Raw genomic sequence first — 43,723 nt, forward strand, 5'->3', positions numbered from 1 at the left:
GCTGGGCATAGGTATGTCCCATCCGCAGATGGGACATACCTATGCCCAGCTCGCCGCCGGGTTCGGCATCGGTACCACGACGGCCTACCGCTACGTCACCGAGGCGGTCGGGCTCCTGGCCGCCCTCGCCCCCGGCCTGACCGACGCGATGCGGACCGCCTCGGCGAAGGCATACCTGATCCTGGACGGCACGCTGCTGGCCATCGACCGCATTGCCGCGGACCGGCCGTTCTACTCCGGCAAGCACAAGAGGCACGGGATGAACGTGCAGGTCATCGCCAACCCCTTCGGCCGGCTGCTGTGGGCCTCACCGGCCCTGCCCGGCGCCATCCACGACGTCCGCGCAGCCCGCGAACACGGCATCGTCGACGCCCTCGCCGAGGCAGACATCCCCTGCTGGGCCGACAAGGGATACCGAGGTGCCGGCGGCACGGTCCGCATCCCGTGCTGGGGACGGTGGGAGACCCTCTCTACAGGCCAGCAGGCGGTCAACCGGTCCCACGCGAAGATCCGGGCCCTCGTCGAGAAGGCCGTCGCCACCCTCAAGTCCTGGCGGCTCCTCCGCAAACTGCGGTGCTCGACCACCCGGATCACCAGCTGTGAGTGGGCGTGTTGGTGGCAGGGGTTGTGCGTCAGCGGTGTTCGGTTGCTAATTGCCTGGTCATGTGCTGCGGGCGTGTGCTGGCCTGCTGTCATGAGGTGACCAAATAGCTGCCGTTGAGTAGCTGGGGCGGGGCGGGTTCGCTGTCGTGGGGGTGGCTGTTCCTATCGGGGGTTTTTCGTAGGCCGGTGTTGCGGCATACCGCGACGGAGATCTTTCCAGGCGCTCGGGGATGAAGCCGAGGGCGGCAGAAGGCGCACAAGCCTGTCCTGCGGATCCGGCTGCTCACCGACGCGGGCGGCTCCGCGCAGTGCGTCGAGATGTGACGTCGGTCCATGATCGTCGGCGCTGGTGTCGCCGGAGGAGCTTCTGGCGAGGGTCGTCCCTACCGCTTCCGTTTGTGCCGTGCTGTGCTCCTCGTGACGCTCTGCGGCCGCTTGGCGTTTGGGTGGATTGAGCGATGAAGCTCTGAGGGCGGCCGCAAGGACGACAAGCTGGCCGTCAGCGCAGCATCAAGCGGCCCGGTATGCCCGTCGTAACAGATGTCGAGGAGCTTGCGGGTCGGTTGGTCGTAGAGGAAGACGACGCCTCTGGGCAGATCGAGCTGATGCATTTTGGCCCGGAGATAATCGCGGAGCCTCCCGTCGGTCTCGCCGGGGTCGGCTCCAGCCGGGCGGGTGGCCCACACGAACAGCCAGCCCTCTGCCGGGTCGACGCTGGCCGTGAGCGGCACGGTCAGGCTACGGCCCTTGGGGCTCGGACTGTCGAGGAGTTCGTCGCCGTGGCGGGCGAACTTGTGCTGCACGTCGGTTGCCCCAGACAGCAGCGTGGCGCCGATGCTCAGCCATCCAGTGACATTGCGGGACTGCAACTCGTCGACCAGTGGCGCGAGCGGCGAGGGCACCATCGCCGGCTTGGGCGCCAGTGCTGAGCGCGCCCCGTCGCGCCCTTTGGTGTGGAACCACTGGTCCAGAGCATCGGTTCGGCTGGTCAGGAACGCAGGCTTTCTTGTTTGGTAGCGGCGCAGTTCGGCTGTGGCTGGCTCGGGCAGGAAGGGGAACGCCGCACGCACCTGCACCGGGTCGGGTTCCACCCAAAGGCCTGCCTCGAAGAAGTATAGGAACAGATCCATTTCGTCGGGCGCGTGGAACATCACGGTGACGTCGGGGTTGCGGCGCCGACGCAGGTACAGCAGGAACTCGGCCGGACGTGCCACCAGTTCGGTGATCAGCTCAAGATCGTGCAGAGATACCGTCCATGGAATGTTGCTCGCGGCCAGCAGGCCAGCCCGCACCAGCTCGGCGGTGGCAGTCAGGACCGTTGATATGTCATCGAGACTGACTGCGATGGTGTGGATCTCACGGATTTGGCTGAGGTCGATCCATCCCTCGTTCTTGGTGCGGAGGCCGCCGTCCCGCTCGATGGCGTCGCGCATGCGCCCGGCCTGTTCGGCCGCCTTGGTAATGATCCCGGTCAGGTCGGTACGGATCCGTGCCGTCTTGCCCCCGCGGGATAGGGCGCTCAAAGCGACGGCCTTGTCCTCCACGATGATGGCGACATCGTCGAGGACGATGAGGTGGTCGCCCTCGGCTCGCTTGGTGTACTTCGACGGGTCGGCGGCCTCAGCTTCATCATCGCTCGCGGGTAGGTAGTACTCCAGTCCGTCCCGGAATCGAGCGCCGGGAAGGACACGCTCCAGCGCGGCGTGTGTGCGGGATTCGAGAAGGTCTCCGCGATGCTTGGCGTACTGGCTCCACACCGGAGCTGTCTTCTTCAGGTGTTCCTCGAGGTTCTCCCGCACAGCGAACACGTTCAACGCCGGGTGTGGCAGCATCAGACGCCCGCCTGCGCCCACGATAAGTGGCCGCGTTCGCAGCGGGTTCCTTCCGCTAGTGAACGCCTCGACGACATCCATCGGACTGGCCGTCCCCAGTTCCAAGCGGAACCGCTCGACAACGGCCCGGACACACTCTTCCGGCAGGCTCGTATGCGCAACGATGTCGTCGATTGTGACAGTGGCCTGCTCGGCAGGTGGCTCGAACAACGACGTGACGCTGAGCATGGCCTGTTCCGTCAGTCGTCTGTCCGCCCGGCCTTCGTCCTCCGCCGCCATCGCGTCCAGGACCGCATTGCCCATCGCCTCAATGCGGTCGTTCAGCCTGTCCTGCTGCAGGTCGTGGCAGGCGTTGAGGACGGCTATTGCATCCGTGGCGTCGAAGCCCAGTTCCGCCTGCAAGGCTGCGCGGACGCTCTCAACGCCGTCAAGGAGCGCCAGATTGGTTTCCTCTACCATTTCCGGATATGACGGATTGCGCATCCATACTTCGGCACCCCGAATGAACAAAGACACCATGGCGAGCTTGTCGGTCGGGTCAGCACGCGCGAATGAACGCAGCTGAGCAAGGTAGAGGACCTTGCTCAGCCCTTCCTTCGCGCTGGAGACGAAGTGGCTCATCTCCTGAAATCCGGCTTCGGGCCCGGCCGCCGTCCCTGCCTCCTGCCGAGCGGTCAGAGCAATCAGCGCCAGCAGTTCGACATAGACCGCGCCCGCTTCCGCAGTGACAGGTATCTCGCCCTCGCGGGCCATCGGCAGGAATCGCTGACGAGCCACCTCGATAAGCCGCATCGCGTCGAATCGCCGCACCTCCACGACGAACTCTTCGATCGCCGCGCCGAAGGCCGCGTCAGCCTCAGATGCAGGGTCGTCGCCAGTGAAGGAGGCCATGAGTGTGGTCATGGTGGTCAAGGAATCCGCTATGACCTGCGCGTGCGGATCGAGCACCAGCGTCTCCGACACGGAACGGCGATGTCTCTTGTTGCGCGCTTTGCGTCGCTTCGTGCGGGAGCCCATGGGGCACTTCACCACACAATACGGGCGGCCAGCAAAGGATTTGGCGTTGCACGGCAGCCGCTTTCGACAGCTGCCTGCGGTCAGCCGGGTCGGCGGTCGCGGAGTGCTTGAAGGATGTTGGTCTGGTGTGGGTCGGTGGGGGGCGGGGTGTCGGGGGAGTTGTTGAGGTGGGGTGTGAGGCGGGTGTAGAGGTCGTCGTGGGTGAACATGGCGTCGAGGCTGGCCCAGGTGTCGTTGTCGATGAGGGGGAACGGGAACTGCTGGGGTGTGATGAGTGCGGCCAGGAGCGGCAGGAGTTCCCATCCGTGGTCGAGGCGGTCGCGTAGCCAGGTGCGGATGCCGGCGGGGTCGGTGTGGCGCCACATCCAAATCAGGGTGTCGTCCTGGTCGGTGAGGTCAGAGGTGGGCCGTCCGGCGGCTGGTGTGAGGTGTTCGGCCAGGCGGCCGGTGAGGGCGTCGCGGGCCTGGGCGGCCCACGGTTCGGTGGTCGTCACGTGTTCGGAGGCGGTGTCGTCGGGGTTGGTGGCGCTGTGGAGGGTCCGTGTGGCGAGGACTGCTCCATCGGGTGTGGCTGCCATGGCCGCTACAACGGCGGGACGCTGGCCGGGAGGCAGGTCGAGGAGGAGGCTTGGGGCCAAGGCGCGCACTCTCCTGTCAGCGCCCAACAGGCCCATGGCTTCCGGGTCGGCGGTCAGCTGGCCGTAGCTGTCGGCCATGGCCTGGAGCAGTGCGGCTGCGGGGGCGGGGATGCCGTCGGCGCGCAGTTGGTCGATGCGCCGGACGATGCGGTGGGTGTCGTCTCTGAGCCGGAGCAGCAGTTGTGTGGCCTCATCGCCTTCAGCCCCTGCTGCGAGCTGGGCGAGGGCCTGCTGGAAGACGGCTTCTGGGAGGTCGTCGGCGGGGACGGTGAAGACGACGTACCGGTCGAAGTAGTCCTGGCTGCCGATCCCGCGTCGGCGGGCCGCGGCGCGGGGGTCGCTGCCGTTGCTGGTGCTCTGCTGGACTACGGGGAACAGCAGGGCCAGCAGCCCGAGCATCCCGTCAAGGTTGTCCTGGGCAACGCCAGCTTGGAGCAGGCGGTCCTTCCATCGCTCGGCGTGCTCACCGGGCCTGGAGTCGCGGTGCAGCGCGGGGTCGATGCTGGTGCCGGTCAGTTCGGCGCGGTGGCGCCCCAGCATCCGGTAGACGCCTGGCTCGCTGGTCCGCAGGAAGGTGACGATCAGGAAGTCGACGAGGTCCACCTCCCCGGCCAGCGAGCCGAGCGTCGCGCCGGCCTGCCCGAAGTAGCGCTTGATGGCCCGCGGGGTCCTCAGCCGGTCCTGGAGGTGCCGGAAATACGCCTCGGAGAAGCGCCGCTCCTGGTCCGGAGTCATGGACACCCCGTGGGAGTCCAGCAGTGCGTTCAGAAGACGCGTGGTCATGGCGGCGATGTCGCGGTCACGGAAAGCCGGAAGATCGAGCCGGACCTGGATGAGCTTCTCCAGGAATTCCTGGGCGCGCTGGTCGCTCGAGCCGACGAGGTCGGTCCGCTGCAGGACGTCCAGCAGGGTCTGCTCGTCGAAGCTGATCAGGTAATACACGTTCGGCAGGTGGCCTACCAGGCGGATGAGCTTGAAGACGACCAGCAGTTCCTCGGGGGCGAGCCGGTCCAGGTCGTCCATGACCACCAGAACCGGCAGGCCGGCCTGCCGCAGGGCCGCCTCGGCGGTGCGTTTGGCGGCGGAGGCGCTGGTGTCCCCGGCCACGCGTTCGGCGACGAGCTTGATCAGCTCCGAGGAGTCCAGGCCGAGCAGACCCGTGAGTTTTCCTAGCGGACTGACCGCCTGGCCGAACGCTCCGACCTTCCTGCGCAGTTCGGACCACTGGCCATCGTCGGGGAGTGCGGCGCGGATCTCGCTGAACAGCGCCAGCGTCAGTGATTCGAGGTCCGAGTACATCCATGGGTTCAGTTCAGCGACCGACCACCGGTTGGTGTCGGTGGCGCCGGCCGTGTTCTTGAGGTGCTGGATCGTCATCTGCAGGACGGATGACTTGCCGGAGCCCCAGGGGCCGATGAGCGCGAGGACTCCGGACTCGCTCTGCTCGCGCACCTGATGGAGGAGTGCGACGGCATGGCGGGCGTACTGCTGACGCCCCAGCAGGTCAGGAGCGTCGGCGCTCCCGTCGACGGGGTCATCGTTGAAGAAGCGCTCACCGGGCATCGGCCCATCCTGCCCGACAGCGCAGCTGCTCCGGGCTGGGATCGGTAACGACGTGCAGACCGGCTGCTGTTATGGGGTGACCGGGTGGCTGTCACGGTGCGGCTAGCAGATCGCGGTCCGGTTGTGTTCGGTTTGCCGGTCTTCGTGTGGAGGGGCGGCCGGGGTGGTGGGGTTGGCCTTGTGACGCGTTCGGGAACTCCGGTGGGGGAGACGATGCCGGGTCCGGCCGCTTCGGCGGATGCCGGGCGGGTGGTGCGGGCTGTGGTGGTGCGGCGGCTGCTGGCGGTGGACCGGGGTGAGGGCGGTCTGTCGTCGTTGCATGTGCGGATCGCGGCCGGGCTGGCGGGGGTGACGGAGCGGACGGTGTGGCGGTGGCTGGCCGATGGACGCGAGGGGCGGGTGGAGGCGCGGCCGCGGCAGGGCGGGTTCATGGTGGGCGACGCCTTGTGGGAGGTGCTCACCCAGGTGGGCGGGAACGTTGCTGAGCTGCGCCGCAGGATGCTCCGGGCGCAGGACGAGGGCGTGCTCCAGCGGTGGGGTGTCGAGGCGGTGCCGTCGTTGGCGACGCTGCATCGCGCGATCAAGGACGAACTGCGGGCGGGCCGGGCGCTTCAGGTCGCCCGCGCGGCGTCGGGCCGGGTGGAACCGAGCCGGTACGACCGGGCACTGGCCGAACTCGGCTTCGTGGATGGTGCGAATGGTCCGGTAGTGGTGGACGGCCCGGACGCCATGCCGTCCGAGACGGGCGGTGAACAGCGGCCCGGTGCTGTGAAGGCTGCTGCGCGTGCCCGGGTGTCGGGTGGGGTGCGTCTGTACGCGCCGGGAGCGCGGCTGGTGTCCACGCGGCAGGTGGCCGGGGTGGTGGAGGCGGTGGGACACACGGTCGCCGCGCGGGGGATCGGCTGCGTGTACGGGGACACGGGGCTGGGGAAGACGGTCGCGGTCGAGCAGGCTCTGCACCTGCTGTCTGCACGGGTGCCGGTGTGGCGGGCGGTGGTGGGGGTCAGGCCCGGGCTGCCGCAGGTGCGGGCCGCGTTGTGCGAGGCACTGGGGCTGCCGTCGGGGTCCCTGACCCACCGTGCCGGACCGGTTGACCAGGCGCTGGCGGAGGCGCTGGCCGAGCCGGGTGTGCTGTTTCTCGACGACGCGCAGCGTCTGTCGTCGCCGGTGCTGGACTACCTGCGGCAGCTGTGGGACTCGCCGGGCTGTGCGGCTGCCCTGGTGCTGTGCGGGGCGGGCAGCGAGCGGGCGCTGGCCCGGGCCGCGGCGATGCGTTCCCGGGTCCTGACCTGGCACCAGGTAAGCCGCCTCGACACGGAGGACGTGCCGCGGACGCTGGGTCTGTTCCATCCGGTGTGGGAGGACGCTGATCCGGTCGACCTGGGGCGGGCGGATGAGCAGACCGCCCGCGGCAACTTCCGTACCTGGGCGAAGATCACCTCGCATGTCTGCGCAGCCCGGGGCCGCGACCCGAACGCGGGTGTGGATCGGGACGCAATCGACCAGGCCTGCGCCCGGCTCGGCCCGTACCCATGACAGCCCCTCTCACGTACCCGGAGCACACCGGTTCCGACGGCAGAGAACCTCACCCCGTTCGGCCAGGAGAGACGGTGCGATGACGGACAGCAGACCGGAAGACACCAACGGCGGCAACGGCGTTGACGCGGGAGGGCAGTGGCCGCCGCCGGGGATCCGGCGGGTGTGCTCGGAAAGCAGTCGCTGGTTGCGCTGCGGGCGCCTGCGGTGCGCCGCCTGCTGGCGCTGCGCGCCCGGGGCGGTCTTTCGCGGCAGCACGTGCGGCTGGCGGGGGAGTGCCTGGGGGCATCGGAGCGCACGGTGTGGCGGTGGCTGGCCGAGGCACCCCAGAACCCGGCGGCGGCTGCGCACCCCGGAGCCCGCCACACGAGCAGGTTCGAGATCACCGCGGAGATCCGGGTGCTGCTGGCGTACTGGCACGGCAACGCCTCCGCAGTCCACCGCCAGCTCATGGAGCGCGCCGCAGCCGAGGCCGGGGGCCCACGAGCACAAACGTCCGGCGCTGCCGCGCCTGCCCTGCCTGTTCCGGGCGGGGCAGCCCTGTCGCAGGTGCCGCTGCTGGATCCGGTCCCGTCCCTGTCGACGTTCCTGCGCGCGCTGCGCCGTGATCTGACGGCAGGGGAGCGCGCCGGTCTCGCCATCGGACCGGAGGCAGCCCACGCCCATGACGTGTTCGGCAAGCGGCCGGCGTCATGGCGCAATTACGCCTGGGAGACCGACCACGTCCAGGCCCTGCTGCTGGTCGACGCCGACGGCGACCTGGTGCGGCCGTGGATCACCTGGTTCATCGACACCGCCACCAAGGTCATCACCGGTACCGCTGTCACTCCGGGCCATCCCTCCCGCGCGTCGGTACTGGCCGCCTTGCGCGCCGCAGTGGTGCGGGACGAGCCCTACGGCCCGGCCGGGGGAGTGCCGGAGCTGGTGAGGGTGGACCGGGGCAGGGACTTCCTGTCGGCCGCCGTCACCACCGCGCTCGGCGCGATGGGAGTGACGGTCAAGGATCTGCCCGCCTACAGCCCGCATCTGAAGGGCACGGTGGAAAGCCTCAACCGGGCTGCGGACCGGATGCTGTTCGCCGCCCTGCCCGGATACACCGCCGGGCCCACCGGGCCGCGCTCGGAACGGCGCGGACGTACCACGGGGGCGGTGTCCGCCCTGTCGTTCCAGGACTTCACCGCGGAGGTCCTGGAGTGGACGAACTGGTGGAACACCGCGCACCGCCCGAAAGCCCTGTCGGGCCGTACGCCACTGGAGGCATGGCAGGCCGATCCGACCCCTGTCACCGACATCCCCGCCGCCGACCTGTGGGCCCTCACCCTCGAGGACGACGGCCGGCCCCGGAAGCTGACCAGCCACGGCGTGAGCTGGCGCGGCCGCACCTACACCGCCGCGTGGATGACCGGCCAGGCCGGCCGCCAGGTCCGCGTGCGCTACATGCCGCACCACGACCACGAGATCGAGGTCTGCGACGCCCGTGGCCGCCACCTCGGCCCGGCGCACCTCGCGGACGCGGCCACCCCCGAGCAACTGCAGGCGCTGCGCGAGGCACGCGCGGAGCGCGCCCGGCGCCTGCGCGCCGACGCGAAGGCCGCCGAACGCCTGCGCCGCCAGCGATTCGCCCCCACCACCAGCGCGGAGCCCGCCCAGCGGCTGGGAGCCGTCACGGCCGCCCAGGCCGAGCGTGAACTCGCCGCCGCCGACTACACCGACGTCGCACGGCTGGCACTCCCCGACCTGATCCCGCCCGCCCCGCCTCCGGCGCACTGGCGCACCCCGCCCTTGCCGCCGGCACAGCGCCGCCCCAGCCCGCCCCCGTTCCAGCCGACCCACCGGCGGACGTTGCGCCGGAGCCCGGCTCCCGACCCGCAGGAGGCGCCTGATGACCGCGGCCACCTACCAGTACGTCGACCTGCCCGATGCCTCTGTGGTCACCACCCGCGCCCTGCTCACTGCCCGGGAGAACATCACCGACACGGTCGCTGCCCGCGCGATGATGTGCATCCATGGCGGCGCTGGCTTCGGCAAGACCCTCGCCGTCAACATCTGTCTGCGGGGACTCGAACCCGGCGAGGACGTCCGCAAGATCACCTTCCGTGCCCGTCCCACGGCCCGCGCGGTGCGCTATGAACTGTTCACCGCCCTCGACCTGGCCGGCGAGCCGCCGCGCCACCCCAGCGAATTCGACCGCCTGCTGAAAACCGCCCTGGCCGAACGCCCCCGCACCTTCCTGGTGGACGAGGCCCAGTGGCTCAACGGGGAGGCGTTCGAATACTTCCGCTACCTGTGGGACGAACCCTCAACCCAGCTCGCGATCATCTTCGTCGGCGGCGAGGGATGCCACACCGTGCTGCGCCGCGAACCGATGCTCTCCTCCCGCATCTTCATCTGGCAGCACTTCACCCGCCTCACCCCCAGCGAAGTCCTCGACGTCATCCCGCTGTTCCACCCGGTCTGGGCCGACGCCGACCCCGATGACATCACCTTCGCCGACAGCCACGCCGCACACGGCAACTTCCGCGCCTGGGCCCAGCTGACAGCCCACACCCGCACCGCCCTGACCCGCACCGGCCGCACCCGCGTCGACCAGGAGCTGCTGCGCTGGGCCTTTAGCCGCCTCGCCTGACCACCTCACCGCTATGCCGCTCACCGTGCCACCGCCGTCCGTCACCGTGGTCATCGACCCGGGCGACGACGTTATCCACACGCACACCGCTCTTGCCGCCCACCATCTGCCGTCCGGCCGGATCACCCTGCACCCCGGCCCGGGCACCACCAGCGAGACCGGCCTCGCCCATGACCTTCTCGTCGCCCTGGGCAAGCCGCCCCTGCTCCCGGGGCGTTTTCCCGCCGGCCGTCAGCCCGCCTGGGAAGCCGCTGCCGCCTGGATGACCGCTCTGCCCGTGTACCGGCTGACCGTCCTGCGCGCCCACCGCCTCACCGCCCGCCGCACGATGCGCCTCCTGCAGCTGCGCGCCCTCACCGGGATTCACCTGACCCTGGTCTGCCACCGCCCCCGCCTTCCCGCCGCTCTGCACCAGGCCCTGCGGACGGTCGACTACTCCGTCACCGCCGATTTTCAGGCAGCCCGCCGCCACTACTACGGCTCACCCGTCGCCTCACCCTCGCCGTCAGACGAGCCCGCCCGGCCAGCAGACAGGTGGCTCACCCTGCCTGCACTGGACCGTCTCGTCTCCTACGACAGCCCCCGCCCCTGCGCCGACCCGTGCACGCCGCCCCCGATCATCTGGCGGCACCGCCCACCGTCCGTGCCTCTCACCGCGCACACCGCCGAGCGAGTCGCCCGCCGGCTGCACGCAGCGACCGCACATCCTCGCCTGGCCGCGGCCGTCGCTGCCGCGCTGTTCACCGGCGCATCTCTCCAGCAACTCGCCACCGCCAGCCCTCGCGACTACGACGACGCTGCGGCCACGCTCGCCCTGCACGACCGCGCCCGCTACACCGACGGCTGCGCCGCCCACCCCGTCCCGCCCTGGGCGGGCATCTTCCTGCGGGCCGCGGCCTGCTTCACCCGGCTCGTATCCGGTGAGGACCAGGAACTGCTTGCCGCGCCACGTGACCGTGGGCACCTGCTGCGTGTGGCGGAGACGGCCAGACTGCGCCCGCCTCAGCCGCCCGCGGCCCGCCGCAAAGGCCCGGCCGGCCGTGTGGAGTGGGACTGGCGCGAGCGGCAGGAAGCCGAGAGGTACGAAGCCATGCCGACCAGTCGCGTCAGGCCGTCGCGACGCTGAACACCCTGACGCGTTTCGCTCGAAGAGGCAGGCTCATCCGATGGAGAAGTCGGCGAACTCGACGTCGCTGAAGGCGATGTGCAGACCGTGGGCCCGGCGGCCCCCGTCACGGAAGTAGGCGTGCCCCAGCGCCCGGGCGAGGATCACCGTCTGCTGCTGCTCGCCTGCACCGGCATCCCGGGCGGCGAACAGCTCCCGGGCTACCTCTCCCGGCAGGTCCTGGGTGATCCACCGCACCCGCGGGTCGTCCGAAGAGCCGGCCGCAGCAGCGAACCCGAATCGCGCCCGGGTATGGAAGACGAACCCCTCCGCCTCGGCCTGGGCACGCAGGCGTGCCCGTACCCGGGGTTGCCACCGAGCCAGGACTGCTTCCTCGATCGCCCGGATCCGCGTCGGGCCTGGAGGACGACGCGCTCCTGGTTTCTTCGTCACCCACCGCTGCACGGTGCGCTGTGACACCCCCAGCACGGTGGCCACCCGCCGGGTGGAACCACGGTGCGCTGCCAGCAAAAACCGCAGGCGGGCCTCGGCGCTTGAAGGAACGGGGCGGGTGCGCAACGCGCGCTCCAATCCCTGCTCGATCTGTCCCACGTCCGCCTCTCCAAGGGGCCAGCCGACAGAGCCGGCACCTGCAGTCCGTCGCCTCAGTTCTCCCACGTCGCCTGCCCCCGCCTGCCGGTTTCCGCATTCTCGGGACAGCGCTGGCCGGGGCAAGCTACGAGCCCGTCCCGTACGCGGAGAACACCACCGCCTCGTCGTCGCCAACGAAGGAAAGGGCCGCCGGCCGAGCCGGTATCCTGCCCGCAGGGCCGACGCCCTGGGCTTCGCCGACGCCCACACCGCACCCGGACACCCACACCGTCCGGAACACCGGTGGAAGGTCTTCCGGGATCAACGGACCGCTCGACGAACACCTTGACGATCCATCGAGCCGGGGTTGCCGTGTGGGGGCGAGAACCCGGTGCCGAGAGGACCCGTCCATGACCAAACGCACTACCGAGCAGCAGCGCGCCCGCGAACTCCAGCGCACCTCAAGCGAGCAGGGCACAAACCTCAGCTACCACCAAGCCCTCAACTGGGTACGCGCCACCGCCGAAGCGCACGCCGAGAATCCGGGCAAGATCGCCGTCTGCGTACCGCACGCGCACTGCATCATGATCTTCGGCGCGGACGAGGACCCCGAGTACATCCGTAAGTCGACCACGCCGACTCTCGCGGCCGAAGTCGAGCTCGCCAATGAGCTCCTCCAGCGGAGGAACGCTCTGATGCGTGACCATTCCAAGACGGAGATCATGGCCATGATCCTCAGGAGGCGGCGCGTTTCGCGCGCGGACCTCGCACGCCGCACCAAGCAGGAGCTCGCCAACGATCTGGTGGACGGCGAGGACAGCCGCGAGCGCTATGAGGCGTACGGGCGGGTGGCGCTGATCAACGGCAGGCCGGCGCGCGACTCACGACCTCTTTGCGGAGGCGTCGGCTGCTTCGGCCACGACAGCGCGACCCCTTGGCCGGAAACCCGCGCGCGCTTCCGCGCCCAAGGTCCCTGCATCGACGCGCAGTAGCTTGCACTGGGCACTGGTCTATACGGCCCGCGAGCCTGGAACACGACGGACCGTGCCTCGGTGGCCTCGTGCTGGTCGTGGCGCGGGCCAGCTCCTGGCCGTACGCTTCGGCGTCGTGCTGCTTGGTGCTCACGGGGGCCTTCCTTGTCTTCCAAGGTGCGGTTGGCGACCCAGTCCGGATCGCGTACGGGCGTCAGCGCCTGCGTCTCGTTAGCCGGGGCGCGCATGATGAGCCAGCTGGTGCGCGGCGCGGTGACGACGTGGACCAGGACGACGACGGCCTGGCGGCCGAAGCCGCCGCGGAGCCACGTCCCGGTGAAGCGGACCTGATCGGCCGCCCAGTCGCCCGCCCGCTGCCACGGGCGCAGACGCCCGAGTAGACAGCTGGCCGCGAGCGCGACGACCGCAGTGGCGACGATGTCCATCACACCCACCGCATCCCGATCGCGGACAGCTGCTCCATCCGCTCCGGGGTCAGCGTCGCGGCCCTGCTCCGCTGGTTGCTGACCCATGCCCCCAGCTTGTGCTGTCGCTCCTCCTGGTCTTCGCCGACGATCCGCTCGACGTGCTTCCTCGGCACCTGAAGGTGGCCCTCGCGCTCGTAGTACTGCTTGGCGGCTGCGTAGTTGAGCGCCCACTTGTCGGCCTGCGTGCGGCGCGGGCGCGGCTTCTCGCCCTCGGTCGCGGGCTGGATGCCGAGGATGTGCTCACACATCCACTGCTGCACGGTGGTGAGCTTGTCCCAGCCCAGCCGCACCGACCTGACCCACCGCCCCAGATCCTCGCCCTGATGCATGACGGTGCCCGGCTCCGTCGGCAGCTCGCCGCCAGCCTCCAGGTGCTGCCGGACCAGATGGAAGGCGCGCTGCCACTCCACCGGCCAGGCCGGGCACCACGACGGGTCGATGTCCTCCAACTGCTCGCGCCGCTCCTGCGACAGCGCCCCGGCCGCCGACTGAACCGGCAGGCCCTCGGCACGCCGCTGCTCGATCTCGGCAGCCTTCCGGGCTGCGGCGCGTGCGTTCTTCAGCCAGATGCCCACCCGGTACCCCTGGTAGGTGGCGTCCAGCGGTGCCAGGAGGTGGCCCGCCTCGGACGCCCACCCGCGCGCGGCGGCCAGTCCCTCCTCCCACGCGACGTCGAAGTGCGACCAGACCATGCCCAGCTTCTCCAGCTGCTCGATGCGGTCCTCGTCCATGTCACCCCGGGCGTAGAACCTCCGAGCGTCGGTGATCCACTGCCCCAGTGGAAAGGCGGCGAGGGAGGTCGGCCACCCTTCGGGTTCCGCCTCCTGGTCCCCGCTCTCGGGCACGCGGTAGGTGAACGGCACTTTCAGGTCGCCGTGCTGGCGGGTGTAGATGGTGGCGGCTTCGATGCCGCGTCGCCAGTGTTGGTGTTCGGGGTTGAGGACGCGGAGGTTGATGAACGCGGCCAGCTGCGCGGGGTCGCGCGGTGTGCTGAACTTCAGCAACTGCCGGGCTGGCACCGAAAGTCGGTCGCTTCGGTCGCTCTCGGCTCCCTCGCCTTCCTGGCTCCCGCTGCGGCTCTGTACGCCCCTAGACCGGCTTTGTGCTTGTTGCTCGGCGAGCTGTTCTACGACCCGGGTGTCGTGTGCTCTGAGTGCTTCAAGCAGCTTCGCGAGGCCGCCGTATGCCCGGGAGGTGAGAATGTTGTCCGTCGTCTCGCCCGGCCCGAGCAGGACGGGTACGACGAGGGAGGCGGTCTTGCCTTCGCCGGGTTGCATGCGCAGTGCGCGGCCGACGGCTTGGACGAGGTCGGGCATGGAGCCGCGTACGTCCGCGAAGTACACGGAGTCACAGTTGCGGGTGTCGACGCCCTCGCCCAGGACCTTCACGGACCCCAGGTAGCTCTTCTCCACGACCGTGCCGTCCGTGGTGATCCCGTCGGCGAATTCCCCGAGAACCCGACGCCGGTGGCCTGGCTTGTGGTCGCCGCACAGCCAGTTGGCCCAGACCATCTGCGGGTACAGCTCCGGGTCGGTGTCGTGCAGTCGTTTGGCGACGTGGGGGAGGCCGGCCGCGAAGGCCTCGGCCTCCTTCACCATGTGGTGGAAGACCAGCGTGCGCCGGAAGCCCTCCTCCGCCGATGCCTTCACCAGGGCGGTCTGCAGGGCGGCGAGCCGGGCCCCGCGGACCTGCTCGGAGCGCGCGTCCTCGCCCAGGAGCTGGGCGGCCTGGAGCTGGGTGTCGGTGATGTCCACGCACACCACCTGGTAGGGAGCACAGATTCCCCTGTCGATGGCCTCCGAGAGCGTCAACGTGAACGCCCTGCTGCCGAACGGCCCGTCCGGATCGTCCTCCATGCTCGCCACCAGTTCGCCCGGCGCGCCCTGCTCGGCGTCCTCGTCGAGCTGCCACAGCCGGGGCGTGGCGGTCATGTACAGGCGGCGCAGGGCGGGGATGCGGGTGTTGTCGTGGACGACTGCCCACGGCCGGCCGATCCTGCCCGAAACCCTGTGCGCCTCGTCCACGACGATCAGCGACCACCCCGGAAGGCCGACGGCGTGCGCGCGTTCCAGCGTGCCGAGCCCGAGCGAGGCGTACGTGGCGAACACGGTGACCTTGTCGAACGGCCGCACCCAGTCGACCAGTTCGTGCACGTCTGTGGTGTTGGGGAATGACACCTCCTGACCTCGTAGGGAGGAGACTCCGATCATCGGGCCGGTGCGGCCGCCCTCGCGCCACGCGGTCTCGGTCTGGGCGAGCAGGTCCAGCGAGGGCACGAGGACAAGCACACGGCCCGCACGGAGCTCCTCCGCGCTCCGGGTGGCCACGAGGGTCTTCCCGGTTCCGGTCGCCATGATCACCTGAGTCCGCAGCCCCCGCTTCGGCACAGTAGATCTTGCAGGCAATTCGAGTGCCCGGAGTACCGCGTCCACGGCTTCTCGCTGGTGGGGACGGAGTTCCTTCACAGCCATTCCGATCTACCCTTTTCTGCAGGGACGGACGAAAGATTCCATCTGCCACAGGCGAGCAACGAGCATGAAAATGCCATGCGATGGGCCACGGCGCCACCACCCCGACACCCCGTTCACGCCTCCGCTCCGGGACACAGAAGACCACCTTGCAGCGGCACACAGACCTCAGAACCCGAGAGTCATCTAAATCCAGAGTCTATCTCATATCAAAAATGAAGCAGATGCCTAGACAAGTCAACACCGATGCCATGGGTACTCGGCATCCGCCACTGTCCACCCTGTCCCTGGAGAGCCATGACACACAAGACTGAAAACAACGAGGGAAACCGGTTCTGCAAGGCATGCGGCACGCCGGCCGAAGACGGGAAACTGTGCAATCACTGCGGCGCCGTTCTGGACCTCCCTGACGACGCAGGGCTGATCGAAGACGAAGGGGCAGCGGTACGACGCGACTTCGAAGGACGCACCGAACAGCAACAGCAAAAGTGATCGAGACAGCAGGAACGAACCCAATCCGCCGAGCAGCGTGCACTGGGGTACACGGGCCGGCACGGCATCCACAACTGATCGCGTCATGTCTGTGCGGGCCGTGCGGCAGCTGCGCCGGGTCCGCGCCTTCTACGCGGGGGGCGTCCTGCTGTGGGCGGCATTGACCGCCTGGACGGGCTGGCAGTTGCCCGGCAGCCGGCAGATGTGGGTGTCCGCCCTCCTCCTGGCCGCCTTCAGTGGCCTCCTGCTCGCGGCCTCCCTGTGGCTGCAGCGTCTCCAGGCCGCAGGCTCGCGACGTCCCGCGCACCACGCCGCATCACCGAGGGCGACTACACCACGTCACGCGCACGCCTGACCCGCCGCCGGCAAGGCAGCACCACCCGCCGACCCGGGTCTCATCGTGTTTCTGCGCCTCGATATCTGGCTGCAAGCCAGTCCCTCCCCGGACCACCTCTGAGTATCTCTGAAGCCGGTGGGGCCGTCTGTTTTCGGCCCTCTCCCAAGGGCCGGGAGGCAACGGGAGGGCAGAGGGTAGGCGGATAGTCATGGATGGCACACGACTCCGACAGGATGATCACAGCTCACAGGCAACCCGTGCCCGAGGAACGATGCGGATCTGGCGGTGGGCCAGGTGGGCGGCACTTGTTCTCGCGGCCAGCTGGGCGGTCAGCTGGGTCGTCAATCTCGTCCAGGGTGAAGGGGGACGGGACCTGTGGTGGCCTCTGGTCAGTACCGTCATCTGGACAGGGGTGACCGTGAACGGCTTTGTGACCTACCGCCGGATCAAGACAACGACCCTGCCGGCCATCACCGGCCGCCCGTCTACCTGACCACCTCGGCCAGCCTGCTCCCTTGTGCTGCTTCCGGGTAGATGAGCACCGAACAGTGACGCGGTCATGCGGAAGGCGAGGGGGATGGCGATGGAAGCGGCCAAGTGGTCGGTGGACCGCGAACGCTTGACCCAGTGGGTTCCTGAGGGCGAGCGGATGACGGCCGGCTGTGCGGTGACATACGGACGCACGTTGTGGGGCCTGATCCCACGACGCGCTTCGCTTCTGTTGACCGACCGCCGGGTACGAGTACTGCGCCACCGAGGCAATGACCTCCAGTACGCCATACGCGGAGTCTGGTTCGAGATGATACGCGGCGAGGCCGTGGCGGTCTGCAGGGACCCGCAGGTGCGGGTGGAGTTCGACAAGGGACAGGAAATCGAACTGCGCCGGTACGAGGGTGGGGTGGAGCGCCTGCTGATCAGTCAATGGGACGCGGTGCATGCCGAGGCTCTGTATGCGGCGTTCCCTCCCGAGAGCAGCGACCCGCGGTGACGTGACAGCACTGCCACCCCCTTTGCTGCTGCCCGGGCCGAAGGCCCGTTGCCGGCAACGTGGCGCACAGCGCCACCAGGTGGCTGGAGCGCAGCGGAAGCCACCTGTGGGGCCGCAGGCCCCACAGTCCCGGGAGCGCAGCGGACGGGACGTCACCCGCCTTGCGCAGCAAGGCGGGTGAGCGGGATGCGCAGCATCCCGCCAGCGCTCACGCGGAGCGGGTACCCCATCGCTGCGCGATGGGCAAGCGAACCCCCGGGCTGCGCCCGGGTGTTGCGCTCCCGCTCCGCGTCCGCGCTGCTGCCCGCTGCGCGGGCAGCCCACCAGCCCGGCTGCGCCGGGCTGGTGACGCTCCGTTCGCTGCGCTCCCGGAGCTGCGGGGCCTGCGGCCCTGAGGGGTGGCTTCCGCTGCGCTCCAGTCACCCGGGCGTGGTGCGCCCCAAAGGCCGGCCCCGCTGCGCGGGTCGGCCAACGGGCCTGCGGCCCGGGCGGCAAGGGTGAGGGGCTGGCTGGGGTCAGCGGGCCAGCATTATTTGATGCAGCATGTAGATTTGGCAGAATTAACTCACCTCTGTGCGTTTGGTCTGTGACGGGTACTACGTCGCTTGTGGTCATCCAGGGTGGATCTGAGGGTTGTGCTTCATAATGTTTCTCAGATCCACTCTGGAGCAAACTTATACTTCCTCGGCGATTTTCTTTGCAGAATTTTGTTTCGCTATTCTGGCTGAGTCTCCCTTTATGGGGTCTCCACCATCCCCTCTCCCTTCATTGTTGCGTATCTTTTCTTGCTATGATTTTTCTAGTTGCGTACGCACTTATGTTGCTGGTTCAGGGTAAAAAAAATGGCCTCGCGATGTTCACGGGCCTCATCGAATTGCGGAGTATTTACCATAGGTCTCCGAAGAACTCGATAATTCTGATGAGGTTACCAAAAGTGTTGATGCCGCGGACGATTGCCTTGAACATCCTGGCTTTGCCACGGAGCCGGCGGTTGTTTCTCTGTCCTTCCTGCTGCTCCTGGTTAGCGGTCCGGTCTTCTGTGTTCTGATTGTTGATACTCATAGTGATTCCTTGATTACAATTAGTAGTCATTTTTGGGCAAAATTATGCCGGAGGGTGGTGGCCTCCGGCGCAAAATACAGGTGTGACTATGGTTCGAGTGGTGCTTTATTTGGCGGTACGACTTGCCCTGTTCTCTATCTAGTGTACATCAGATAGAGGCCTTCTGTCGACCCGTCAGGTTCCCTCCAAGGATCCTCAGGGGTGCCTTCTGTTCCCTTCTTGATCGCTGTCTATGACAGTCTATCAGGCCCCTCTGACAGAGCCTTGGATCTGCTCTCCTTGGATGTCCAAAACCAGTTGAGCAAACGCCTCCCGGGGTCCGCAACCGTTTCTATTACTTTGCACAGACGGGATGGAATCGCTCAGGTGGGGCGTGTGGGCTGGGTGCCACAATGAGGTCCTCTGGCCGCAGGACAGGTGACTGGGCGTCAGTCCGTCGACTCACTCCCTGCGGCCAGAGCTCTGGGGTCAGGCGGTGTGGTCCGGGAGGCGGTACTCGTACTTGCGGGGGCGAAGGTCCTCCTCGGCAGGCTCCCAGTCGAGGTAGTGCGAGACCGTGCCACCGCTCGGCGTGTAGGGGTCGGTGGCGGTGTCGACCTTGATGTCGCTGACGACATAGAGATCGACGGTGTTGTCCTTGTCCCTGGCGTGCAGGACCTCGTTGATGGTGAGCTCGACGCTGGTGGCGGCACCCGTCGTGCCCTTTACCTCGACGTGGCGTTCCTCGGTGCCGCGGGTGCAGCGCAGGTCGTAGGGCTTGCCGAGCTTCTCGACCGTCCAGCCCTGCCCTTCGTAGTGGACGGTGGCGAGCTGTTCGGCGTGCTCCTCGATGGCCTTGCGCTTCTTGGGGTCGGAGATGTAGCCGGCGCCGCGGCGGCGGCGCTGGGGCTTCTTCTTGCCCTCGACCTGCTCGGCCGTGAAGCCCGGTGACTTGTCCAGGGGGACGTCTTCGGGGTCGTCGGCGTCGAAAGGGATGCCCCCGAGTTCCAGAAGGCGCTGAGCCGGCATCTGGACGAGTTTGCCCATGCCCCGGTCGGTGCCCGAACGGCGAATGGCGTCACTGCCGGCCTCGGTGAGCGGGCCCCCGGGGCCGAGGGGGACGTTCTCGAGCTTGGCCAGGGGCTCGATGCCGAAGCGCTGGGGGTACTTCAGGCGCCGTTCGGCCTCCTCGTCGGGCCAGTGCCAGGCGGTGCCCTCGTAGAAGCCGCCGCGGACCTGGAAGAGGTAGAGGGTGGCGGCGCCCTGGAGCCAGTCGGCGAGCTGGACGCGAGGTGAGGCGCCGGTGGCCAGGACGGCGAACCGGGGGCGGGCGCCGTCGTACTCCGGCTTCTTCTCGGGAAAGCCCCAGGAGAGGGTCTCGATGCCGTGCTCGAGGTTGCGCTGGGACTCGATGCTCTGACCCACGTGGACCATGACGAACGTCGAACTCTTCATGCAGGGCATCATAAGCGTGCTCTTATCGAGTGGTCGATAGGTTTTGCTCTGAGATAGCCTGCAAGGTGTCATGGGCTCAACTTCGAGCCTTTACAAGGCCACTGACAACGCCTCAGCAGCACCGACGGAGCCCGGCGGGTCCCGCAGCCGCACGCTGGAGCACGGGCGGACAACAGGGGGAAGTGCATGTCCGACGATCCATCGACCACAACAGCGCGCGACGGCGCGGTACCGCGGCAGCGCGCGAGCGGTTCTACGGCCGCAGAACCGGCGGCGGGTCTGCCGTGCGTGGCGGCGAGCCGGGTGCGCGACATCGCCGCATCGGCAGGCGATCCGACGTTCATCGACGGGTGCGTGAAGCGATACGCGGCAGCAGGCTTCGGGACGCCGGACCAGGCCGAGGTGCGCAGCTGGCGCAATAGCTGGCCACCGTTGCTGGAGGCGCTCGTGCGGGCGGGGCTGTCGGATCTGCAGCTGTATCTGGAGTACGGCACCCCGGGCGGCGGGCGTCGCCTGGACGCTCTGCTGGTCGGCGCCACGACGGACGGGACGCTCCGGCTGGTGATCGTCGAACTCAAGCAGTGGCAGACCTGTCGCATCCTCGACGGCGACCGTGTCATGCGCAGCGACGGTCTGGTGACGGCTCATCCGATCCACCAGGTCGCCGCCTACCGCAGTTTCTTTCAGCACTGGCGTCCCGAGGGTGCGCCGGGGCTGGATGTGCGTGGGGTGGTGGTGCTGCACAATGCCACCGCTGGTGAGGGGGCGGCTCTGGCTGCGGGTGCCGGTGGGGACGTGGGTATCCCGGTGGTGACGGCTGAGGAGTTGTCCGGGTCCGTCGGTGCGCTGGCGGCGCTGTTGTGGTGTGGGGACCTGACTGCGCCGGATGTCGGGCAGGTGGCGGCGTTCGAGGACATCCGGTGGACGCCGTCCAGTCGGCTCCTGGGCCATGTCGGCGCCGACCTGGCCGGCAACCGTGCCTTCGCGTTGGTCGGTGACCAGCAGGACGCGTTCGTGAAGATCCGCCAGGCCGCGGCCCGCCACCTGCCCGTCGGCGACGAAGGCACGGCAGCGGACGGCGGCGGTGAAGGCGCGGTCATCACGGTGAGCGGCGGCCCGGGCAGCGGCAAGACCGCGCTCGCCGTGCGGCTCCTTGGCTACCTCATGCGCCGCCACCCCACAGTCGCCCCGCGTTTCATCACCCCCTCCGGTACCTTGCGCGCCCACCTCCTGGACGCCACCCGCGGCCACCTCGCTGCCCGCGAGTTGTTCCCCTCGGCCGGCTCGATGCGCAGCACCGCCCGCCAGAGCGGCGCCCTGGTCATCGACGAGGCGCAGCGCATCAAACGAGGCGGCGCCCCCGGCCTGCCGCCGGACCTGGCCGTCGTGCTCGCGCATGTGCCGCTGGCCGTGGTCTTCCTCGACGAACGGCAGATCATCCGCCCCGACGAAGGCACCACCGTCGAAGAGATCCGCACCGCTGCCCGCGCCCTGGGCCGGGCCCATCATCACCTGGAACTGACCGGCTCGTTCCGGTGCAGCGGATCGGCCGCTTACACCGCCTGGGTCGACGCCCTCCTGTACGGCACCCCCCAGCCCTGGACCGGGCACGCCGGCTACAACCTGCGTCTCGCAGACGATCCCTTCCAGCTCCAGGAAGGGATCGAACACGCCACCGCGCAGGGCCGTACCGCCCGTACCACCGCCGGGTTCTGCTGGCGCTGGACGCGTACCCGTCCCCGCGGCGCCACCGCTCTGCCTCTCGACATCAGCATCGACGTCCCCGCCAGCCACCGGGACGCCCCGGCCCGGACCTGGCGCGCTGCCTGGAACGCCGCCACCGCCCTCACCGACCCCGAAGAGGGCCGCCCCCTGGCCCCGCACAGCCAGCTATGGGCCAGCCACACCGGCGGCCACCAGCAGATCGGCTGCATCTACACCGCCCAAGGCCTCGAATACCACCACGCCGGCGTCATCATCGGCCCCGACCTCACCTGGACAGACGATCGTTGGACAGCCCACCCCCACCGCAGTCACGACGAAGCCCTCCGCCACCTCACCCCCCAGCAGTACCTCCCCTACGCCCTCAACACCTACCGCGTCCTGTTCACCCGCGGCACCCACACCACCCACCTCCACACCACCGACACCGACACCCACCACATGCTCAACCGACTCATCCGCTGACGTAGTGCGGGAAGCAGACGCAACTCAGCGCCGGACAGGAAGTCCGGCGCTGAGCCACAGGGTTATATGTGGAGGTGCTTACGGCTACCGCTTGTCGTGGCGGTTACCGAGCAGGACATGGACGACGGGCAGGAGCCCGACCACCACGGCCAGGGACCAGATTCCCTGCCACGGCATCGGAACGTCCACGGAGACCTTGAGCAGCACGAGAGGGCTGGCGACGGAGCCGACGAGACCCAGGACGCGGGTCGAGGCGTTGATCATCTGCCCGGTGTGGGGGCCCGGGACACGCATCCCGACCTTGAACTTGTCCTTGGTGACCTCGATGATCACCTGAGCGTCGCTGGTGGGCACTTCCACCAGGTCGACGAGGGTGGTTTCGATCCGCGCCTCGGCCTGCGCCGACGGCTGCTCGTCGCTGCGCCCCGCAGCGGCGGCCTGTGCAGAGTTGTTGATCATAGGGCTGGGGACCTCCATGGTGGCGGCGATCGAACCATGCACCGCGAATCGGCACATGTAGCTCGATCTCCAATCCCAGCCAGCAGCTCGTCCCTACGTGTCGTAGAGAGCCGAGCAGCGGGCTAGCAAGAGCCCGCTCACGTGCTGGCGTGGATGAAGCCGCATGGAGATCTCCTTCTGATCGACTGCACGGCGGATGCCGCGCCACAAAAGTACACGACGGCGGACCTGCTGTACACCGGCTTCTCACCAGATTGGTGAGTCCTCCACGTCGACAGCAGTTGGAATGCACCCCTCCCGAACATATGGAGCACCGAAATGGTGCCTATCAGGTGCGAAGATGTCATGATGGGGAAGCCAGAAGTGCCGCCCGGCACCGTCCCCACTCCTAAGGAGACTGAGAGGCATGCCCCGTCAGGCGGACAAACTCCACGCCGTACGCACCGAGAACGAACGGTTCACCGTCACCCTCATCGCCACGGCGGTCCAGGCAGTCGCCACCCTCATGCGGCTCACCGGCCTGTCCAAGACCGACGTCATCAACCGAGCCGTCCAGGTCTACGCCTTCCTCGCCCAGCAAATGGCCGAAGGCAAGGAAGTCCTCCTGCGTGACAAGGAAGGCAACACCGAACGAGTCCACATCGTCTAAGCGATCCTGCACAGGCACTCTTACTTGATCACTCCAGCACAGCGACAGCGCCACCCCGCATCGGATCACGGCACTGCCGCGCAGCGTTGCCTCCACTCAGTCCTGGCGTCGGCTTGCGCCCCGGCTCCCGACACCGGCAGCCGCACGCGATCCACTGCCACTCCACCGCGGCGGGACGGCTACCCGCCGCGCCTGAGGAAAACCAGCGGCCGCCGGCCCGCAAGGGTGACGATGACGTGACGAAGGGGGCAGCGTGCGGTTGACGATCGACACCGAGACGGACACGTACGAGCAGGCGATGGCCGCCGTCCAGGCCGCCTACGGACTACGCCCGGCCACACCGGAGACGTGGCCGGCCGCGCCACCGGCAGAACCCTGCCCCGGACCGCAGGACCTCGCCGACGACGACCTCGGAAACGGCTGGACGGACCGGCTGCTGTTCAACGTGATCACAGCACTGAAGCCCGGAGCCCGCGCGGTGCTGCGCCACATCACCGACCGGAAGGCACCGCCTCCTACGACGATGTCCAGCAGCACTTCGCCGACCACCCCACACACCCCATCCCCCTCACCCGGATCGGCGGGACACTGACCAGCCTCGCCGCAGTACAACGCCGCATCGGCCCAGCCGGCAAAGCCCCACTCCTCCAGCGAGACGAACACGCCCGCCTCTACCGCATCGACCACACACTCGTCAAAGGACTCCAGCACGCCTTCACCCTCGCCGACACCCGACCCGACCTCCTACGCCACTGACCCACTGGGAAAGCCTCCACCAGCCGGTGCCCGCAGCCTCTCCTCTAGTACGCCAGGTTGTCCGGCGCTGAGCTCGAAGGCCTCGCCAACACGCAAAGTAGACGGCCTACCCGTCAGATCATCGATGTGCAGCTCGTAGTGGTCGTCGGCGTCTGACCGTAGTTTGAGCGCGTTGTCCGGCGGGCGGGCAGGCCTGGCTCGGAGGGCCGAGCCTGCCTGGTTCGCCTCTTCCACGGCAAGGTGGCTGTCAGGAGCCATACGACCCGGTCGGCGAAGCGCGGCTCTGGCACGGGGATCTCGATGCCGGGGTGGCGGGTGTAGTGGCTGGTGACGGTGTCGGCGACGTAGTTGGTCAGGGCGTTGATGCGGTGGCGTTGGCGCGGACGGGTTCCAGGGGTGGCGGAGAGCCGGTGGAGGGTGTGCAGGACGGTGGGGAGGCTGGCGTCGAAGCTGATCTCTTGCGGGGGACAGGTGCCGACGACGGTGAAGGTGTCGGTGTCGGGGGCTGCTGTGAGCAGGTGTGCTTGCTGTCGGTAGAAGTCGGCGGCGTGCTGTTCGCCGGTGGACTGGTGGTAGAGGGAGAGGGAGTAGCAGGCGGGGGCGTGGTTGTCTCCGGCGGCGTATTGCCACCAGAAGCGGGCGCCTTGGGGGATGCCGGCGATGTGGAGGGCGCAGCCGAGGAGCCAGGCGGAGTGCAGGTCGGGCATCTGGTCGGTGAGGAAGGTGAGGGACTTCTCGGTGACGGTGGCGAGGGCGGTTTCGCACAGGGTGGTCAGGTGGCGGGCGGCGGCCTGCTGGTGGGGGTTGAGGCTGGGGCTGGGGGTCGGGTGGGCGCCGGGGAGGTCGGCGGGGTAGGGGGTGTCTTCGTAGGAGACGGTGTCGTCGGGGACGTCGGGCTGGGGGTGGAGGCGGGCGCGGGCGAGGAGCTGGTCGATGGCAGTCATGGCGGGCGGGGTCACTCCGGGGTCGGGGTGGTGAGGAGGGCTTCGACGGTGGCGCGGGCGTGGTGGTCGACGGCGTGGGTGAGGGCGGGGGCGATACCCAGGGTGTGGGCGATGGTGTGGTGGGGGGTGCCGCACAGGTACTGCAGGACGGCGACGTCCATCTGGTCGTCGGGCAGGCGGGTGATGGCGTCGAAGAGGTCGATGAGTTCGGTGAGGACAACCAGGTGGCCGGGGACCGCGGGGTGGCCGTGGACCTCGCGGGTGGAGAACACGGCGGCACGCAGATCGGGGCGGCCGTCGAGGTGGCGGGGTGCGCGGGTCAGGACCCGAGTACGCAGCAGGCGCCAGGCGTAGCGGTGGAGGTTGTCGCTGGCGGTGGCGTGTTCCCAGCAGACCCAGAGGATGTCGAAGGCCTCGGAGACGACCCAGCGCGCGCGTTGGTCGGTGAGGAGGAAAGCGCGGGCGTAGTCGGTATAGACGCCCCGCACGTCGTCGGTGAAGGCCTGGTAAGGCAGGGGCGGCTCCTCCCCTTCATGCGCGACCTGCTCTATGCAGCGCCTGATCCAGTCGTCGCCCTTGTCGGCTTCCCGAGCGGCCGCGGCCCACAGGCGGCGCAGTGGCCGGGTGGGCAGGCCCAGGGCGCGGGTGACGGTGAAGGTGATCTCCCAGGACGGGTAGTAGTCGTTGCCGCGCAGGAGCTGGCTGATACGGGTCTTGGAGTAGCCGGAGCGCACGACGAGGTCGTCGAGGGTCAGGCCGCTGGCGAACAGAGCACTACGGACGGGCTCGAGCCAGGCGCAGTGCGAGGGGCCCGCGTCCGGGGAGATCGGTGCCGGCGGTCGGCCGCGCTTGACGGCGGTGTGCAGGGGCGGGGGCTGGTGGGCCGGCCCGGGGAAGGGCATCATCGCGTCCCCTCCTGGCCGTCCGTGTCGGCAGCGCCGATGTCGGCGGACCGGGCGGGGCCGTCGGGCGCGGTGAGGGCCTGGACGATCTGCTGGACGAGCAGGCCCAGGGAGGGCAGCAGGACCGCAGCAGCGGCCGCGTGCCCCAGCACGATCATGATCGTGCTCCACGTGAGGACCGCCGCCAGCACGGCAGCGGTCACCACCTTCTTACTCGACATTGCACTCGGTTTCTGTGGGCGAAATCGACAACGGCCCTTCCTGGCAGCGGTGCTGAAGCGCTGTCAGGAAGGACCGCCAGCATGACCCCGCCCCGGCCCGCCACGCCACGTGATCATGGAATTACGGAACAATGGGCCACTACGCCACCGTCCGCTACCGCTCGCCACCCCCACTACGCGAGCAGAACACCTCAAGGTTCAGCACTTTGGGGCGGATACGTCACTTCTGACCACCCGCGGTGACGTGTCCGTCATCATGGAAGGCAGAGGCGCCACTCGACGCCGCACCCGGTGCGGCCCCCTGTGCTGAAGAACCACCCAAGAGGGGGCCGCACACCCACCCCACCGCGCTCGACGGCCCCAAGAACGCATTCAGCACCCCCGCGCCGGCGGGGAGGACGATGCCCGCCGACGCGGGGCGGGCGGTGATGCGGTCCTCCCCGCCAACGCGGGGGTGCTCCGTCGTCCGCCAGGAGCTTGCGCTTTACGTCTCGGCCCTCCCCGCCGACGCGGGATGTTCCGGCTCACCGGCACAGCCAGGAGCAGGCGCGCCAGTCCTCCCTTCCGACGCAGAGGTGTTTCGTGGAACGGGGTCATCGGGGCGGGAGCTGGTGTCCAGGCGTACTGGGGTGCGGAGGACGGGAAGTCCGTCAGCTTCTGAGCACGGCGAAGCGCCCCGCCATCTGCTGGCGCAGGGGCAGGGCATTGTTCTGTCACGGCTCGGTGAAGCGTACTCACACGCTGTACACAGGTGGGTACCTTGTGGCCAAGTGCAACCCTTGGGGGACCCGTGCGTATCCGCGCCACTACCGCCACAGCAGTCTTACTCCTCGCCATACTCACCGGCTGTGGCGACAGCAGCGTCGACTCGTCGAAGTCGGCCTCGCCGCCCGCGGCCGAGAGCGTCGACTGCACCAGCCAGACGCTCAGCCAAGCGGACTGGATGGCGAACTGCTCCGAGAGCGCCGGTACAGGTGGCAACGGGAGCGGTACGGGTGGCGACGGGACCGGCGGCACGGAGACGCTCGCCTGGGGGAAGCCGGCCCGGACAACGGGAGCGCAGAGCCCGGCGGACGGCACCGCGGGAGGCGAGCCGCTCGAGGTGACGCCGACGACCATCGTCTACCAGAAGGAGGCGATGGGGATGACCGCCGTCAACGGCCTGTACGCGATCATCACGGTGAAAGACCGTGCGCCTGGCACGGCAGCTGCGGAATCGGCGCCGATTGAGGGCGGCGGCTGGCAGTGGATCGCCCCCGACGGGCAGGCCCTCAGCGAAGGCGACGGAGAAGCCAGCAGCATCACCCCGCAAGGTTTCACCGGAGGCGGCACCATCCCCGCCGGTGCGTGGAAGTGGCGGACCATCGCCTTCGACATCAGTGAAGCGCAGCGCGCCGGCACCCTCCTCTACACCGACGGCACGGCCGCGACCTTCCAGTGGACGGTGCCCGCAAAGGACAGCGGGCCCGAGGTCGCGAAGCTGAAGAAGGGCATGGAGGGCGAGTACTGAACGTCCTCCCCGCGCTGCTGCCCGCCGCCGTAATCCGATGTGTCCGCGACGGGCTGCGCGGCGGGTGTTCGGCACGCCGCCGTTTTCATTCGGTGGAGGCGCTCCAGATCTGAGCCTGGTTGCCGACCGGGAGAGGTTCGGTGCGCTTGTCGGTCTTGTGGTGGGAGGCGTCGACGGCGGTGAGTGCTCCGGAGCGTTGGTCGAGCAGCAGCACATGGGGGCCTGACCAGGCGATCCCGAAGGTTTCATCGAGGTCGCTCGAGCCGGCCGCGGGAAGTGCGTCGAGTTCTTGTTCTTGGCAGGTGTTGTCGTTCAGGTCGAGGATCGCCAGGCGGTTGGTGCGCAGAGCGCTGAGATACCAGTGGCCGCTGGGGTCGAGTGTGCCCACGCCCACGGTGTCGCCGCCCTCGCAGGAGGGAGCGGGGGCGTTCTTGCGTTTGTCGAGGTCGTAGACGTGCGTGCAGGTGCCTTTGCCGCAGGTGTCGTCGCGCCAGATCACACGGTTGCCGGCGGTGGCGACCAAGCTGGCGTTGGTGGCGACGGTTTCGGTGGCGGTGTTCGCCCGGTCGTCGAGGAGCACGAGGTCGGTCACCGCTCGTACGCCGGTGCCGCCTCCTCCCGTGTCGCCGGTGGTCCGCAGAGCGAGCAGGCCCCGGGAGGTGTCGGCGACCGGTCGCAGGCCGCAGGCCGCTTTCGAGGTGGTGCGGGAGGGGCGGCCGGACGTCTCGTACCGGGTCACGGTGTAGCGGGCCACAACTGATTGCGGCAGGTCCAGCCCGTTGCAGGCGGTGTCGGCCGGCTCTTCGGTGACGGCCCAGAGCCGCTTGCCGTCAGCGGCGGGGAACCAGGCGCCGGCCTGGCCGAGGAGGACCGCCGTGCCGGGCTTGCTCGGCTCGATGGCCACGACCCCGCCGTCGCGGATCCCTATGATCTGGCCGGAGGCGAGCTGGCGCGGGCCGGCCAGGCGGTAGGCGTCGGCATTCTCGGCTCCGGCCGGCCGGGGGCCCACAACTCGGGGCGATGCGTTCAAGTCGTCCAGGACGACTACCTCACCGCCCAGATTGACCACGATGTCGTGCGGTGCAGACCGGCTGTCGCCGTCGTCCTCGCCCGGTCCGCAGGCGGTGGCCATGGCCGTGACGAGGCCGAGGGCCAGCAGGGCACCACAACGGCGTCGAAGCGTCGTGGTGTGAGTCGTCTTGTGGTCCATCGGGCTTTCCCCCAGTTTCGTCAGAGGTCGTGCTGATGCCGGGAGCGGGTGGTCGGCCCGCTCCCGGCGAGGTTGCCCTACGGCTTGGGCGTGCACGCACTCCTGGCCGTGCACTCCGAGAAGAAGGGGTAGGCGGTGATGCCGCTCAGCGTTCCCATGTTGCCCAGGAACCGGGCATTGCAGCTGGCGGTGTCCTGCCACTTCTCCACGGTGAACTTGCGCCGCTCGATCTTCGGCGTGGTGTAGCCGTAGCTCTTGCCCGGAACGTTGATGGTGTTCGACACCGTCTTACCGCTGGTGGTCGAGTTGGTGACGTCGTAACTCGTCTTGGCTTCGACCTCCACGATCGCCCATTTCACGCTTCCGCCGATCTCGGCGCCCCAGGTCGTCTGCTTCGACCTGGTGGTCGTCAGGTCGTAGCGCAGGATCGACGCCGTGGAACTGGAGTTGTACTTGCCGGCGGTGCTGCCGACCGCCTCGTACGAGGCGCCCGAGGACACCACCTTGTACCAGACGTCCGGCGGGCAGGACTGCGGACCGTTCTCGTCCGCCGCCGCGGACGGCGCCATCATCAGCCCCGCCCCCAGCATGACCGCTCCGGCCGCCGCTAATCTACGCATACTGAGCTGCATGTCTAATCCCCCATGTGATGTTGCGAGTTACCTGAACCGGTCAGTGATCAGGCACCCAGAGCCCATCATGCACAAGACAAACACGGCAAGGACTTATCCACATTGTTGAGCAGCTTCTGAGCTTGGAACGCCACCATCCGGAACTCACATGCGGCCAATTCACCGGCTTGTTTCCGCTGCAGGCCGACAACCAACAGCGCACTGCATCCGCAGAAAGACGCCCGCGCAAAAGACGTGGCCACACCGGAGTTGACCAGCATTACGGGCCGGAAATTTGAAGCCAATAATTGATTGATTAATCAACGATGAGGCAGAATAGATGTCATTTCATTGGCTTGATCTTGCAGCAGACCAGGGTGACGACCACAGGGCTTGGTCAACGGTTGACGCCGGAAGACCTGGAGAAGTTGTTCCAGCGGGTGCTCCCGTCGGCTTTGCAACAGGGTGAAGCCCACAACAGAGTCCTCGCGCGACCATGCGCGTCGGCGCGCCCGGCCGTGGAGGTGGCCGGACGCGCCGATGCTTCATGCGTGCGTGCGGGTGGGGCGGTCAGCCGTCACCGGTGCGCGGTGGAGGGGGCGGTCAGTGGCGGCCGCCGCGGTGGTAACCCCAGGACTCGCGGTCGACGAGGCGGTCGCGGTCGTTGCGCAGGGTGGCGGTGTCGCGGTCGTTGTTCCACACGTAGTGGCGGCGGTCCTGGTAGAGGTCGGCGCGGGTGTCGCGGCCGAGGCCGGCAGCGCGGCCGCCCCGATGACGGCGCCGGCCGCGAGGACGGCCGCGAGCATGCGGCGGGAGGCGAGGGAAGAAGTGGCAGACATGGGATCCCCCTGCAGGTGCGGGCACTCTCCCGGCGACGGCGGGCTTCCTGGCCGCCGTCCCGGGATGTGGTGCGGTGTGCGGGGCAGCCGGTTCAGCCGCTGCCCACACCCTGTCCACCGTGTGCAGAAGGTGGAAGTGAAATGCGGACTGCGTTACCTCTTGCCCATATTTCCGTGACTGTCGGATGCAACGTTCATTTACGTACCGAATGCACGACGTTGACGCCCCATAGGACGACCCGCCGTTGCGGGAGCGGGATCATGCCGCCGGATCGCCACAGCCCGCCACCCCACCCGGCCCTGGACCGCCACCCGAAAGTGAGTAACGGCCGCGCCGGATTGACGCACCCGGACATCCCGCGCCGCCGCCACACCGCCTTCACCAGCAGCGCCGCCGCTGCCGCTGCTGGCGGCGGCGGTGTCAGTTCTTCAAGGGGATGCGGGCGGCGATCTCCCGCGCGAATCGTTCCGCCCGCGGCGAGAGCGGCCCGTCGGTCTGGGCGATGGTCAGCAGCAGGTCGAGCAGATCGTGCGCCTCGGCCAGAGTCAGGAGCGCCAGCCGCTCGGCGGCGTGGTCCACGGGGGCGAAGTCGATCTCGTCCAGGTCGAGGTGTGCGTAATCATCCATGCCGGGCCAACGCCACCGGCCGTACGCCGGTCACGCGCCGCCCGCCAACAGCCCTGACGAGGAAGAGGACCTCTCGGATCGCACGCCTTCACGATTCATACACACCGCACACACGTGGTGATCGCATTCGGTATGCTCCGAGCGCTCCATTCGCACCACTGAGGGGGGAATCCTCATGCGCATGCGTCACGCGCTGGCCGCCGTCGCCGCGGCCGTCTCGGTCGCCGCCGTCACCGCAGGACCGGCCCAGGCCACTGAGTACTCGTCCGCGCTCAAGGTTAAGGGCGTCCAGTACGACGCCCCCGGCTCGGACTCCAACCGCTGCTCGGGCGGGAACACCAAGGACGAGTACCTGACGATCAAGAACTACTCGAGGTCCTCGAAGGTCAACCTCAAGGGGTACGTCGTCAAGGACGCCGCCGGCAACAGGTTCACCTTCCCCGCCAACCACACCCTCGAGCCCGGCGACTACGTCAAGCTCCGCGGCGGGCGCGGCACCGACTCCGACGCCTCCAATGTCGTCTACCGCCAGAACTGCAACTTCATCTGGAACAACGACAAGGACACCATTTACCTGATCAAGCCCACCGGAGCGCGCGCCGACGTCCACTCCTACACCAAGCGCGCCAACGACGCCGACGGCAACGGCTACATCAACTACCACGGCTGACAGCCCGCCTCCGGCGAACACGTGTGCCCTCCCCCGGGACAACCGGGCGGAGGGCACACGCGTTCCACCCGGCTCCTGCGCATGAGCGGCGGGCGGCGTCCGGGAGGCGCGGGCGGTGGCGTTGGTCCGGTTGCGGCGTCGATGACGAGACATGGTTCGCCCACGTGCACCTCGTTGAGCTGCGCCAGAACATCTGAACCTCCGCCAGGCCAGCCGCGGCCAGAGCCGTTCCCTGAAGAAAAGGAGCAGCCCTGGCCACGTCAGCGAAAGACGACGGAGCACTCCGGGAGACAAGGCGGTGCTCGGGTGAATGCGGTCACCCTCGCGGATGATCTGCGGGCCGAACCCGCCGAACGCCACCCATGTGGCCCGCTATCCAGATTCCGTGATCAACACCCTTGCGCGCGTTCTCGCCGCCTCTTGTCTCGCTCTGGCGTCGCTCGCCGCTGGCCCCGCGCACGCGGTGGCCGCCGAGCCCGTCGTGCTGCCGCTCACCGACGCCGTCGCCACTCTGCCCCTCGCCGGTGAGTCCCGCGACGGCTACACCCGTGACGCCTTCCGCCACTGGAACGCCGGCGCCGACCCCACCGACGGCTGCAACACCCGCGGCGAAGTCCTCCTCGCCGAGGCCGTCACCGCCCCCACCGTCGGCGCCCGCTGCGCACTCACCGGAGGGAGCTGGTTCTCCTACTACGACGACACCGCCGTCACCGACCCCTCCGGCCTCGACATCGACCACATGGTGCCCCTCGCCGAGGCCTGGGACTCCGGCGCCTTCGCCTGGACCGCTGCCCGGCGCGAGGCCTACGCCAATGACCTCGGACAGGAAACCAGCCTCGTCGCCGTCACCGCTCGCTCCAACCGCAGCAAGGCCGACCAGGACCCCGCCCAGTGGCTGCCCCCGGCCCCGGACGCGGTGTGCCGGTACGTGGCCGAATGGACCGCGACGAAACTGCGCTGGAACCTCACCGCCGACCAGAACGAACACGACCGGCTCACCGAACTCGCCACCGGCTGCGGCGACACCGCCGTCACCTACACCCCTGCGGCGTAGGGGTGGCTCACGCGCTGGCTCGGCTGGACATATCGCACCGAGCAAGCAGAGCCTCCAGCCTGGCGCCCTCGCGTAGTCAGTGTTCTGGCTGGTCGGAACCTGTTGTCAGTGGGCCCTGATAGCAGTGCCTCTGTGACGAAGCATCAGGAAGTCTCGCGAGTCTGTGCCTGTCCTGATCCCAGGCTCTGGGGCAAGGAGCACGGTCTCGAGCACGCGTATCCGGTGATGTGCCACCTGCTGGACGTCGCCGCGGTCTTCGGCGTGCTGTGGGACGTGTTGCTGTCCGCCCGTGCGCGGGAGCGGTTCGCCGAGCAGCTGGCTTTGGAGGTGAAGGACTGCCGGACGGTGCTGTCGTTGTGGGCGGGCCTTCACGATCTGGGGAAGATCACGCCGGTCTTTCAGGCGCAGGTGGCGTCGCTGTTCGAGAAGGTGCGTGCCGATGCGGCCTATCTTTTCGCGCCGGGTACCGAGCGGGACCGGGGGTTTCGGCACGAGATGGCGACGCATTGGTCTCTTGCCACGCTGCTGGCGGAGGAGGGCTATCCGGTCCGACGGGCTGCTTCCGGGGTGGGGGGAGCGAAGGCGCCGGTGGCTCACTGGGTGGGCCAGCTGCTGGGGGGACACCATGGGGTGTTCGGGGCCAAGCTGTCTGCGGCGCAGTTGCGGGTGCCGAGTCAGTACCAGCCGGGGCTTGGGGAGGCGGGCTGGGCACGGCAGCGGCGGCTGCACTTCGAGGAGTTGCGGCGGGTGAGCGGTGGGGAGGCGGTGCCGGGGGGTGTGCTGTCGGCGGACATGGCGGTGGTGCTGACGGGTCTGGTGGTCACGGCGGACTGGCTGGCGAGCCAGATCGGTGCCATCAAGGCCGTCCAGCCGGCTGCCGGGGACTGGCAGGGGACGCCGGCAGAGGTCGATGCGCATTGGCGGCGGGCGTGCGCTGCCGCGCCGGGGTTGGTGGCTCAGGCGCAGTTGGGGCGGGCCACGTTCGAGGCGGAGTCCTTCGGTGAGATGTTTGCGTTCTCCCCGAACCCGCTGCAGAAGGATCTTGTCGAGCGTTTGCCGCGGCTGGTCGCAGAGCATGGTGCGGGGCTGGTGCTGGTGACCGCGCCCACCGGTGACGGGAAGACGGAGGCGGCACTGTATGCCGCCTCCGTTCTCGGCCGGGCGGCGGAGGCCCGGGGGATGTATGTGGCGCTGCCGACCATGGCGACCGCGGATGCGATGTACGGGCGGGTGAGGAAGTTCGCCGAGGCTTCGCTCGGCGGGGAGCGAGCGCTCACCTTGCTGCACTCCATGGCCTGGCTGAACCCGCTGTACGGGCAGGCGGCCCAGGACGCGGCGGGCGTGGCGGTCGGCCGGGGGCGGGCGGGTGAGGTCAGCGCGGATGAGGCGACGGCGGTGGTGGCGGACGCCTGGCTGCGCGGGCCGGGGCGGGGGTTCCTTGCTCCTTTGTCGGTGGGGACCGTCGACCAGGTGCTGCGCGGGGTGCTGCCTCTGCGGTACAACGCGCTGCCGTTGTTCGGTCTGCACGAGAAGGTCGTCATCGTCGACGAGGCCCACGCCTATGGGCCGTGGATGCACAAGCTGCTGCTCACGCTGCTGGAGTGGCTGGGTGCGCTGCGTTCGCCGGTGGTGCTGTTGTCGGCCACGCTGACCGGCAGTACCGCGGCGTCGCTGGTCAACGCCTACCGCCGGGGTGCGGGTTTTCTGGAGCCGGTCGCTGTCGCTGCGCGCTACCCGGGGTGGCTGTATGCGAGTGCGGTCACCGGTGAGGTGCCGGCTGCTCGGGTGACCAGCAGTGGCCGCCCGCGCACTCTGGAGGTGGCGGTGCGGCGGGTGGCCTGGGACGTTGCCGACGGGGCGGTGGTGCCGCCGCGGTCCGGTGGCCGGCGGGAGGCGCTGCGGGAGGAGCTGCGGCCGGTCGTGGAGGAGGGCGGAGCGGCTCTCGTGTGCTGTACGACGGTCGCGGAGGCCCAGTCCACCTACCGGGACCTGTGCGTCGCCTTTCCTGATCTGGCGCGGCGGGAGGGCGGTATCCGGCTGCTGCATTCGCGGTATCCGGCGAACGTCCGCCAGCAGATCACCTCCGACTGCGAGGCGGCGTACGGCAAGCCGCAGGCCGGTGGGGCGCCGGTGGTGCGGCCGACGTCGATCCTGGTCGCGACGCAGGTGGTGGAGCAGTCGTTGGATCTTGATTTCGATCTGGTCGTCAGCGATCTGGCCCCTTTGGCGCAGTTGCTGCAGCGTGCGGGCCGTGGCCGCCGCCACCACCGGGGGCCTGGCGGGCGGCCGCGGTGGGCGCGGGCGGAGGACCGGCCGAGGCTGGTCGTCCTTGACCCCTTCCGTCGTGCGCAGAAGGCGGACAAGCCGGTGACCTGGGGTTCGGTCTACGACGTGAGCCTGCTCCTGCGTACCTCCTTGCTGCTGGCCGAACGGGCCGCGGAGGAAATTGTGGTTCCGGACGGTGTGCAGGAGCTGGTGGACGCCGTCTACGCGCCGGACTTCGTCGAGGGCCTCGAGGCGGCGGTCGCGCGCGAGCTCGAGTCCTTGGACGTGGGGCGTATGGCGTCCGAGATGGCGGAGGCCGATCTGGCCGCCATGGTGGGTATCAAGGGTCCCGGGGACATCGAGGGCCAGCTGCACCTGATCAGCCGACGGCTCGAAGGGGTCACGCAGGAGTTGCTCACCACTCGGCTGGGGGCGGACACCGGCCGGGTGCTGTGTGGGTACGTGCAGGGGGACGGGTCGGTTTCTCTCAGCTCTGACGGTTCGGGCGGCGCGGTGCCCGGCCTGGGTTCGAAGGCCCTGAGCCGGGACGACGTGGCCGCCGTGGTCGCCCACACCGCCCCGGTGCCCGGCCTGTGGGTGCGTGGGGGCGGCGACGCGGCGAAGGACCACCCTGCCCGGTGGAGGAAGGTCTCGGCGCTGCGGGACGTCGTCCTGCTGCCGGTGACCAGAGCTTCCGACGGCCGGTGGGTGTGCCGTCGCGGCGATCGGATGATCGCCATTTCGGAGGTCGGTCTTGAACAGATATGACCGAACCGCACGAAAGCTCTACTGAGAGCTGCAGTCTTCGCTACGGTTCAACTCCACGGAGTCCGGGGGGACTTGGAGAGCGCCTGCTTGCGCAGGCAGGGGGATGTGACGCGTCCGCGTCTGAGAGCGGCAGTCGGCTCACCCCCGCTCCCGCAGGGACCCCAGCCTCATTGTGTATCGCCCCGGGAGTCTCATGCCTGCGACAACGAACATCTGGTACGAACCCCTCATCCCCGTGCGCTGGACGCCGCACGCCAGCCAGCAGGATGCGCAGGAACTACCGCCCAGGGTCGGCTTTCGCGAACTGCTGCTGCGCAGCCACGCCATCGAGAGCCTGGCCGTCGCCGACGCGCCGGCGCACTCGGCGCTGCTGCGGATCCTGTACGCGCTCACCGCCCGTGCCACCGGGCTGGACGAGGCGCGCGAGGGGCCCGAAGAGTGGCTGGAGCGGCGGGAAGAGCTGCTGGAGGAGGGCGCGCTCCCGGCGGCGGGCATCGAGGAGTACGCCGCCATCTACGGCAGCCGCTTCTTCCTCTTCGAGGCGGGGGCGGAGGGCCGGCCGTGGATGCAGGACCCGCGCCTGGTGCAGCAGTGCGATGCAGCCAGCACGGCCGGGGTGAACAAGCTGGTCGTGACGCGCCCGTCCGGCAACAACCACGCCTGGTGGAGTCACAGCCTGGACGGCCGCCCTGATCCTGTGTCCGCTTCGGAGGCTCTGCTCAACCTGCTGACCTGGCATTACTACGGCCCGTCCGGCCGCTGCTCGTCCCGGGAGGTGAACGGGCAGAAGAGCGCCAGCGCGACGGCCGGCCCGCTGCGTTCGGCCCTGTCCTACCACCCCGAGGGGGCCACCCTTTTCGAGACGCTGCTGGCCGGGCTCGTCCCGCCGGACAAGGCCGTCAAGCGGGAGCAGGACCGCTGCCCGTGGGAGTGGGAGGAGCTTCCCGACCCGGACGGTCCGCCGGCCGCCCTGGCGGGGCCGTGCTCGCGCTTGACCGCCGCCTCGATGCACGCCCTGCTCCTGGTGCCCGACGAGGACGACACTTCCCTGGTGCGGGACGCCTACATCACCTGGGCCTACCGCACGGGCCGCGGCATACGGCCGCAGGACGACTACCTGATCTGGCAGATCAGCAAGCAGGGCAACGTCTACCCGCGGCCCGCAGACTCGCAGCGTGCACTGTGGCGGGACCTGGACGCGCTGCTGCTCATCGACCCGCCCGGCGTCGCACAGCCACGGCGGCCCAAGGTCTTCGAGTGGGCCATCGAGCTGGACGTGGACCTGCGGGTGCACGCTCTGGGCTTCGAGCAGGACGGGCAGGCCAAGGACACCCAGTTCGTCGACTCGGTGACCCCGCCGGTCCTCGCCTTCGCCGAGCGCCGCTCGGCCCGCACCCGGCCCGCCGTCGGACGGCTGCGGGCAATGGGAGAGCAGTTCGGCCGGCGCCTGGACCGCGCCTTGCGCCGGGCCTGGCGGGCCTACGTCAACGACCAGAAAGACAGCGCCGAGGCCTGGGCCCACCAAGGGGCCGCCCGGTACTGGCCGGCGGCCGAGGCCGAGTTCTGGACCCGCTTTGGTCTGCTGGACCGCACCGGGACCTCCCTGGACGGGGGCCTCGACGCCCAAGCGGCGCGCAAGGCGTTCCTGCATCTCGCGGTCCGTGCCTACGACGAGGTCACCACGCCGGTGACACGCACCCAGCGCGGCGCCCGGGCCGTGGAGGAGGCCCGCGTCGAACTGTTCGGCGATCCCCGCCCCCGCAAGCCCAGCGCGAGCTCCGCCACATGAACCAGCCCGCGATCCAAAGGAGATCCTGGTGAGCACACAAGCCCCGCCCGCCGTGGCGGTCCCGGCCCCGCGTCCCGGCGAGGAACCCACCCGTCTGGACCGCTACCGCACCTTCACCCAGGCCGTGCAGGCCACGTGCGCGGGTGACCCGGGCGCGCGCAGCGCCCTGCGGTCCGGCATCCGCCGGAACCTGGACTCGGTTCCGCGGATGCACCGCGTCATCGCCCACCTGGTGCCGCACCACGTGTCCGAGGACACCCAGCGGGCGTACTACGCCGTCGCCGCGATGATCGCCGAGCAGGCGCGCCGCGAACCCACCACCCCACCCACCGGTGCCAGTGCGGGTGCCGGCACCGGGGGCGTGGTGTCCGGCGAGGAGAGCGCCGGGCCGGCGGCCGAGGCCGAGCCGGATCCCGCCGCCAAGGACAAGGCCCCGGGCGGGGAAAGGGACTACGGCACCAGTCTCGGCGCGTCCTTCGCGCTGGCCGTCGTGCGCAGCCCCGGCCACGAGCGCAAGATGCGACGCGGGACCGCGGAGAGCCGCCTGAACCTGCTGTGCAAGCAGGGCGTGCCGGGGGTGCACCGGCACCTGCCGGCCTCGGTCCGCTACCTGCGGTCCCTGGACGTGCCCGTGGACTGGGCACGGCTGCTGCAGGACCTCGTCGACTGGCAGCGGTACTCCGGCCGGATCACCCGCCGCTGGCTGCAGGACTTCTACCGCCGCCTGCAGGAGGAAGAGCGCCGCCTGCGCGACCAGGCCGACAACCTGGAGCCCGAGAACGCCGACGGCACCTGATCCACCACGCCGACCAGTGCCGGCCGGTACCGGCCGGCACTGGTCGTCATGACCGCACCTGACCACCCATCGCTGTGCCTGGAGGAATTCCCATGTCCGTGAAGCCGCCCGCCCGCTTCATCTGCGTCCACGTCCTGCAGACCGTGCCGTTCGCCAACCTCAACCGGGACGACACCAACTCGGTCAAAACCGTCCAGTACGGGGGCGTGCTGCGCACCCGCGTGTCCAGCCAGTGCTGGAAGCGGGCCGTCCGTCTCGACTTCGAGCAGCGCGTCGGCCAGGCGGCGCTGCGCACCCGCCGGATCGGGGAGCGCGTCAGCCGCCTGCTGGCCGAAGAGCGCGGCTGGCCCGAGGACCTGGCCGCGCGGGCCGGCGCGCACCTGGCGGCCGCCAGCGGCATCAAGTTCGAGGTGGAGGAGAAGGACAAGCAGGTCCAGGCCAACAAGGTGATCGGCAACGCGATGGTCTACGTCCCGCAGAGCGCCGTCGCCGAGCTCGCCGACCTGGCCGAGGCCAGGCGGGCCGAGCTGGAGAGCGCGAAGGACATCAAGAAGGCCACCGACAAGAGCATCCTGCCCAAGGAGGAGGTGACGGCGATCCTGCGGTCCCGCAACGGCGTCATCAACCTCTTCGGCCGGATGCTCGCCGAGGTCGACGACGCCGGTGTCGACGGCGCCGTCCAGGTCGCCCACGCCATGACGACCCACCAGACCGACGTCGAGATCGACTACTTCTCCGCCGTCGACGACGTCACCGCCGCCTGGAACGACACCACCGGCAGCGCCCACATGGGTCACGCCGAGTTCAGCGCCGGCACCTTCTACCGCTACGCCACCGTGGACCTGGCCGAACTCGCCGACAACCTCGGCGGCGACCTGGCGGCCGCCCGCGAGCTGGCCGAGGCGTTCCTGCACGCCTTCGTCGCCTCCCTGCCGCAGGCGAAGAAGAACTCCACCGCCCCGCACACCGTGCCGGACCTGGTCCACCTCACCGTCCGCGGCGACCGGCCCCTCTCCCTCGCCGCGGCCTTCGAAAAGCCGGTACAGGCGGCCGGCGACGGCGGCTACGCGGCCGCCTCCCGCGACACCCTGTCCGCCTACGCCGAGGCCGTGAACTCCTTCATGGGCACCTCCGCCATCCTGCACACCGGCTGGGCCGGCCTCGACCCCAAGGGCCACCACGGCCTGGGCGAGCGCCACACCAGCCTGAACCACCTGATCGCCTCCGCCGTCCAGAGCGCGTTCACCACCACCGCGCCCGGAGCCGCCGCGTGAGCACGACCCCCCACCCCGCGCCCGCCCCGGACACCGCCTCCGGGGCAGGCACCCCGGCGGCTGGGCTGCTGCTGCACTGCGCCGGCCCCCTGCAGTCCTGGGGCCACCACAGCCACTTCAACCAGCGCGACACCGCAGCCTTCCCGACCCGCTCCGGCATCCTCGGACTCCTCGCCGCAGCGCTCGGCCGCAGCCGCGAAAAGCCCATCGACGACCTCGCCCAGCTCCACATCACCGTCCGCGTGGACCGGCCCGGCGTCCTCCTGCGCGACCTGCACACCGTCGGCGGCGGCCTGCCCGCCGCCGCCACCGTCACCACCGCCCAGGGCAAAAAACGCTCCGGGGACACCACCACCTTGCTCTCCCACCGCTACTACCTCGCCGACGCCGCCTTCACCGTCGCCGTGACCAGCCCCACCCCAACACCCCTGCTCACCGCATGCGCCCACGCACTGCGCACCCCCAAGTGGCCGCTGTTCCTGGGCCGGCGGGCCTGCCCGCCCACCGGACCACTGTTCCTCGCCCTCACCGAAAACGCCCTGCACCACCTGGTGCGCCTGCCGCTCGCCGCCCCGGCCCCCCACCCCGGCACCACGCCCCGCACAGTCGACTTCCTCTCCGACCACCCCCTGAACCAGCTGCCGCTGCCCCAGGACACCCCCAGCTCCGACCCGGCCGAAGCCGCCCACCCCACCACCCGCCTCAACGACCAGCCCGTCACCTACCACCCCAAGCGGCGCACCTACCGGGCCCGCCCCCTCTACCGGCGCACCATCACCCCGCCCTCACAGCAGTGGGGCGGCCTGGGCACCGACTACCTCCACGCCCTCAGCACCTACAGCCGCGACCACTTCGACACCCACGAGGGAAGCCGTCCATGAACAATGTCTGGCTGACCCGGATCACCCCCCACCCCGCCTCCCGCGACGCCCGCCGCGACCTCGGCGACGCCGTCCACCTCCACCGCCGGCTCATGTCGCTCTTCCCCGACGAAGCCGGACCCGACCCCCGCGCCGCCCTGGGCATCCTCCACCGCACAGACGACTCCCCCACCGGCCCCTGCATCCTCATGCAGTCCACCCACCAGCCCGACCTGAACCGCCTGCCCCACACCTACGCCACCGCCATCACCCGCGACCTCAGCCCCCTCCTCGCCGCACTGCGCCCCGGGATCAACGTCCACTTCCGCTGCGTGGCCAGCCCCGTCCGCAAACCCGGCGCCACCACCCGCTCCCTGTACAACCTGCCCGCCGTCGTCCCCCTCACCGGCGCCCACGCCGACGAGTGGTGGATGCGGCAGGCCGACACCGCCGGCCTGAAAGTACTGACCCTGCACTCCCAGCCCCTCGACAGCGCCACCGGCGTCCGCGGCAAACCCGGCACCGGCCAGCAGCGGATCCGGCACGCCCGCACCCGCTTCGACGGCACCGCCACCGTCATCGACCCCGACCACCTCCGGGCGAAACTCACCGACGGAATCGGCCGCGGAAAAGCCTACGGCTGCGGCCTCCTCACCCTCGCCCCCACCCGCGAAAGCACCAGCACTCCATGACCGCGCCTGTCACCCATCCCGGCCGCCGCAGACTCGCCGCCCCCACGGTGGCCATGCTGCCCCGCTTCGCCGACTCCCTGTCCTTCCTCTACCTGGACGTCGTCCGCGTCCTCCAGGACGACACCGGCGTCCTGGCCGAGGTGACCAGCGACCGGCGAGGCAGGGAGACCGTCTACCTGCCGACCGCCGCCCTCAGCTGCGTCCTCCTCGGCCCCGGCACCTCCATCACCGCCCGCGCCCTGGCCACCCTCGCCCGCCACGGCACCACCGTGGTCGTCACCGGATCGGGCGGTGTCCGCTGCTACGCCGCAACCCAGCCGGCCTCCCTCACCACCGCCTGGCTCGAGCGCCAGGCCCGCTCCTGGGCCGACGACGACCGACGGCTCGCCGTCGCCACCGCCATGTACGAGCGACGCTTCGGCAAAGGTTCGGTACCGCCCGGTACCTCCCTGGCACAGCTGCGCGGCATGGAAGGCCAGCGCGTCAAGGCCCAGTACCGGCTCCTCGCCCAGCAGTACAAGATCGGCCGCTTCCGCCGCGCCTACGACCCCGCACAGTGGGACACCCAGGACCCCGTCAACCTCGCCCTGTCCTCAGCGAACACCTGCCTCTACGGCATAGTCCACGCAGCCATCCTCGCCCTCGGCTGCTCACCCGCCCTGGGATACGTCCACAACGGAAACCAGCAGGCCTTCGTCTACGACATAGCCGACCTCTACAAAGCCGAACTCACCATCCCGCTGGCCTTCTCCCTCAACGCCTCCCCCAACCCCGAGGCCGAGGCCCGCCGCTCCTTCCGCGACGGCCTGCGCCTCTTCCGGCTCCTGCCGAGCATCGTCCACGACATCCAGACCCTCCTGGACCCCGACAGCGACCGCGAAGAACCCGACCCGGAAGAAGAACTCGTCGACCTGTGGGACCCCGTAGCCGGCGCCCTGCCCGGAGGCACCAACCACGGAGACGCACTGTGAACCCCCTCCACCACAAGGCACGGCACACATGGCCGCAATGACCGTCCTGGCCACCACCGCCGTCCCCGACCACCTCCGCGGCGCCCTCACCCGCTGGCTCCTCGAAGTCACCCCAGAGCTGTACATCGGCACCGTCTCCGCCCGCGTACGCGACGAACTCTGGGCCTCCGTCACCGCCTGCGTCGGCAACGGCACCGCAGTCCTCGCCTACCCCAGCGACAACGAGCAAGGCTTCGAACTCCGCACAGCCGGAGAACAACGCCGCAACCCCATCGACTTCGACGGCTTGACCCTCATCACGTTCACGAGCGAAGGTCAAGAAACCGCAAACCACTTCTAACACCGCAGGTCAAAAAGGGTCCTCTCCGCGCGAGCGGAGGTGAGCCGACGAGGAAGGTCTCCTCTCCGAACTCGGCAGCGTCCTCTCCGCGCGAGCGGAGGTGAGCCGCACTAACTCGCTCCCGCCGGTTACTGCCCCCGGTCCTCTCCGCGCGAGCGGAGGTGAGCCGGCGCTTGCCGCTGGTGGTGGCCAGGTCGATCGGTCCTCTCCGCGCGAGCGGAGGTGAGCCGCCCGATCATCTTCGGGCACCCCGGCCGCCACTGTCCTCTCCGCGCGAGCGGAGGTGAGCCGAACGTGCCGCAGGCGGACCGCGTCGTCGTCGTGTCCTCTCCGCGCGAGCGGAGGTGAGCCATCGTCGTACCGGATCTGCGCGTTGACGTTGGTGTCCTCTCCGCGCGAGCGGAGGTGAGCCGAACACCATCAGGCCCGTCCGGTTTCGCATGACGTCCTCTCCGCGCGAGCGGAGGTGAGCCGCAGTAGGCCCGCGGCTTCGTTCCCCGGCTCGGGTCCTCTCCGCGCGAGCGGAGGTGAGCCGCCGCGGCCCGAGCCCTTCGACCGGGCGATGAAGTCCTCTCCGCGCGAGCGGAGGTGAGCCGCCCTCGCCCGCAACGCTGGTCAGCATGCGGATGTCCTCTCCGCGCGAGCGGAGGTGAGCCGACCCAGGGCGAGTTGGCCCTGTACCCGCCGGAGTCCTCTCCGCGCGAGCGGAGGTGAGCCGGTCACCGCGTGAGCGCCCGGACCCCGGGCCCGGTCCTCTCCGCGCGAGCGGAGGTGAGCCGGCCACCGACCTCGTCGAGACGTACAAGCTGGAGTCCTCTCCGCGCGAGCGGAGGTGAGCCGTTTCGCCGTCGACTCGTCGATGCCCCGGATGAGTCCTCTCCGCGCGAGCGGAGGTGAGCCGTGGCGGCAGGTCCAGCAGCGGCGACCGTCGCGGTCCTCTCCGCGCGAGCGGAGGTGAGCCGTCGGCCGAGCCGTCCCCGATGCCGGCGGATGCGTCCTCTCCGCGCGAGCGGAGGTGAGCCGTGGCGTCCCGCTAAGACGTCCGCCCCGAACATGTCCTCTCCGCGCGAGCGGAGGTGAGCCGGCGTTCAGGTGGCGGGAGGCGTATGGCGGCCTGTCCTCTCCGCGCGAGCGGAGGTGAGCCGCCCGCGCCCAAGCCCACCCCCGGCAAGCCGAAGTCCTCTCCGCGCGAGCGGAGGTGAGCCGTTCCGCAGGTACTTCCTGAACCTGCCGGTGAGGTCCTCTCCGCGCGAGCGGAGGTGAGCCGATCACGGCCGCGCAGGACGCCCACATCGCGGTGTCCTCTCCGCGCAAGCGGAGGTGAGCCGCCGTACTCCGCACCGGTCCCCCAGCAGATGACGTCCTCTCCGCGCGAGCGGAGGTGAGCCGCTCACGCCGGAGGCCCGGAACGCGGCCATGGCGTCCTCTCCGCGCGAGCGGAGGTGAGCCGGAGACAGACATGCGCGTCCTGCTGACCGGCGCGTCCTCTCCGCGCGAGCGGAGGTGAGCCGCTCACGCCGGAGGCCCGGAACGCGGCCATGGCGTCCTCTCCGCGCGAGCGGAGGTGAGCCGGAGAC

Annotated in this window: 35 protein-coding genes, 1 pseudogene and 1 CRISPR repeat array; of the genes and pseudogenes, 23 read left to right on the plus strand and 13 right to left on the minus strand. The window is 69.4% G+C overall.

What is annotated here, in order from left to right:
* Positions 1 to 703, plus strand: a 703-nt coding sequence (locus tag AB0N31_RS26120; RefSeq protein WP_366060863.1) for a transposase family protein, incomplete at its 5' end; no start/stop codon positions are given.
* 283 nt (positions 704 to 986) lie between these two features.
* Here the strand turns inward: AB0N31_RS26120 and AB0N31_RS26125 are convergent.
* Both AB0N31_RS26125 and AB0N31_RS26130 read right to left on the minus strand, forming a co-directional pair.
* On the minus strand, positions 987 to 3,398 hold the full coding sequence (locus tag AB0N31_RS26125) for a preprotein translocase subunit SecA (protein ID WP_366060864.1): 2,412 nt from the start codon (positions 3,396 to 3,398) through the stop codon (positions 987 to 989).
* A 134-nt stretch (positions 3,399 to 3,532) separates the two neighbouring features.
* Positions 3,533 to 5,653: a P-loop NTPase fold protein gene (locus AB0N31_RS26130; protein WP_366060865.1), complete on the minus strand. Its 2,121-nt coding sequence runs from the start codon at positions 5,651 to 5,653 to the stop codon at positions 3,533 to 3,535.
* A 213-nt stretch (positions 5,654 to 5,866) separates the two neighbouring features.
* Here AB0N31_RS26130 and AB0N31_RS26135 point away from each other — a divergent pair, with 213 nt between their 5' ends.
* The 4 genes from AB0N31_RS26135 to AB0N31_RS26150 all read left to right on the plus strand — a co-directional run bounded on the left by AB0N31_RS26135 (position 5,867) and on the right by AB0N31_RS26150 (position 10,941).
* The gene (locus AB0N31_RS26135; RefSeq protein WP_366060866.1) at positions 5,867 to 7,189 is read left to right on the plus strand and encodes an ATP-binding protein; all 1,323 of its coding nucleotides are present in this window, start codon (positions 5,867 to 5,869) and stop codon (positions 7,187 to 7,189) included.
* Between the two features lie 165 nt (positions 7,190 to 7,354).
* Positions 7,355 to 9,319: a transposase family protein gene (locus AB0N31_RS26140; protein ID WP_366060867.1), complete on the plus strand. Its 1,965-nt coding sequence runs from the start codon at positions 7,355 to 7,357 to the stop codon at positions 9,317 to 9,319.
* Positions 9,234 to 9,815, plus strand: a complete 582-nt coding sequence (locus AB0N31_RS26145; protein WP_366060923.1) for an ATP-binding protein — start codon at positions 9,234 to 9,236, stop codon at positions 9,813 to 9,815. The genes AB0N31_RS26140 and AB0N31_RS26145 overlap by 86 nt, the downstream gene beginning before the upstream one ends.
* Before the next feature lie 25 nt (positions 9,816 to 9,840).
* On the plus strand, positions 9,841 to 10,941 hold the full coding sequence (locus AB0N31_RS26150; protein ID WP_366060868.1) for a hypothetical protein: 1,101 nt from the start codon (positions 9,841 to 9,843) through the stop codon (positions 10,939 to 10,941).
* A 33-nt stretch (positions 10,942 to 10,974) separates the two neighbouring features.
* Here the strand turns inward: AB0N31_RS26150 and AB0N31_RS26155 are convergent, their stop codons facing one another.
* Positions 10,975 to 11,532: a helix-turn-helix domain-containing protein gene (locus AB0N31_RS26155; RefSeq protein WP_366060869.1), complete on the minus strand. Its 558-nt coding sequence runs from the start codon at positions 11,530 to 11,532 to the stop codon at positions 10,975 to 10,977.
* A 389-nt stretch (positions 11,533 to 11,921) separates the two neighbouring features.
* Here AB0N31_RS26155 and AB0N31_RS26160 point away from each other — a divergent pair, with 389 nt between their 5' ends.
* The gene (locus tag AB0N31_RS26160; protein ID WP_366060870.1) at positions 11,922 to 12,503 is read left to right on the plus strand and encodes a hypothetical protein; all 582 of its coding nucleotides are present in this window, start codon (positions 11,922 to 11,924) and stop codon (positions 12,501 to 12,503) included.
* Between the two features lie 424 nt (positions 12,504 to 12,927).
* Here the strand turns inward: AB0N31_RS26160 and AB0N31_RS26165 are convergent, their stop codons facing one another.
* Complete coding sequence (locus tag AB0N31_RS26165; RefSeq protein WP_366060871.1) at positions 12,928 to 15,441, minus strand: Helicase associated domain protein; 2,514 nt, start codon at positions 15,439 to 15,441, stop codon at positions 12,928 to 12,930.
* 294 nt (positions 15,442 to 15,735) lie between these two features.
* Here AB0N31_RS26165 and AB0N31_RS26170 point away from each other — a divergent pair, with 294 nt between their 5' ends.
* The 3 genes from AB0N31_RS26170 to AB0N31_RS26180 all read left to right on the plus strand — a co-directional run bounded on the left by AB0N31_RS26170 (position 15,736) and on the right by AB0N31_RS26180 (position 17,255).
* Positions 15,736 to 15,930, plus strand: a complete 195-nt coding sequence (locus AB0N31_RS26170) for a zinc ribbon domain-containing protein (protein ID WP_366060872.1) — start codon at positions 15,736 to 15,738, stop codon at positions 15,928 to 15,930.
* Between the two features lie 85 nt (positions 15,931 to 16,015).
* A complete protein-coding gene (locus AB0N31_RS26175) occupies positions 16,016 to 16,285 on the plus strand; it encodes a hypothetical protein (RefSeq protein ID WP_366060873.1) in 270 nt (89 codons plus the stop codon).
* Between the two features lie 559 nt (positions 16,286 to 16,844).
* Entirely contained in the window at positions 16,845 to 17,255 is a 411-nt protein-coding gene (locus AB0N31_RS26180) for a hypothetical protein (protein ID WP_366060874.1), read from the plus strand.
* 1,530 nt (positions 17,256 to 18,785) lie between these two features.
* Here the strand turns inward: AB0N31_RS26180 and AB0N31_RS26185 are convergent.
* Positions 18,786 to 19,751 (minus strand): DUF3883 domain-containing protein, encoded by a 966-nt coding sequence (locus tag AB0N31_RS26185; RefSeq protein ID WP_366060875.1) that lies wholly within the window; start codon positions 19,749 to 19,751, stop codon positions 18,786 to 18,788.
* A gap of 186 nt (positions 19,752 to 19,937) precedes the next feature.
* Here AB0N31_RS26185 and AB0N31_RS26190 point away from each other — a divergent pair, with 186 nt between their 5' ends.
* Positions 19,938 to 21,938: a DNA/RNA helicase domain-containing protein gene (locus AB0N31_RS26190; protein WP_366060876.1), complete on the plus strand. Its 2,001-nt coding sequence runs from the start codon at positions 19,938 to 19,940 to the stop codon at positions 21,936 to 21,938.
* A gap of 84 nt (positions 21,939 to 22,022) precedes the next feature.
* On the opposite strand, the gene AB0N31_RS26195 is transcribed toward AB0N31_RS26190, so the two are convergent.
* Positions 22,023 to 22,397: a hypothetical protein gene (locus AB0N31_RS26195; protein WP_366060877.1), complete on the minus strand. Its 375-nt coding sequence runs from the start codon at positions 22,395 to 22,397 to the stop codon at positions 22,023 to 22,025.
* Positions 22,398 to 22,803: 406 nt separating this feature from the next.
* Between AB0N31_RS26195 and AB0N31_RS26200 the strand changes: the two genes are divergently transcribed.
* Both AB0N31_RS26200 and AB0N31_RS26205 read left to right on the plus strand, forming a co-directional pair.
* Positions 22,804 to 23,046: a hypothetical protein gene (locus tag AB0N31_RS26200; RefSeq protein ID WP_366060878.1), complete on the plus strand. Its 243-nt coding sequence runs from the start codon at positions 22,804 to 22,806 to the stop codon at positions 23,044 to 23,046.
* A 253-nt stretch (positions 23,047 to 23,299) separates the two neighbouring features.
* Positions 23,300 to 23,638, plus strand: a complete 339-nt coding sequence (locus AB0N31_RS26205) for a hypothetical protein (protein ID WP_366060879.1) — start codon at positions 23,300 to 23,302, stop codon at positions 23,636 to 23,638.
* A 277-nt stretch (positions 23,639 to 23,915) separates the two neighbouring features.
* Here the strand turns inward: AB0N31_RS26205 and AB0N31_RS26210 are convergent, their stop codons facing one another.
* The 3 genes from AB0N31_RS26210 to AB0N31_RS26220 are packed head-to-tail and all read right to left on the minus strand — an operon-like array spanning position 23,916 to position 25,869.
* The gene (locus AB0N31_RS26210; protein WP_366060880.1) at positions 23,916 to 24,746 is read right to left on the minus strand and encodes a hypothetical protein; all 831 of its coding nucleotides are present in this window, start codon (positions 24,744 to 24,746) and stop codon (positions 23,916 to 23,918) included.
* A gap of 11 nt (positions 24,747 to 24,757) precedes the next feature.
* Positions 24,758 to 25,651 carry an XRE family transcriptional regulator gene (locus tag AB0N31_RS26215; RefSeq protein ID WP_366060881.1) on the minus strand — a complete coding sequence of 298 codons (894 nt, stop codon included), beginning with the start codon at positions 25,649 to 25,651 and terminating at the stop codon, positions 24,758 to 24,760.
* A complete protein-coding gene (locus AB0N31_RS26220; protein WP_366060882.1) occupies positions 25,648 to 25,869 on the minus strand; it encodes a hypothetical protein in 222 nt (73 codons plus the stop codon). Before AB0N31_RS26220 ends, AB0N31_RS26215 begins: the two co-directional genes overlap by 4 nt.
* Positions 25,870 to 26,659: 790 nt before the next feature.
* On the opposite strand from AB0N31_RS26220, the gene AB0N31_RS26225 reads away from it, so the two are divergent.
* Positions 26,660 to 27,379, plus strand: coding sequence for a hypothetical protein (locus AB0N31_RS26225; protein WP_366060883.1), 720 nt, complete (start codon positions 26,660 to 26,662; stop codon positions 27,377 to 27,379).
* A gap of 85 nt (positions 27,380 to 27,464) precedes the next feature.
* Here AB0N31_RS26225 and AB0N31_RS26230 read toward each other — a convergent pair whose 3' ends face one another.
* The 4 genes and pseudogenes from AB0N31_RS26230 to AB0N31_RS26245 form a co-directional block, all read right to left on the minus strand.
* Positions 27,465 to 28,589 carry a hypothetical protein gene (locus AB0N31_RS26230; protein ID WP_366060884.1) on the minus strand — a complete coding sequence of 375 codons (1,125 nt, stop codon included), beginning with the start codon at positions 28,587 to 28,589 and terminating at the stop codon, positions 27,465 to 27,467.
* A 77-nt stretch (positions 28,590 to 28,666) separates the two neighbouring features.
* Positions 28,667 to 29,221, minus strand: coding sequence for a hypothetical protein (locus AB0N31_RS26235; RefSeq protein WP_366060885.1), 555 nt, complete (start codon positions 29,219 to 29,221; stop codon positions 28,667 to 28,669).
* A gap of 582 nt (positions 29,222 to 29,803) precedes the next feature.
* Positions 29,804 to 29,953, minus strand: a pseudogene (locus AB0N31_RS26240) (lamin tail domain-containing protein); the annotation flags it as partial.
* A 507-nt stretch (positions 29,954 to 30,460) separates the two neighbouring features.
* Positions 30,461 to 30,667, minus strand: a complete 207-nt coding sequence (locus tag AB0N31_RS26245; protein ID WP_366060886.1) for a DUF6417 family protein — start codon at positions 30,665 to 30,667, stop codon at positions 30,461 to 30,463.
* A gap of 175 nt (positions 30,668 to 30,842) precedes the next feature.
* On the opposite strand from AB0N31_RS26245, the gene AB0N31_RS26250 reads away from it, so the two are divergent.
* The 10 genes from AB0N31_RS26250 to cas2e all read left to right on the plus strand — a co-directional run bounded on the left by AB0N31_RS26250 (position 30,843) and on the right by cas2e (position 42,146).
* Positions 30,843 to 31,337 (plus strand): lamin tail domain-containing protein, encoded by a 495-nt coding sequence (locus AB0N31_RS26250; RefSeq protein ID WP_366060887.1) that lies wholly within the window; start codon positions 30,843 to 30,845, stop codon positions 31,335 to 31,337.
* 385 nt (positions 31,338 to 31,722) lie between these two features.
* Positions 31,723 to 32,391 (plus strand): HNH endonuclease family protein, encoded by a 669-nt coding sequence (locus tag AB0N31_RS26255; RefSeq protein ID WP_366060888.1) that lies wholly within the window; start codon positions 31,723 to 31,725, stop codon positions 32,389 to 32,391.
* Positions 32,392 to 32,523: 132 nt separating this feature from the next.
* Positions 32,524 to 35,424, plus strand: a complete 2,901-nt coding sequence (locus AB0N31_RS26260; protein ID WP_366060889.1) for a CRISPR-associated endonuclease Cas3'' — start codon at positions 32,524 to 32,526, stop codon at positions 35,422 to 35,424.
* Positions 35,425 to 35,617: 193 nt separating this feature from the next.
* The gene (gene casA / locus AB0N31_RS26265) at positions 35,618 to 37,213 is read left to right on the plus strand and encodes a type I-E CRISPR-associated protein Cse1/CasA (RefSeq protein ID WP_366060890.1); all 1,596 of its coding nucleotides are present in this window, start codon (positions 35,618 to 35,620) and stop codon (positions 37,211 to 37,213) included.
* 28 nt (positions 37,214 to 37,241) lie between these two features.
* The gene (casB, locus tag AB0N31_RS26270) at positions 37,242 to 38,009 is read left to right on the plus strand and encodes a type I-E CRISPR-associated protein Cse2/CasB (RefSeq protein WP_366060891.1); all 768 of its coding nucleotides are present in this window, start codon (positions 37,242 to 37,244) and stop codon (positions 38,007 to 38,009) included.
* Positions 38,010 to 38,107: 98 nt separating this feature from the next.
* Positions 38,108 to 39,283, plus strand: a complete 1,176-nt coding sequence (gene cas7e, locus AB0N31_RS26275; RefSeq protein ID WP_366060924.1) for a type I-E CRISPR-associated protein Cas7/Cse4/CasC — start codon at positions 38,108 to 38,110, stop codon at positions 39,281 to 39,283.
* A gap of 65 nt (positions 39,284 to 39,348) precedes the next feature.
* On the plus strand, positions 39,349 to 40,164 hold the full coding sequence (cas5e, locus tag AB0N31_RS26280) for a type I-E CRISPR-associated protein Cas5/CasD (protein WP_366060925.1): 816 nt from the start codon (positions 39,349 to 39,351) through the stop codon (positions 40,162 to 40,164).
* Complete coding sequence (gene cas6e, locus AB0N31_RS26285) at positions 40,161 to 40,835, plus strand: type I-E CRISPR-associated protein Cas6/Cse3/CasE (protein WP_366060892.1); 675 nt, start codon at positions 40,161 to 40,163, stop codon at positions 40,833 to 40,835. Before cas5e ends, cas6e begins: the two co-directional genes overlap by 4 nt.
* Positions 40,832 to 41,806 carry a type I-E CRISPR-associated endonuclease Cas1e gene (gene cas1e / locus AB0N31_RS26290; RefSeq protein WP_366060893.1) on the plus strand — a complete coding sequence of 325 codons (975 nt, stop codon included), beginning with the start codon at positions 40,832 to 40,834 and terminating at the stop codon, positions 41,804 to 41,806. Before cas6e ends, cas1e begins: the two co-directional genes overlap by 4 nt.
* Positions 41,807 to 41,834: 28 nt before the next feature.
* Positions 41,835 to 42,146 (plus strand): type I-E CRISPR-associated endoribonuclease Cas2e, encoded by a 312-nt coding sequence (gene cas2e / locus AB0N31_RS26295; RefSeq protein ID WP_366060894.1) that lies wholly within the window; start codon positions 41,835 to 41,837, stop codon positions 42,144 to 42,146.
* A gap of 18 nt (positions 42,147 to 42,164) precedes the next feature.
* Positions 42,165 to 43,718: direct repeats of the CRISPR family, unit length 29 nt; unit sequence GTCCTCTCCGCGCGAGCGGAGGTGAGCCG.
* Positions 43,719 to 43,723: the final 5 nt, after the last annotated feature.

Origin of the sequence: Streptomyces sp. NPDC051051, from assembly GCF_040682975.1 — a bacterium.
Lineage (GTDB): Bacteria > Actinomycetota > Actinomycetes > Streptomycetales > Streptomycetaceae > Streptomyces.

Coding starts and splice junctions, on each gene's coding strand:
- AB0N31_RS26130 (WP_366060865.1), bottom strand. CDS start 5,653: ATGCCCGGTGAGCGCTTCTTCAACGATGACCCCGTCGACGGGAGCGCC.
- AB0N31_RS26135 (WP_366060866.1), top strand. CDS start 5,867: ATGCCGGGTCCGGCCGCTTCGGCGGATGCCGGGCGGGTGGTGCGGGCT.
- AB0N31_RS26160 (WP_366060870.1), top strand. CDS start 11,922: ATGACCAAACGCACTACCGAGCAGCAGCGCGCCCGCGAACTCCAGCGC.
- AB0N31_RS26165 (WP_366060871.1), bottom strand. CDS start 15,441: ATGGCTGTGAAGGAACTCCGTCCCCACCAGCGAGAAGCCGTGGACGCG.
- AB0N31_RS26170 (WP_366060872.1), top strand. CDS start 15,736: ATGACACACAAGACTGAAAACAACGAGGGAAACCGGTTCTGCAAGGCA.
- AB0N31_RS26175 (WP_366060873.1), top strand. CDS start 16,016: ATGTCTGTGCGGGCCGTGCGGCAGCTGCGCCGGGTCCGCGCCTTCTAC.
- AB0N31_RS26180 (WP_366060874.1), top strand. CDS start 16,845: ATGGCGATGGAAGCGGCCAAGTGGTCGGTGGACCGCGAACGCTTGACC.
- AB0N31_RS26185 (WP_366060875.1), bottom strand. CDS start 19,751: ATGAAGAGTTCGACGTTCGTCATGGTCCACGTGGGTCAGAGCATCGAG.
- AB0N31_RS26190 (WP_366060876.1), top strand. CDS start 19,938: ATGTCCGACGATCCATCGACCACAACAGCGCGCGACGGCGCGGTACCG.
- AB0N31_RS26195 (WP_366060877.1), bottom strand. CDS start 22,397: ATGATCAACAACTCTGCACAGGCCGCCGCTGCGGGGCGCAGCGACGAG.
- AB0N31_RS26200 (WP_366060878.1), top strand. CDS start 22,804: ATGCCCCGTCAGGCGGACAAACTCCACGCCGTACGCACCGAGAACGAA.
- AB0N31_RS26210 (WP_366060880.1), bottom strand. CDS start 24,746: ATGACTGCCATCGACCAGCTCCTCGCCCGCGCCCGCCTCCACCCCCAG.
- AB0N31_RS26215 (WP_366060881.1), bottom strand. CDS start 25,651: ATGATGCCCTTCCCCGGGCCGGCCCACCAGCCCCCGCCCCTGCACACC.
- AB0N31_RS26220 (WP_366060882.1), bottom strand. CDS start 25,869: ATGTCGAGTAAGAAGGTGGTGACCGCTGCCGTGCTGGCGGCGGTCCTC.
- AB0N31_RS26230 (WP_366060884.1), bottom strand. CDS start 28,589: ATGGACCACAAGACGACTCACACCACGACGCTTCGACGCCGTTGTGGT.
- AB0N31_RS26235 (WP_366060885.1), bottom strand. CDS start 29,221: ATGCAGCTCAGTATGCGTAGATTAGCGGCGGCCGGAGCGGTCATGCTG.
- AB0N31_RS26245 (WP_366060886.1), bottom strand. CDS start 30,667: ATGGATGATTACGCACACCTCGACCTGGACGAGATCGACTTCGCCCCC.
- AB0N31_RS26250 (WP_366060887.1), top strand. CDS start 30,843: ATGCGCATGCGTCACGCGCTGGCCGCCGTCGCCGCGGCCGTCTCGGTC.
- casA (WP_366060890.1), top strand. CDS start 35,618: ATGCCTGCGACAACGAACATCTGGTACGAACCCCTCATCCCCGTGCGC.
- cas6e (WP_366060892.1), top strand. CDS start 40,161: ATGAACAATGTCTGGCTGACCCGGATCACCCCCCACCCCGCCTCCCGC.
- cas1e (WP_366060893.1), top strand. CDS start 40,832: ATGACCGCGCCTGTCACCCATCCCGGCCGCCGCAGACTCGCCGCCCCC.
- cas2e (WP_366060894.1), top strand. CDS start 41,835: ATGGCCGCAATGACCGTCCTGGCCACCACCGCCGTCCCCGACCACCTC.